Genomic DNA, 54,486 nt, shown 5'->3' on the forward strand with positions numbered 1-54,486 from the left:
TAGAGGCCCAGTTGTCCTAATCAGGTGCGGAATAGCGAATAAATCCCGAACGATTTTCGCTCACACCTCGCTCGGATTCTTGAGTTTCAACTGGCTCTAGAGTTCCCAAGGGAATTTCTGTTCTGTGGCATAACGTTGCAAATTGGCGCGAATGCTCGAATCGCCAAACAGGGACCGGTTTTCAGCGATCGCCTTGTCCCTACTTTGACCAAGTGACTTGTCGAGGTCCGCGCGATAGGCTTTGAAACGTCGTATTGCTTGCGGGTCCAGCCGTTCAATACGGCGTATGTGTTGTGCCAGACCAAGTTCGATTTCCGGTAAGATGGAATCCACCAAATGAAGGGACAACGCCTGCTCTGCATTGATGGATTGGGTGCTTAAAGTCAAATAGGACGCTGCGTGAGCTCCAATCCGCCGCGTCAGAAATGGCAGGACGCAAGCTGGATGCAGCCCAAACAGCAGCTCGGGCAAAGTGAACCGGGCATCGGGCCCTGCGAGGACCATGTCACTTGCGGCCACAAAGCCGATACCCCCTGCCGTTGCCTGGCCTTCAACGACGCTGAGAGAAACAAACGGTCCGAGTGCCAGCCGCTCCCAAAGATGATAAAGCCTTTCGGGGTCCACCGGATCTCCGCCGCCGAAATCCGCCCCGGTGCAAAACACCGTTTGAGAGCCGCGCAGGATTATCGCGGTGCATCCGGCTTCCTCGGCCCGGTCCAGCGCTGCATGAGCATCCTCCACCAATGCCTCTGTGATGGTGTTACCGCTCTCAGGCCGATCAAACCATAATGTTGAACTGCGGCCATTTTGGGTGATGGACAGTGGCGACAACATCCCTATTCCCTAGTCAGAACTCAAAACCGTGGCGAGATTAAATCCTCCAAACCCTGAGGACAGGCACATGGCAGAGTTAAACCGTCCGGACTCGGGGTTATCTAGCACATAGTTCAAATCCGGGAGCGTCGGCTGGACCAGTCCATGAATCGGCGCGATTTGACCTGCCTCCATCTGCAGGAAAGCCAGGGCAATTTCCACGGCACCAGCTGCCGCCACTCCATGCCCGAGTGCGGATTTTGGAGCCGTGACATGAACAGAATTGAGTAACTGGGCCACCAAAGCCTGGGCTTCTGCAGCATCGCCTCTCGGCGTCCCGGTGGCATGGGCTGAAATGAAATCGAGAGAACTAGGGGGAATACCGGCATCAGTCAAAGCTGCGGTGATGGCCTCTTGCAGCGCATTTTGTGACGGTTCAGGCCCGCGCGTCTGGGCCTGGACGCGGCCCAGGCCCGATATACGCCCATAGGACTGCGGGCCCAGATCACTCCTTGCCAAAACCAAGGCAGCGGCACTTTCACCAAACAAGAAACCGGTACCGGCTGCATCGAAAGGGCGGCAGCGCGGCTCTGGCATAAGATCACCGCTTTCATCTGAAAGATGCGGACCCATGGCTCCCAAATTGCGAAGCGCCTGCAATTCCAACCAGGACATATCCTGCAATGGCCCGATAACCAGGCAGATATCAAGCTCACCGGAGCGAATGGCGGCAGCTGCCAGATGAACTGCCAGCGCACCACTGGCCGAAGCCCCGCCAACGCTCATGATCGGGCCATCCAATACCAGTTCCTCACTGATCAAGGCGGCGACATCCGTATCCAGAAAACTGTGCCCCAGCCGCGGCGGCGCAAGGTTCGGCGAGGTATTAAGAAGTTTGTTGCGGATCAATTCCATTTCGCGTGACTGCAAATTGCTGCCGCCAAGGATCACACCCGTGCGGCCGGAGAGCCGGTGTTCTCCGGGGTCTCCAAAGCCCGCATCCTGCCAGGCTTCTGCGGCCACCGCTGCGCAGACCTGCCCAGTCAAGCCAGTGGTCCGGGACGCCCGCCGCGACAACACCTGAGGGACACTGTCTGGCAGCTCGATGCCAATGAAAGGGGGATTCCCGGCGACTTGGCGCCCTTCCCTTTCAAGTGGTCGAAACAGGTTTTTGCCAGTAAGCACCCCCTGCAGCGCGCTGGACTTGCCAAATCCATACCCGCAAGCCAAACCAATCCCCATACAATGCACAGTACGATCAGTCATGAGCTGTTGTTAGTTTGCCGTTCAGGAGATTTGCCAGAAACCTGGAATGCTCACCTTCAAGCATTGAAAGATGGCCTCCAGGAACCGGCTGGATATCCAAAACGCCCGCTTCAGCCGGCCACCCCCGCATAGCCGAAGAAATCTCTGCACCTTCCGCATGAAAGACAGACGCCGCAACGGAAACTGGCTCTGGAGTGTAGCCGTCAACGGCTTTCGCAATGTGTTTGTAATTATTGAAAAGCGTGAGGAGCACCTGAAAGTCTTCCCCCGTGTTTTCGGCCATATTTTGCAGGTATTTCTCCGGCGCGCCTTTGGGCTCAGCACTCGGCAGCTCCGCCGCGAGCCCCATATCCCGGGCAAATCCAGCGAGAAGCGCCTTTTCGTGATCATGCGGCTGGATACGATTGTCAATATGGGAAAGCACCGCAGGGGGATAAGAATCGATCAATGTCAGTGAGGCCAATTCGCCGCCCGACCGTTCTATCTGCCGCGCCATTTCCCAAGCGACAATACCGCCGCTTGACCATCCGGCGAGATGAAGCGGTGCCTGCCCTTGATCAAATTCAAGATCAGCCAGATAGGCTGTTGCGGCATCCGGGATCGAGTTCCACCGATCCAGCCGGTTCATTTCCAGACCGAGAATGGAAAATCTGGGATCCAGATGTTTCATCAAGGTCCGGTAACAAAGCAACGTCCCAACTCCGCCATGCACCAGTACAAGACCCGGACCAGACCCAGCTTGTAAATTCACCACAGATGAACGATTACCTTTGGCACGTTCAATCAGCACAGCTTGATCGGCCACTGTCGGTGCCTGGAATAGCTGCGCTACGGACAATTCAGCCCCAAGCCGCGAACGAATTTCTCCTGCAAACCGGATTAACAGCAGTGAATGCGCGCCCAATTCGAATATGTTCGCAGTCACCGGTACTGAGGGACAGTCCAACAGTTCAGCCCATAAGCTGGCCAATACTTTTTCGATCCTGCTGAGAGGACCCTCCGGTATTGATACTGATGGAGCGGGCGCCCCGTTCAACGATTGCCGATCCAGTTTCCCGGCAATCGTTTGCGGCAGAGCCGTGACAACTCGAATTTCACTTGGCCACATGTAATCTGGCAAACTGCTTTTAAGCGCCCTGGATATGGCAGCCGGCTCCAGATCCGGGTCCGATACTGTGACATAGGCCTGCAACGTGGTATCGGGCTTGCGATCCGACACCGTGACCGCAGCCCGCAGCACCCCGTCAATCCGCTCCAAACCGGCTTCGACCTCGGCTAACTCGACCCTAAAACCGCGAACATTGACCTGATTGTCACGCCGGCCAAGGAACTCAAGCTGTCCATCTGTCCGCCAGCGCGCCAGGTCACCGGTTTTATACAGCCGGTCTGCTTTACCTCCCGGCCCCGAGGAAAAACCGCCTTGTTTGTTCTGCGCTGCGATGTATCCATCCGCAAGACCGACGCCGCCGATTGCAAGCTCACCGATCAATCCGGCTGGTAAAGGCTGATCCGCAACATCTAGCACAAACACGTTTTCTCCTGGCAACGGCCGGCCGATCGGCAGACGTCTTTCGGGTCCGTCCATTTGTGCGCGGTAAACAAAAGCGGTACTTCCGATTGTCGTTTCTGTCGGACCATAAACATTAACAAGAGCCCGATCCGCCAAAGGACTGTCGCACCAGGTGCTAAGGGTGTTTTCGGTCAAGGCCTCGCCCCCGGTCACAACCGTGCGCAGACTTTGCAGCAGCTGCCAGTCATCACTCCGCCCAAGATCGCGCAGGACTTCATCCAGAAAAGCGGGCGGCAAATCCGCAACCGTAACCGCCCAGCGCTGCACGGCCTCTGCAAAGTCAAGCGCGGACCATAATCCTTCGGGGCGCATCACGACCGTGGCGCCACGAACCAACGTTGTCAGCCATTGTTCAAAAGCCGCATCGAAACTGGTTTCTACGAATTGCAGAACCCGGTCCTGGTCATTGACCGCAAAAAGGTTTGCCATCGCTTGAATATGATGAGCCAGGGCGTGGTGGGGCACTTGTACGCCTTTGGGACGCCCTGATGATCCTGACGTGAATAGGATATAAGCGGCAGCGGCCGGATCCTGAATGACCGGCGTTGGCAGCACGCCGGCCGTGGCCTTGCTGATTTCCGTTCTCTCATCCACGCGCATCTGACGAATGCTTAACAGGCTTGCCGTCTTTGCATCGGTCAACGCAAGGACAGGAGCTCCATCAGCGATCATGTCGTCCAACCGTGACGACGACTGGACCGGCGAAAGCGGCATGTGCACCGCCCCGACCCACCATGTGGCTAGAACCGCGACCAGCGAATTTGCAGAACGTGCCAAACAGCTTGCGACCACATCACCCGGCTGAACACCCGCATCGACAAGCCGGGCGGCAAGGTCACCAGCATTCTGTTCCAATGCAGCGTTTGTCAAAACGGTATCGCCGCAAATCACCGCAGGGGCATCGGGAGCCATCCGCACCTGAGCGCGCCAGGCTGGAATAAGCGCTTCGTCGGGTGCAGGCGGACCGCCATGCCCCCAGTCAGTAAGCACCTCATCATCCGCACCCGCCAGGGACACATCCACCAGAGCCCCTCCGGGATCCGCAAGGAAAGTTGAAAGGACTTTTTGATAAGCATCCGCCAAAGCAGAAACAGTATCGGATTTGAATTGCCTCGCATTATAGGCAAACCGGCAACGCATTCCTTCCGGTCCGGGATAAACCTCCAGAGCCAGATCCTGAACGCCCTGTTGGTCAATCCCGTCAACGACTGAGACCTCCAGCGATCCGCGGTCTGTGTTTTGGGGTCCGACCAGCGATTGAAAAGCAAACTGAACCCGCGGCATCAGCAAACGGCCGGTGCCGGATACTTCGCCCATCTCCGACAAAGGCAAATCCCCGTGCTCCAGCGCATTCAGCATTGTCTGGCGTGTTTCCCTCACCAAGTCGCGGATACTGACCTGATCTGACAGTCGGATGCGAAGAGGCAAGAGATTGGCGAAGTAGCCGACAGTATGATCGAAACTGCGATCGGGCCGGCCCAACACCGGCAAGCCGATAAGCAGATCATGGGACCCTGTCAAACGATGCAAGATCAGCACGAACGCAGCCATCATGAATTGCGCTGGCGTTGCCCCGTGTGCGGTCGAAGCTTCTGTAATACGCCGGGCTGTATCCTTGTCGATCCAAAGCACATGACTGCCGGCCTTTGAGGCGCACTCCAGGTCAGCATCCCAGTCCCCCGGCAGACACAGCTCGTTATGGCCCTCGAGCTCATCACGCCAGAAAGCACGGATGTTGGTTCCCCGTTCGCTGGTCAAGAGGCGTTCCTGCCAGCGCTGGAACGCATCAAATGAAGACCCAATTGGGCGTGGAAGGCGCACGCCCTGCAGCCGGGCTTCATAGAGCCTCATTAAATCATCAATCAGGATCATTGCGGATTGCCCGTCAAAGACGATGTGATGCACGCAAATGATCAAGACATGCCGGTCCGCCGCCTCCTGGATCAACAGGCTTCTGACCAATGGACCATTGGTAAGATCAAATGGCAGGCCTGCGAAGGCATGCAATTCGTTTTCGATCACGCTCGCAGGCGCGCCGGACAGGTCCAACTCTTCAATGGGATACGAGATTCCGTCCTGGACAATTCGTTGAGGCATTCCGCCGTTGGCCGTGAAAACGGAGGTGAGGACTGGATGCCGTTTAAGCAGATCCGCGAATGCCGCGCGAAGCATGTCCTTGTCCAGGCTACCGGCCAGCCGCAATGCCATCGGCACAGTGTAGCCAGCGTCGCCGGGTGTCTTCTGATCATGGAGCCACAATGCAATTTGCCCTTTGGTCAGCGGCAAAGCGGTGTTCACGGCGTCGGAGGTTCCTGGCTGCGCATGTTTAGGATTATCCATTGGCGCATAGCCGTCTTTCCCGGCAATCCGGGAAAGCAGCGTGGCCAGTGATTTGCTTTCCATGATGTCGCCCAGACCGACGGTTAGGCCACATCGGGCCTCCAAGGCTTGGCACAGCGGCATCAACATCACGGAGTTCAGCCCGTGATCCAACGCAGACCGGCGAAAGTCAATTTCCTCCGGGGCTATGCGCAGGTCGTTGATCAGATAATCCCGGATACAGGTTTCGGGGTCGGTAGTGTCAGAACGGGTGTCTGGCTCTAGCTGTGATACAGCCTCGCGCGCATCAATGCCGCCGAGCCAATAGCGCGTCCGGCGGAACGGATAGGCCGGCAGTGCTAAACGCTGCGCGCCCTCGGCCTGCAGTGGGGACCAGTTAAGTCGTGCACCGTGGACCCAGGCCACCGCCAGCTTCCTCAAGTTTCGGTGGCGCAACAGGAGTGACACTATTTCTGCGCCTGTCTTGCCTGTCAGCAGGCCGGAAAGGGCATCTTGACCAGTCATTGTATTGCCGGTGACCAGCCCATCCGCTTCCAGTCCTTCAGCCAGGGCCTCCAGTTGGTGCAGCAATGCGGGCACATCACGTGAAATCATTGCCGCACGCTGATCCAGCTGGCTGCGGCCGGTTTGCAGGGTCAACGCCAAATCCGCCATTCGGGTCTCAGGACGGGTTTCCAGATATGTCTTCAACCGTCCCGCCAAGACCCTCAAGTCCGCTTCATCCCGGGCCGAAAGCGGTATCAGATACTGATCCTGCGCAACTGCGGCCGGCGGCGCACTTGTTTTGGGAGGTTCTTCCAGAACCATGCAGGCATTTGTGCCCCCGGCACCCACGGAATTCAAAATCGCCCGCAATGGCTGGTTCGAGCCCCCACTGGCCGCATCTGACCCTATCGGGCGAGCCCAGGCTTGCAACTCCGATTGCAGCCGAAACGGCCCAGAGGAAAAATCTAGCTTAGGGTTCAACGCGTCAGTTCCGAGTGTTGGAACCAGGGTTTCCGCTTGCATCTGCAGCACAACTTTGGCCAGTTGCGACAAGCCGGAAGCGGATTCTGCGTGACCGATATTCGATTTGACCGAGCCAATCGCACAGAATTTCTGTTCCGGCGTCAAATCCTGAAAGGCTTGCCGAAAGGCGGCCAGTTCGATGCTATCGCCCATCGCCGCGCCATTTGCTGCAGCTTCCGCATAGGTGATAGTGTTTACCGGCACGCCAGCCTGGCGGATCGTGTCGCCAATCAATTTGGCCTGAGCGGCAACACTGGGCACACGGTAGCCGTTGGACCGGCCGCTGTGATTGATCCCGGTCGACTTGATCAGCGCCAGGACACGATCGCCTGCCGCCACTGCATCGTCCAACGGCCGCAGCAGCACCGCCCCCACCCCTTCAGCCGGCAAGTACCCGTCGCCATCGCGGAAACTGGTGCTGTCTCGGCGCGACCCTATGAACTGACTGGCTGACAGCCCGATGTATTTCTTTGGGTGGATCGAAACGTTGACGCCCCCAGCAATTGCCGCCCGGCATGCACCGGCCCTTAGGCTTTCGCAAGCCATATGGATGGCGACGATCCCCGAAGAGCACATCGTATCCACCGCCAAGCTTGGGCCATTGAGGTCCAGCACGTTGGAGACACGATTTGCGATCGAACTCGGTGACGACAAGACTGTCAACGCTTCGCGCAATGGATCTGAACGAACAGCGTGATATTGCTGGGTCATAGAACCCGCAAATACACCGACAGCGCTCTCCAGATCCACGCGCAACGCAGGACCCATGTAACCTGCCTTTTCCATCAGGGCCCAGGCGGTTTCCAGAAACAATCGTTCCTGCGGGTCGAGAAGTTCGGCTTCATCCGGCGTTATCCGGAAGAAACGTGCGTCAAACCCATCCACATCGGAAAGAAAACCACCCCATTTACATCGGGCTTTGCCTTCATATGCACCGTCTGGGTCAAACAAAGATTCGGCGTCCCAGCGATCCTTGGGCACTTCAGTGATACTGTTGCGCCCATTTACAAGATTATCCCAAAACTCCTCCAGATCTTCGGCACCAGGAAACCGTCCTTCCATTGCGATAATCGCGATATCACCGGAACCGGCAGATTGCGTGTCGGGTACGGCCGCTTCAGCGCGGACCGGTTTAGCATTGTTGTCAAGAAGCGGGTCTTCACTCGGCGCCTGATCTTCTGCCGTTCCCCCAGGAGCTGGTTCCAGAAGGTCCACGGTTGGCTCAGGCACATGTAAAGCCTCCATCAGGGACTGGGATGCCAGATCTGTTAACGCGCCGGCAGCAGCTTCAATTGTCGGATTTTCAAAAAACAGTGTGGCCGGCAAAGGCCCGGTCACGGTTTCGATCGACGCGGTCAGGGCCATGATTGCCACCGAATCCACGCCGTAGTCCACCAACGGAACATCCGCTTCCAGCCGCTGCGGCGAGATACGCAACACCTTGGCAAGTTCTTCTGCCAGATACTCCTCTACAGCATCTTGCAAGTGGAAGCTGCTTGGCGGCGGCGCGGGTTCAGGCCCAGCGGGGGCGCCAGCCGGCTGGCCTGCGTCTGCTGCTGCGATCAATGCCGCCAAACGGTCACCGTCGCCTTCCAGAACCATAGTTTGCGGCCATCCGGCCCTCACGATCCTATCCAGAGCTTCCAATCCCCTGGCTGTGGAAAGGGGAACCAATCCTGCGCCGTCGCGCATCGCATTAACCGCCGCAGCGTCAAGCGTCATGCCGCCGTCCGCCCAGTAAGGCCACGCTACTGAAAGAGCCATTCCCCTTGGCCCGCCAGGGCTTAGCGCACGGCGGTTCCGTTCCTCGACGTATTGATCAAGGTAAGCGTTGGCCGCCGCATAATCGGCCTGGCCTGGATTTCCCATCGTTCCGGCGATGGACGAAAAGACAAGAAAAAGATCCAGATCCAATCCGTCCGTAGCGCGGTCAAGATTGGCAACACCTGTTACCTTTGGCGCAAAGACTCGGCGCAGATCTTCTTCGGTTTTGCGCAAGATCAACGCATCCGACAGCACGCCGCCACAATGAATAACCCCATGAAGCGATCCCTGATCCGTCGTCTGGCGGATCATAGACCGGACCGCCGCTGCATCACCAAGATCTGTTGCAAGATAGTCCGCATGGGCCCCCTTGCTCCGCAGTTCTTGCAGCAAAGCGTTTTGTTTGGGACCAGATGGGGACCGGCCGGTTAAAACCAGTGAAACCCGGGACAGTGTCTGTGCCAAATGGCGCGCCACAATGGCGCCCAGTCCGCCGCAACCACCGACAATCAGGTAACGTCCACCTTCCCTCCATCCCCCGCCGGGCTGTGCATCGGCTACGTCCTGTTCCTCTTGCCAAGTCAGTGCTTGCCAGCGCCCGTCTTTTTTGCGCAAACGAGACTTGCCGGGCCAGGCAGCAACAGCTTTGAGATCGGCCTCCAATGGACCGGAGGCCGGATCATCGGTGTCAAAGCACAGAACCTGACAGGTCAAACGTGGAAGTTCACGTGCCGCGCTGTCGAGCATGCCGGCCAATGCTGCGCTCTGAGAATAGGAAGCCGGCAATACCACCTGATAATGAACTTTCTGATCCGAGCTCTGCAGCGCCAGTTCCTTCAGATCCCGCAACAGGGCCAGCGCCTGGTCTGTAAACGTGTTGGGATCCGCTGGATCGCTGGCTGGAAGGGCAAGCTGAGCGTGCTCCTGCAAATTTCTCATTGGCCCGATATGAGCGACACGGCGCAAGGCCGGGTCAATAGACGGCGCTGTCAGCGGCAAGTCTTTCCACTGCGGACGCAACAACAGCAAATCTGTATGTAACACCGAGGTGTGCCCGGTCGATTTGGCTTCAAGTGCTCTGGTTTCGGTCGTCTTGGCTGTTGTTGCCGCAGTCCGCAACGCAATGGGTGCTGGCTGAGCCGTGGTATCAGGCCAATAAATCTCGCGTGCAAATGGATAGGTTGGCAGGCTCAGCCGCCGCGCTTCGCCGCCATAGATTTTCCGCCAATCGTAAACTGTACCTTGCATCCAGCCGTCCAGAAGAACTTCGGCCGCAAGACCATCGGGATTCTCCACTGTTGGATTGCTGACAACCCGTGCACGCCCGGAGCGAACCGGACCGTCACGTCCGGCCAAGAATTGGCGTAAATACCGTGCCAACTCCTCGACAGTGCTGACTTGCACGCCGATGCGGTGCGGCATTGGTTCACGGCCAACCTGCAGGGTGTAGGCCAGATCACGCAACGAAGTCTCCGCTGGTGCATTTTCGGCCCAATCAGCGAGCGCGCAGGCATAGGCCTTGAGCCGGTCTTCCGCCTTTGCAGACAGAGTGATCAGAACAGGCCCATAAGAATATGGTTCGACGGACGGAGGGGGGCAGTGTTCCTCGACTACCAAATGAGCATTCGACCCACCCGCACCGAAGGAAGAAACCGCAGAAACGCGAGGCAGTGTTTTACCTTCATGCACCGGAGCGTCCCAGGTACGCAGGCTTGTATTCACGCGAAACGGAGTTGCTGCAAAATCGATGTTTGGGTTGAGGGTCTCAGCATGCAAAGACGGAGCAATTTCGCCAGCCTTGAGCTGCAGGAGCACTTTGGTCAGCCCTGCCAGTCCGGATACGGCCTCGCCATGGCCGATATTGGATTTGGCTGAGCCGATCCAGCACGGCCCCTCCAGAACCGGCCCATACCCGTCATTCAAACCCTTGATCTCGATTGGATCGCCGAGTTTGGTGCCGGTTCCGTGGGCTTCGACATAGCCGATGGCCCGCGGGTCTACGCCGGCCTCCCTCAGAGCACGGGCAATGACATGATGCTGCGCCTCTGGATTGGGCACCGTATAGCCGTTGGCGCGCCCTCCGTGGTTCAGCGCGCTCCCCTTGATCACACCATAAATATGGTCGCCATCCGCCTCCGCGTCTGCAAGGCGTTTCAGCAGCACAACGCCTACGCCTTCTGCAGGGACGTAACCATCGCCCTCACTTCCGAAACTTTGGCACCGCCCATTGCTCGAAATGAACTGGCCCTTGCTCAAAAGGCTGTATTTGTTGGGATGCAGATTCAGGTTCACGCCGCCGGCAAACGCCATCCGGACCCGTCCAAGAGCCAGATCCGCGCAGGCCAGATGGATCGCCGTAAGTGAACTGGAGCACATGGTGTCAACCGCCATACTCGGACCATGCAGGTTCAAGGCATAGGACACACGATTGGCAACACCTGCATAATAACTGGCCGTACTCATTGGCTCACCCGCCAGACTGCCTTGCAATCCAAGAAGCTGGTATTCGCCGTACATGACACCCGCATAGACACCAACCTGTCCCGGCAGGCCATCTTCGTCCACCGACTGGGCCTGGAGATCCCCAGGGCGGTAACCGGCGTCTTCCATTGCGGTCCAGGCATGCTCCAGGAACAACCGCTCTTGCGGATCCATGGCTTCGGCCATGCCAGGTGAAATGTTGAAAAACAACGGATCAAAGGCCGCCACATCATCAATAAACCCGCCCCACTTCGAAAAGTGAGCGTCGATGCGGCTGCGGTCGGTCGAGAAGTAATCTTGCCATTTCCACCGGTCCGCCGGCACTTCTGTAATGCCGTCGCGGCCGTTGCGCAGATTGTCCCAAAAGCCAGCGATGTCGTAGGCCTGCGGATAACGCCCGGCAAGACCAATCACGGCAATATCCAACCCGCCCGTTTTGGGCTCTGTCCGCGGTTTGGCCGCGGCATCAACGCTGGCAGGCGTCCCGGCCGCTCCCCGACCCTTCCGCACAACTGTGGTCAGCGACGGGCCGTGCGCCTCGATAAAGTGGTCCAGGACAGCCCCAAGGGTCTGATGTTCAAAAAAGAGGGTCTTGGAAAGCGTTCCGAACTCTTTTTCCAGAACCGCCGTCAGTTCCATGACCATATGCGAGTCGAAACCGTAGTACTCCAGTGGTTCATCCAGATCGATTTCGTCCGGTGGACAGGCCAACGCTTCAGAAAGAAGCCGCTTGAAATAGGCGGCAGCAGCGTCCTTCAGGCCGTCCTGTGCCGGAACGTTCACTGGATCTTGAGCGCCCAAGGCTTGATGGGCGGGGGTCTTTCCGGCCTCGGGCAGCGCTACCCGCCGGGTGGAAAAGCCGTTAATCCGGGTCAAGACCTGCCCTGACTCATCACAGAGGGCAATGTCGATTTTTTCAATCCCGTGCGCGGCCGAGGCGACACTTCGCCGCTCAAGATGAACCCGCATGCGGCTTTTGTTGGCGGTCAGACACTGCAGGCTTTCGATCGCAAAGGGCAGGGCCAAGTCACCGCTCTGCTCTTCCCCGGCCAATCCGAATCCGATTGCCGCCTGCAGAGCGCCATCCATAAGGCTGGGATGCAAGACGAACGGTTCCACTGCAGATCCGCAAATCTCCGGCAAGGACAAGTCCGCCACGACACGCGATCCGTCGGAGACCAGCCAATTCAGGCATTGATGTCCTGGTCCGTAGTGCAAACCGGCCGTCTCAAACAGCGAATAAATCTCGTTGGACGGAATACGCCGGCCAGAGGGGATAGCGTCGTTATTGATGATTTCCGGCGGCACTTCCGGCAGGTGCGCGATTGCCCCGCGGCAATGCAACCGCTCACCTGAATCACCGTGAGACAGAATCCGGAAAGGATACTCCTGCCCCGGACCAGGAGAACCCAAAACCACCTGCAGCGTCTGCGGTTCGGAAATGACCGCCGGCTGCACCCAGACCACGTCTTTCAAGGCAAGGTCGCGTGATTGCAAATGCAAACACCCGGCGCTGCGCGCCAATTCCAGATAAGCCACACCCGGAAGCACCGGCTGCCCCTGTACTATATGATCGCGCAGAAAGAACTCATCTCCGGATAGCGAAACCTCAAACACCCCATCAGACTTGCGAGTCAGCGCCATGCCGCTTGGTAGGCTTGTGTCCTTGATCTGCGGAACCGCAGCTGAGGGTTTCCCGTTCAACGTATCAAACCAGATGCGTTCCTTTTTGAAGGACGTCCCCGGCAAAGGCACGCGCCGTAGATCGCGTCCGTCCCTTTCAGCCTCCCAATCATACGCTGCGCCGCCAACCCAAAGCCGCGCCAGCTCTTCCAGAGGCACGTCCTTCGGAGATTGGGTGACCTTGTTGTGTCTTCTGGTTTTATAAGGAACCCGTCCGTGCCAAAACCCGTCTTGACCGGTGAGGTTGTCCCGGGTCGCCGCTAAGATGCGCAACCGGTCTACCAATTCCTTCAAGGATTGCGCCGCGAATGCGACACGTTCCGTCATTGCATCACGGCCCGCCCGCAAGGTGAATGCGATGTCCCGCAGCAGCGGGGCAGCTTCCATTCCGGAATGCTCCGGCAGCGACTGAAACGCGCTGCTTATCTCCCGGATGGAACCGGCGCGATGCACGAGATCATGGTCAATGGTCAGGCCGAGAACCTTTTCCACCGACCGGCGCAACAACGGGCGATGCACCGGTTCGACCCCCAGATCATCGAGTTTGGTAAGTGGTTCGACCTCATCGATGTCAATTTCTAGAATATCGGCCAGACATGCGCAGAGTCGGGACTCAATCGTTGGTTCTAAGGCCCCCCCGGTGTTTGCATAGGGAGTCAGAGCCTTTGCCAAGGCGTCTGCGCTAGCCGCAAGCCCCTCACGATCCCGCGCCGACAGAACAATCAGTTCGGGAATCTCCGGCATGTCAGCACGTATGGTCTGTGCTGGCTCTTCCAGCACCACATGTGCGTTTACACCGCCAAATCCGAATGAACTCACACCGGCCCGGCGCGGGATTTCCTTTCCGACGGCATCGACCGGCCGACGCCACTCCTGCGCCTGTGGGACCAGGTAGAAAGGGCTATCCTTTAATTTTAGATAGGGATTTACTTCTTCCGGCAGGCTCGGAGCCAAAGTCCGGTTGCGCATCTGCAACAGAACTTTCAAAACACCTGCGACACCGGCTGCCAGTTCCAAGTGGCCGATGTTTGTTTTGACCGACCCGATCGCACACCGCGCTTCCTGACCGGCTTCAAGAGCGTCAAAGGCTGTCTTCAATCCTTCGATTTCAATGGGGTCACCAAGTTCGGTACCCGTGCCATGAGCCTCCATATAACTCAGACTTTGAGGGGCAATTCCTGCCCTGCGCACGGCTGTTTCCACCAGCGCCGCTTGGGCGCGTGGATTGGGCGCCGTCAAGGAATTCGCCTTGCCGCCGTGGTTTTCGGCGCTGCCCAAGATGATGCCGTGGACAAAATCACCGTCCCGTTCTGCCGCAGTTAGCGGCTTGAGAAACAGCATTCCGACACCTTCGCCGCGGCCATACCCGTCTGCCTGAGCGCTGAAAGTCTTGCAGCGGCCGTCCGGACTAAGCATTCCCGCTTTCGAAAAGCTGATATGCGTTTCCGGGCTGAGGACAAGGTTTACGCCGCCAACGATTGCCTGGCTGCAATCACCTGCCCGCATGGCACTGATCGCGCGGTGCAGCGCGACCAAAGCGCTGGAACAAGCTGTTTCCACCGGTTCGCTGGGGCCGTGCAAATCGAGAAGATAACTTATCCTGTTCGGGCCAACAGAACCGACAGAACCGGTAGAGCTGTGGCTGTCAATCCCGATACCGTTTTCGGCCATCCGTGCACCGTACCCAGACGGGGCAGTGCCAATAATCACCGCAGTGTCGCTTCCGGCCAGGCTTGACGGGGCATAACCTGCATCTTCAATAGCGCGCCAGACGTACTCCATGAGCAATCGCTGCGCCGGGTCCATCAAGGCCGCTTCCCGACGTGAAATGCCAAAGTGCCGGGCATCGAATTCAGCGATCCCATCAATGAAGCCGGCTCGGTTTACATCGGTCAATCCAGCGGCCTTCAAGGCGCGCCAATCCCAACGGTCTTCGGGGATCTCACGTAAGCACGCGCGGCCACTGCGCAAGTTTTCCCAAAACGTTTCCAGATCCGGGGCGTCTGGGAAACGGCCTGCCATTCCAATAATCGCTATCGCCTCGGCATCCGGTGGAGAAGTCGGATCGGGCTGATCAGGCAAAGGTTTTTCGGTGATTTTCGCGGTATGCCTAACGGGATTTTCCGGAAGCAAACCCGACAAGCAGCTCTCATAGGTCTGCGCCAGAAAACCGGCCATGTCGGCGATAGTGACGTACTCAAAGAACACGGTCGGTGTCAGGTCCATACCGTGGGCTTCATTCAGCCGGTTGGAGAAAGTGGTCATTGTAATGGAGTCAAAGCCGAGGTCCGACCACTCCGACTCGGCATCCAGATCCTGCCGCTCGAACCCCATGTGTTCAGCGATGTGCTCCAACAGCAATTCTTCTGCCGCTAGCTGCAGGCCATCTGACTCTGTTCGCTGGGATACCGGTTGCGCGCTGACAGGCGCGGCCGGTGGTGTCAGTATGTCGTCAATCGCCAACTGCGTACCGCACATCACCACTTGCTGCGGCCCGCCGGACAGTAGTGCTGCTTCAAATTCATCAATGCCGGCGGCTGTCGCCAGAACCCCCAAGCCAGTGCTTTCCTGCATCCTGGCCAAAGCTTCGGGTGCCATACGCATGCCGCCGTCCTGCCAGGGAGGCCAGGCGATGTTCAGACTTACCCCGAACCGTTCACCTTGAGCGGCTTTCCGGCTGCGCCACAGGGCAAACGCTTCCAAAAACCCATTCGCAGCGGCATAGTCCGTTTGCCCAGCGCTGCCCCAAACGGCAGAAGCGGACCCGAACGTGGCAAAGAAATCCAGCGGCAGATCTACTGAAGCCTGATCCAGCGCCCATGTTCCAGCAAGTTTGGCACGCCCCACCAGATCGAAATCCGCTTCAGCCTTGTCCGCAATAAAGCCGTCTTTTAAGACCCCCGCGGCATGCAAAATCCCGTCGATGCGGCCATGACGCGCAACAACCGAACGAACCATGGCTTGCACCGCATCTGGGTCGCCCAAGTCACAAGAGGTGCTGTCCACTTTTAGACCCAAGTCTTGTAATCGGACGACGAGATCCGCATCCGCCGTGCTGCGCGCTGCAAGGATCACAGTCGCTGCGGAAGTTTCTTGTGCGATGCGCTCTGCAAAACGCTGCCCCAATCCACCGGTCCCGCCAGTGATCAGATATATCCCATCATTACGCCAGGGAGAGCCCTCGCCTTCAACCTTCAGTTTCTCCCATCCTCGAGCCAAAATGCCCTTCGATGACAGCCGGAGATGTGATGCTCCAGTAACTCGCGCCGCCTGAGATAAAAGAGCAGGAAGTTCCAGAGCAGCCAGATCTCCCGGGCATTCGACAAGCTGGGCCTGCAAACGGGTGGATTCCTTGTTCGCTGTTGCCACCAGCCCCGCCAGACCGGAAAACAAACCCGCCGTTCCATATGCCTCATCAGATTGCGGCACCACAATCTGCAAAAATCCCGTCCCTTCGCCGAGCGTCACCGCCGCCTTGAAATCAGAAAAGATTGTTTTGGCCGCCCGTAGATAGTCAGCCACGGCATTACCGCTAACGTGCACCACCCGCGCAGTTTCGCCAGCACCCGAATGTCCGTGTGCCATGCCGCATACAAGCTGCCGTACAGCACTTGGCGTAGCCGCGCCGGGCGTTACCGGATGCCAGACCGGCCGGGCCCGCAGCACGGTGTCGTTTGACGTTTCCTGCCCAAGTGCCGGATCCAGTTCGCGGTTCGCAAATCCCTGAAGGCGCATCACCAACCGGCCATCAGGACCGGTGACGTCAAGATCAATGCGGGGTAGGCGCGTGTTCTGTGGTCCAACCCGTACACAAACACGCAGCTGATCCGGTACTGTCCCGAAAAGTTCCAGAGTGCCCAACTCAAATGGCAAAGAGGCTGAAGAATCCGTGTCTTTTTCCGCCAATCCCAAACAGGATTGAAGAACGCAATCGAGCATCGCCGGGTCCAGCAGAAATCCCTGATCATCCGCTTCATCGGGCCGATTGATTTCGGCGTAGGCCTCGCCGTCGGGACCACGCCAGATCTGCTGCAAGCCACGATGGCTCGGTCCATAGGAAAGACCAAGTTCGGAAAAGCGGTTATAGCACTGTGCCTTATCCAAAACTGGCGCGGTAGTATTTGCAGGTTCGGTTGCCGGAACCGTCTGGCCAGACCCATTGCCCGTCTCTCCGGGTCGCACTACACCCTGGCAGTGCAGCTGCGAACCGGGCATGCTGGTGATACGAAACTCAACCGATCCATCTGGCCTACCGGTACAATGCACCGTCAGATCCGTGGAACCTTCGGTCACAGTACACGGCTGAACCCAGACGATCTTGTCAAATCGCCAGGCTTCACGGTGAGAAACGTCCAAAAACTGCGCCGCTGCTGCGCGCGCGATCTCCAGATAGGCCGCGCCGGGAAGCATGGGGACGCCCACAACAACATGGTCCTTCAAAAACCGTTCGGCGCCGGTCAGCGTTAGATCATACCGGCCTTCACCCGGCTCGTTCTTATGTGCGGCCAGCCCGAAACCCGATTTTTTACGAAACACCGCAGATGAGCGGCGGCGCAACGGCATTTCTCCGGCAGGCGCAGGAATCCAGCACCGGCGTTTTTCAAACGGATAGGCGGGCAGGCGCACTTTTGCCGGACGGTTTTCGTGAAGCGCAGACCAGTCCAGAAGAGCACCCGAGACCCAGGCCTCAGCCAGATCAGGCAAGGGCTGGCTCAAATCGGCCGGTGTCGTTTCTTCCCGGGATCTGCGCCTCGTCTTGACACATCCCTTAGCAAATCCGGCCTGATCACCGTCCCGCAATCGGCGTAACGACGCGACCAGTGATCCAACCGTGTCTGCCACAAACGCCAGTCTAAACGCCATCGGGTCACGCCCGGTTTGCAACGTGTAGGCAATCTGTTCCAATGAGGGCAGTTCATCGCCTGCAAATCCTTCCAGATGCGCCAGCAAATCCAAGATAACTTGATCAAGCTGGGCTTCGGTTCGGGCTGAAAGCGGGATCAGCATAGGCCGATCCGGCCTACCTACTGCAGCCGTCCTTGTTTCGGGAAGATATTCCTCAACCACGACATGGGCATTCGACCCGCCTGCGCCAAAAGAACTGACGCCTGCACGGCGCGGAAAGGTCTGCCCATCAAGCACTGGACGCGGCCAATCACTGCCCTTTCGGGATATGAAGAAAGGCGTCTGCTCCAGCGAAATCAGGGGATTTTGGTCTTCTGAATGCAGGGTTGGGAAATAACGCCCAGAACGCAATCCAATTACCGCCTTGATCAGCCCGGCTATCCCGGCCGCTGTTTCCGCGTGGCCGATATTCGACTTGATTGATCCCAGGCCACAATGCGGCGCGCCCTCGGGAGTCTTCCCGAGGGCGTCATAAAGCGACGTGAATGCTTGTTTCAGCCCGTTGATTTCTATCGGGTCTCCCAACTCAGTGCCGGTGCCATGGCACTCGATATATCCAACCCTGCGCGGATCTCCGCCTGCGTGGCCATGCGCCTCCGCGATCAACCGGGCCTGGGCAAGTGGATTGGGAGCTGTCAGAGACGTCGACTGCCCGCCGTGATTTTCAGAAGAACCGCGGATCACTGCGAGGATTGTATCGCCATCACGTTCAGCGGCAGACAATGGCTTGAGCAGGACTGCGCCAACCCCATCACCTCGGACATACCCATTTGCCCGGGCCGAGAACGTCTTGCAGCGGCCATCTTCGCAGAGCATGCCGACCTTGGAATACATAATGTGCATATCCGGTGTCAGCATCAGATTGGCGCCACCGGCAATCGCCATCTCGCAACCTTCATGCTGCAGGGCCAGCACCGCGCGATGCACCGCTATGAGTGAGCTGGAACAGGCAGTATCGATCACCTGGCTCGGCCCGGTAATGTCCAGCATGAATGACAAACGATTGGGACAGAACATATGCCCCAAGCTGGTCAAATGAAGTGCCTCGATTGATCCCGCCCGATCAATCATGTGGGCGTAATCCTGGAGATTTACGCCGATAAAAACCCCGACCGGACGGCCAGCGATCGAACTTGGAGCATAGCCTGCTTCGCCCAGCAACCGGTATGCACTTTGGATAAAAAGCCGGTGCTGGGGATCCATCAGCTCCGCCTCACGCGGCGACAAGCCAAAATAAAGCGGATCGAATTGATCTACTGCCGGGGCGACGCCGCCATATTTGACCTTGGTAAACTCGCCTTTTCCGGGATCATCATAGATTTGCCGCCAGTCCCAGCGCTCGGCAGGAATCTCTGTAATGCAATCGTCTCCCTGCTCCAGGTGCGACTGCAACTCGCCCAAATCTGCGCTTTGAGCGAACCGGCCATCCATGGCCAGAACCGCAATCGGTTCAAAAGCAGACCCGCTCACGTGTGGGGTTTCAACTGCCCCCATGTCTTCCTGATCTGTCCGGAATTGTCCAGGCTGCGCCAAAGCCGCCTTCGCGCTTGCAATCCAGGACGCTGCCTTTTTGGATCGGGACGCTGGCACTGTACGGCTCGTCTCCTTTGGAGCACGTTTTTCAGCACGGCGATCAGGCAACGCCAGCGGATTTTGCGGAGCTTTCTGAGATTGAGGAACGCGATCAGCCTCACGGCGGTAGCGTCCATCCAAGATTTGAGCCAACTCCTTGGCGTTCTTGGCTTCGAAAAAGACCGTAGGGGCAATTGAAACGCCGAGCATGTCCGAAAGCCGTTTCATGATCTCGGTCACGATGATCGAATCCACCCCGAACCGGGATAACGGCGATAACGTGTCAAAACGGTCGGAAGGTATCTTGAGACAGGCGGCGACAACATCGCCCACAGTATCTTCAAATTCCCGGCCATCTGGCACCGCAGACCGGGATGTCTCCTGCCCCCCCTGCCCCATAAGCTCGGCTTCGATCCGGCGTTCAGCAGCGCCGGCGCGACCGTTGTCGGGTTCAGTCGTCATCGAGCATCTCCCGGTAATAGCGCGCATGGCGGATAAATTTCCAAAAATCAACTTCCCAAGTATGCCTGCGGCTGTCAACGAAGTAGTCCTGACCCAAATCTGGATCATCCTGGGCTTTCGCCGCGACAAACTTCTGATAGCCAAGGGTTTGATTTTCAAAGGCTCTCACGTAACTGCGGACAAATTGCCCCTGCAGACGCATTCCATCGCCCAGCCCGGCCGCAGCGTTTACAAAGCCAAAAAAGAAAAGATTGTTGAGGTTGCGTGGAACGATATGGATGAAAAGATCTGGAATTCCGTCTTTCCAGTCGAGAATATCCGGATCGATAAAGGGGAAATGACGGTCATAGCCGGTGGCATAGACGATTATGTCGATCTCAGCTTCGTGCCCGTCTTTGAAACGCACGGTTAGATCATCGAAACCCGCGACATCGCCGACCGTGGCAATATCGCCATGTCCGATATGATAAAGTATCTGCGAATTCATGATCGGATGGGCAGCGTCAATCGGGTGATCCGGCGCAGGCAAACCGAAATCGGTGCCATCGAACCCGGCCAGCTTGAACACTTTTTGGATATAGGCCGAGGTTTCCTCTTTCGAGGTGAACTTGGTGCCGAGCTGCAACATCCATTGCGGTGTCGGTTTGCCGTCGATGAATTTCGGATAATAGTGGTAACCCCGGCGTGTGCTGTGATGCACCGAGACAGCATGATGCACGGCATCCACCGCCACGTCGCACCCTGAATTACCAGCACCGATCACCAGGACCCGTTTGCCCGCGATCTGTGACGGGTTCTTGTAATCGGCTGTGTGCAACACCTCCCCTGAAAAGGTTCCCGGATACGGTGGTTTCGGGTAGTGCGGCACCCGCTGCGCCCCGTTGCAGACAGCAACAATGTCATACCGGCGGGTTGCCCCTGTCGACAGCTCCACATTCCAGCCGTCGCCGTCCGGTTCGATCCAAGTGACGCCAGTATTGCAATGGGCGTGGTCATAAACCCCAAAATGCCGCGCATAGGACCGGATATAGTCCAGCATCATCTTGTGATTGGGGTAGGCCGGATAATGATCCGGCATCGGGAAATCCGGCACTTGTGTATTGAACTTCGGCGAAATCAGGTGAAGCGAGGGATAAGTTCTTCCGCAGGGCGCATCGGTATTCCAGACACCGCCAAGATCGCTTTCTTGTTCATAAAGGTCATAGTCAATCCCGCCTTCGGACAATTCGCGCCCCAGACCTATCCCCAAGGGCCCGCCGCCAATAACGCAAACCGAAAGAGCCGATGCCCGCGTTGCCGTCATGCCTCAACGCCCTCCCATTGAATGTTCTCTGGAAGCGCTCCAAGGGACAGTGAAAACTCCCGCAAGATCATGAGCGGTGTCCCTTGCGGATCATAAACGGTGACGTCAACGTTCAAGTATCCCGGATCCGGATCGGATAGACGCACCACTTCAAAGTGCACGTCCGAGGTCAGCGGTGCTGTGCTTGCCAGCGTCATCAGCGAAGCCGGCCAAGCAACTTGCGCGGTCTCCAGATCCGAAAGGCACTGCACGGAATTCCAGATGGCCCGCAAGACCCGCACATCAAAAACTGCGGGTGCAGACAATCCTTTCATGTTCCCGACAAGCCGCCCCTCATCCCCGTAGAGGGCTGCTACTCCCTGCGGGGCGGAAACAGGTTTGAGACCACCTCGCAATCGCGGCAGCCGGACAGGTGCCGGAAAGCTGGAACACGGTGCGCCGGCCTGGGCTAATAGGGCCAGTGCGTCAGTTGTTCCGGCGGCTTCCACCGCCACGAGCCCCTGATCGGCAGACAAGATGCAGATTTCGTTCGGATCCGGTCGAATTTCAGAACTTTGCGGAGCTCCCCAGACAATCCGGGACAGGGTCTGAACGTCACGGTTCAGCACATTTGATGCGGCCCCGCGGGCGGCCTCCAGCATATCCAAACCAGGAGAGAGGTCCGAAACTCCCGAAACGGGCGGATGCGCAGGCGTGTCTGGCTCTGGCAGTGGTTTGACATACGGCCCAATTGCGGGGGCAGGCCGGGCCTCTGGCGCGTCAATCCAGCAGCGATCGCGTTCGAACACATAGCCGGGCAGATTGATCCGCCGCAGACTGCACGGGAACAGATTGACCCAGGGTATCGGATGCCCCTGACAAAAGAGTTCGGCCAATTCATGCAGAGCTTCACGGCTCTGCGCCTTCTCCAGAAGTCCGGAAATCTGTTGCGACATATCCGGCAGATCAGGTTCTTCCGGGACGTGTCCGCGGTAACCTGGTGTTGAATCAAATGCTTCCAACTGCCGGGCGGCATCTTGCAGATCCTTGACGACCAGCGCGAGCCTGTGGGTGAATGCATGCCGACCGGTCAACAGGGTCAGGGAAATGGCTGCCAGCTGTTGATCCGCCGCCTCGGGACTTTTCAGATAAGCTGCCAACTTGCTAGCCATGGCTTGCAAGGACGATTCTGTCTTCGCCGACAAGGAAATAACATAGTTCCGCTCCTCAGACGGTAGCTGCGCAGGCGAGTCCGGAGCATCCTCGATCAGCAGATTTACATTGGTTCCACTGATCCCGAATGCGCTGACCGAAATCAGGCGACTCCGGCCGGCATGCGGGCGAGGCCAATCGCGGCTCTGAGTATTCACATAAAGCGGAGTTTTCTGCCATCCAAGCATTGGACTGGGTTGGTTATGGTTCAGGCTGGCGGGCAGACGGTCATGCTGCAAAGCATGTACAGCCCCTATGGCACTGACCAGACCAGATGCCGCGAACGTGTGACCGAAGTTACCCTTGGTCGTGGTCACGGCAATGCTGTTTGGTTCCCGTTCCGCCCCGGAAAAGACATCGCGCAGCGCATGGGCTTCAACCAAATCGCCCAATTCTGTGCCCGTGCCATGGGCGATGACCCAGTCGATTTCGTGAGGTTTTACTCCGGCCTGTGCCTGGACCCGGCGCAACAAATCCACTTGTGACTGTCCGCTTGGGGCCGTGATGCCATTTGTATGGCCATCATAGTTGGTGCCGCTTGTGCGGATCACCGCCTGTATCGGGTCACCGTCCTCACGCGCCCGCGCCAGAGATTTCAGCACCAGTACCGCAACCGCTTCGCCCGGAACCATGCCGTTGGCGCGGACATCGAACGTGTAGCATTTGCCATCTGGCGAGAGCATGCCGGCTTGTCCCATGCCGATGTAGGCATCCTGCGAGACCATCAGGTTCACCCCAGCGGCCAGTGCCACATCGCATTCACCTGCGCGCAAACTCTGGCAGGCCATATGGGCGGCCATCAATCCGGAGGAACAGGCTGTATTGAGGGCCAGTGCGGGACCATCCAACCCGAGAAAATACGATAGCCGTGCTGCCAGAACCGCATTATGCGCGCCTGTCAGGCTAATCTGATCGGACCGCTTTATGTAATCACTGCCATCTTCAACGCCGACAAAACTTCCAACCCGTTGGCTGGCCAGGTGTTCTGGACCGAGGGCGGCACTTTCGAGCGCAAGCCAGCTTTCCTGCAGCAGGTGACGCTGCCGCGGATCCATCCGCTCAGCCTCCAGCGGAGATATTTCGAAAAACAGCGGATCGAACTCACTCAGACCGGGAACTTGTCCGCACCATCTGCTGTTGGTCTTACCTGGTACCGGCGGTGTTTTGGCTTCGTAAATTCTGCGCCAATCGAACCGCTCCGGGGTCACTTCCTCAACCGCCTCCCGGCCCTGGTCCAGAATATTCCATAAGCCACCTACATCACGCGCGCCCGGAAAGCGGCCGCTTGTTCCAATGATTGCAATTGCATCGTCAGAAACAGCTCTGGGCTGGGCAAATGTTCGCGGCTGAGTGCTCTCCGGTGTCGTTACTCCCACACCAATTTCGGACAGGTGCGCAGCAAGCTTGCCAAGTGTCGCGTGACTGAAAAAAACTGATGGTGCCAAGTCGATATCAAAGCACGTGCCAATGGACCGGGCAAATTCTGAAAGAGCGATGGAATCAAATCCGAAAGAGGCGAGGTTCTTATGCGAGCCAATCTCTCCCGATGACATTTTCAGTTGATCCGCCGCTAGAGACTTCAACACGGTGAGAACATCACCCGTCTCGGCGGAGGGTTTGGACTTCTGCGGTGTGCCGGCAAGGTGGTCGAGCCGTTCGGCGTTCCCTGAAAGAACTAGGGTTCGGGTCCGGCCGGTAAAGACCGCCGTTTCCAGCGCCTGCATGGCCTGTTCGCCTTCCAGCGGCACTTGACCGCTGCTCGCCAGATACAGGCTCTCCGACTCCGCATCGGCAAGCCCTCTGGCACGCCAGAGCGGCCATTCCACCGCCAGAACTGGAAGCGTTTCGTTATTGTGCTCGGCTGCAAAGGCGCTTTGGAAACGATTGGCCATTGCATAATCGCCTGACCCCAGGTCTCCCAGCACTGCCGAGCTTGAAGAAAAGAGACACAGGAAATCGGCTCCTGAATTTGTCAGTACCTCATGAAGGTTCTTCGTGCCTTGCAATTTGGGGGCAAGCACACTGTCAAACCCGGAAGCCTTAGCCTCAATCAGCGGAGCTGCGCCGCTTCTTCCGGCCAGATGGAACGCTCCATCCAGTCTGTCCCAACGGGAGAAAATTTGATCACGCACAGTATGAAGTGCGGCGATGTCGGTCACATCGGCTGGTAGATAACAAACATCTGCACCAAGGGCGCATAGCTCATCAATCAGCGCCCGATCCTCAGGCCCTCGGCCACTCAGTACAAGCCGCGCGGACACGGTGCGAGCCAGGTGCCGCGCCAAAACTGACCCGACCGCCCCGGAGCCGCCGACAATCCAATAAACACCGCGATGCCGCCACGGAGTTTGAACATCCGGCGGTGCTTTCAACGCCCGCGAGGCACAAATTTGCCTCTCTTCGCCACGATAACGAACACAAACACCGGCTCCGGCGGTCATTTCAGCGAGCGCATGGCGCACCATGACAGTCAGACTGGTGCCGCTGCCAAAGACAATCGACACGTTCAGATCAGGTAGTGCTGAGCGGCAAGAACGTTGCACGCCAACCAAGGCATCCAGCCAAGCGAGATCTTCAGGAGTTTCTGCATGACCACATATCATCAAAGACTGCGGGCGCTGCCGGCCTTGCGCCAACGCTTGAAGGAGGTGGATGATTGGGCCGGCCACGCGGTCTTCATCCCCCAGCAACAAGAGCACATGTGAGGCTGGTTCTAGCCAGGACAGCAACCGTGCAGCTGCCTCGCTGTTTTGAAGGTCTTCCGGCTCGGGCGTCAGCCATAAGAGATCTTCCCCAGCGTTCAGGTCGGCATCGGCCGCCGACATGCTTTTTGGCGCCAGAACCAGTACCCGTCCAACCGGCCCTGAACCCGGTTCCAGTAAGGGTGACGGCTCCCATTCTTCCGCAAACTGACGAACTGAAGGGAGTGCGGCAGCAGCATCTGGCACATGGAGCGCTTCTGGGCTCTCTGACCCAATCCAATGCGTTATCCGCTCGAACGGATAGCCCGGCAGTTCGATCCTCCGCCCCTCACGTTTCGGCGCCACCTGGGCCCAATCCAGATCAGCGCCTGCGACCCAAGCCTTCAGAACTCGAGACAACTGCCCTTTGGCCAGCCAGACTTCAATGAGATCTGGCAAGTCTTCAGACAGTGCGATACCTGTGATTTCCTCTGTTTCACCCAGGGTCACATTTTCCGGAACCTGCCCTTGCGCAACAGTTTCAAGCAACTGGATCGTCTCGGTCAGACTCGATGTTTCAAAGGCCAGACGTGCTGGCAACCGCGCCCGGCCAACCCGCAGCGTGTGCGCTACATCGCTGAGACACAAGGTGTCCTGGTTTGCCCGCAGATGCTGCGCAAGATCACCTGCCATCTGCGCCCGAATTTCGGGTGTGCGCGCAGACAATATTATGATTTCGGCTTCCGCTGGCGAACTGCCTGGCAATCCAGGTTCCGTATCAGTCGCCGGCTCTTCCAATACAAGATGCGCATTCGACCCGCCGACCCCGAAGCTGCTTAAACCGGCACGTCGCGGTGCCGGGCCTGACGGCCAATCGAGGCTGCCGCGCACCAGAGACAAGGGAGTTTCATCCAGATCCAGATAGGGATTGGGGTCACGTAGATGCGGATTTCCTGCGATCCGATTGTGTCGGAGCATCAAGAGCAGTTTTATCAATGAGACAACGCCTGCAGCAGCCTCCGTGTGTCCGACATTCGCCTTGACGGACCCCAGCCAGATTGGCCCGTCCCGGGCGTCGAGCCCCAACTCCGAAAGGGCAGCTTTTAGGCCGTTGACTTCAACCGGGTCGCCCAACTCGGTTCCGGTGCCGTGGGCTTCGAAATAGCCAATCGAAGCCGGATCGATCCCGGCCCTGCGAACGACATCAACAATCAGTTCTTTTTGAGCAGTTGCATTGGGTGCGGTCGGTGAGGATGCACGCCCGCCATGATTCTCCCCACTGGCGCGAATGACGCCAAGCACGCGATCACCATCACGCTGAGCATCTGCAAGAGGTTTCAATAAGACCGCGCCAACACCTTCGGAACGCACATAACCGTTCGCACGGGCATCAAAACTCATGCACCGGCCGTCCTCGCTTAACATTCCGGCTCGGCTGGAGGCTAAAGTGATGCGTGGTGTTGCGAGTATGTTTACCCCGCCAGCCAGCGCCATGTCGCACATACCGGCCCTCAAGCTTTCAGTCGCGCGGTGAATGGCGATCAGCGAAGAAGAGCAAGCCGTATCGATTGTCTCGCTCGGACCGTGAAGATTGAAGAAATATGAGGCGCGATTGGCAACGAGAAAAGAAAATGGCTCTGCTGCCGAACGCAAATGCCCGGCCTCCCGGGCCTTTGCCAGAAGTTCCGAATAGTCGCAGGTCGCAACTCCGGTGAAGACCCCCGTTCGACTGCCCGAAACAGAATCGGGTGCAACACCCGCATTTTCAAGCGTGGCCCAGAGAGTTTCGAGCATGAGACGTAACTGCGGATCGAGCACTTCAGCTTCAGCAGGCGAGATGCCGAAGTGTGCGTGATCGAAACACGCCATATCGGCAAGGAAACCACCCCATTTCAGCGCAGATTTATCTTCATCGGGACCGCTTTGAAATGCGCGCCAGTCCCAACGGTCTGCCGGCACTTCTGAGATAAGATCCCGGCCTGCATCCAGAGCGCGCCAGAACGCGTCAAGGCTCTGAACCCCTGGCAGTTTCGCTGCCATGCCAATCACCGCAATAGGCTCGGCCGTGTCCATCCCCCGGTTTACCGAAGGGGCTTTGCCAATTGAAACCGAACCGTCGAAACCGGCGCTGGACCGAACCGGCTTCTCCTGGTCTACAACTGCCCGCGCTGGTGCAGGCGATGTAACAGAAGACGGCCTTTTTTCTGGCTCCAGAGTTACACTGTGATCCTTGGCCAGCTTGTCTGCCAAAGCCGCCAGATCGGGTATCTCAAAAAAGACCGTCGGCATTAACCGCAGGCCAAACGCGGAATTCACCTCATTCGCCAGTTCTGTGAAGCTGATGGAATCGAAACCATAGTCAGATAGCGGTTTGTACCGCGTGACCTTTTGAACCGGGATATGCTGAACTTTGGCAACCAGATCGCGAAGCCGGGTCTCCAGCTCTGATTGATCAGCTTGTTGTTCAACAGCGGCGGGCTCCAAAACGTTGTTCCCTGCCGGATATTCAAATCCCAGGAACCGTTCGCGAATTTCCTCAGGCAGGCCATAGGCGACAACGAGCCGGGTTTCGCCGCTTGCCAGAGCACGTTCCAGCGCCTCAATTCCCGTCCCATCCGGCATCGGCACCATTCCGGTACCTGTCCGCATCATACGGGCGTTTTCATCCGTCATCGCCATGCCACCGCCTTGCCAGAGGGGCCAGGCAACTGAAAGACTTTGGCCATGGCGTTGTCCGTTCAAGACTTGGCCTTGCCGCAGTTCGGCAAACACATCCAGATACGCGTTGGCGCACGCATAGTCCGCTTGCCCAACATTCCCCAGTACGCCGGCGACAGAGGAACATAACACGAAGGCCTTGAGCGGCAGTTCGGCCGTGGCTTCGTCCAGCGCCCGGGTTCCCGCCAGTTTTGGAGCAAGAACGCGCGCCGCCGATTCTTGCCCTTTATCGCGCAATAATCCGTCTTCAATCAGCCCAGCTGCATGGATCACCGCATCAAGACGGCCATGCTTCGCCAAGATGTCCCGCGCCAACAATGTCGCGGTACTGCAATCTGTGACATCGCCTTGCAAGTAGAGCGCGCCGGTTTCCGTGAGAAATGCTTCCGCTCCGGACGGCGGTGCCGAACGCCCCGTGAGGACAACCCGTTGTCCGGCAGATGCATAATGCCTTGCCAGGATACGCCCAATCCCGCCAAGACCGCCGGTGATCCAGATCACGTCACCAGCAGCGAAGTATGCCGTTCGGGAAGGAAGTGGAATTTCGCGGACCCAACCGTTTTGTGGTCCGCTCTCTGTCAATCGGGACAACATGGGCAGCTGTCCTGAGTTCAATACCTGCTTTAGGCCTGACGTCAGAGCGCGATCAGATAGACTTCCAGGAACCAGCACCGCCTGCGCACAGCTGGCGGGATGTTCAAGACGAAGGCACCGCATGAACCCAGACAGCGACGAAGCCAGACTTTGATCGGGGACAATGAGCAGGACCGGCCGGGCACCCCGTACAGGATCATTCGATTGGACAAACTTCAGAATCTCTGCGAACGCGTTCTCGACCGTGTCGGACAGGACACGGAGATCCGCGCCCGGAAATGCTGCCCGCAACGTGGATTGCCGATGCGCGTCGGTTTGCGTCACGAACAGCACCGGATCCACCGGCGCAGTACCGTTCATCAGCGGTGGACTGATTTCTTGCCAGCACGGACCTGCAAACAGCAGCTGATTGGGGCCCGGCAATTGCTGCTTTTCAGACCAGACAAGTTCTAGACCGCGAAGCGCCAGAAAGACCGAACCGTTGTCGTCACACAGATCCAAATCGAGAGTTACGCGATCCGCCCCCGGTGGGCCTTTCCGTGCCGGGCGCAGATCCACAAGCACCTTGTCCGGCAGGGTAGGGGTGAATTGCGTCAAAGAGCCGATCCCATAAGGCATCGGCAAAGTGGACTCTTCTCGCTGGGTCTGACACCAGACGACAGCTGCCAGGAGAGCCCCATTCAGCACTGCCACGCGCCGGCGCGCCCCCATTTCTGCGGACTGCACCCGGGCAAGCGCGCCACTCGGGCCATTACGTTGCTCGGCCAAGCTCATCAGGGACGGGCCGTGGGTAGACTGCAATACGGCATCGCATGCGCGGGATGTCAGAACGAATGGCGTCTCCGTCCGGCGGGCGTCGAGATCTACAGGCCTCGGGCGCGTGAAAGCAGTATCTGAGCCCTTCTCATGGTCTGCCTGGCAGTAACGTACCCCATCAAGAGTGATTTCCAACCGCCCACCGGTTTGTTGCAATAGCGCAGTGGCCCGGCCCTCGTTGATACGGAGCGGTTGCGGAAAGACGATATTGCACAGTGCGCCGTCGCCTTCGAGGTCCAGCAGCCGGTCAAGAAAGAACGCGACCGGAACAATGCCCGAGTGGTCTTTCAAAAACGGGTCCTGCGCATCCAATGCGATTTCAGTAACCGCGGGTTTGGCAACGCTGATGGGCCGGGAGTACAGCCCGCGCATTTGCAACGCTGATGTCCCATTGGGCAACAGAATTTGCAGGTCCACCAAGCCCTCGCGCCGTTGCGCCGCGACCAGAACCGGACCCTCCCCGAGCGGGGCATGAAGGTCCAGCGTTTCAAGTGAAAATGGCAAAGCAGCCGGTGCCGGGTTATTTGGATCCGCTAGCGACAATGCCAGTGTCGCCTGCCAGGCGCCATCGAGAAGCGCAATTGGCATAACACCACTTTCCGCCGTCCCGGGCAGGTTCAACTCTGCCAGAATTTCGTCCGGCGTTGCCCAGACTCGTCCAATGGATTTTAGTGCCGGTCCATGAACAACACCTGCTTCATTCAATGCACCGTATATGGCATCCACCGCCATCTCATGGGCTGAGAGCCGCGCGCGAATTGATGGTAAATCCACCGCTGGCGGAGGGCCTTCCAACGGTATCAACCGCCCTTGGTGATGCACCTGGCTCGTTCCGTCCGGCGCAAGACTGGACAACGCGTAGGATCCGTCCTGATCAAAGCTTTTTGCCTCAATCTCCAGATCCACCGGAGCCTCAACGGTCAGCGGTACCGGCCATACCAAATCCTCAAACCGCCAGCCCGTGTTCCGCGCTCCTGTCAACCGGGCCAAGGCCAAGGCAGGATAAGCAACACCGGGCACGACAGGCCGGCCGGCAATCCGGTGATCACGCAACCAGGATTCTTCGCCGTTCAAGTGGAGTGTATCATGACCGGATTTGTCCCTATCCTGGTCCTGCCTATCAGATCGCCAATACCGTTCCTTGGCGAACGGATACCCAGGCAGATGGCAGCGCTGTCCGCGCCACCCCTGATGCAGCGCAACGCCGGACCAGTCGATCGGAGCGCCCGCGACCCAGGCTTCCGCTTGCATGGATAGGACGGCTGTACTAGACGGCGCTTCAGGCTGCGGCCCGGCACGCGCCGTCCATTTGGAGGGCACTTCCCCTGACCAATCTGCCGCCAGTGTTCCTGCCGCCAAACCTTTAAAACGGTCCAACAGTTCGGTCCGGGTTGTCACAAGAAACGCCGCACGGCATTCCATCGCCATCCGGCCAGTCCGCAGAGTATGTGCAATATCCGCCAGGAGCAGGTCCGGCACATTTTCGATCTTCCGTGCCAGAGCCCCGGCTTGCAACTGCAGGCGTTCCACATCCTTGGCCGAAAGCAGGATCAACTCCTGCTGCGGGTCGCCGACGCTAACAGTTGGCGAAACCCGCAATTCGGGCGCTTCCTCGATGACAAGATGCGCGTTGGTTCCGCTGTGCCCGAAGGAATTTAATGCCGCCAAAAGGGGCTGGCCATCACGCCGGGTCCAATCCGACGTCTCCGTCAAAGGATAGAAAGGAGCCCCTTCCAGGTTGATCAGCGGATTGAGCGATTTAAAGTGCCTCAACTCAGGCATTTTGCGGTGTTTCATGGCCATGAGCACGGCAATCAACCCACAAACCCCTGCTGCCGCGGCGCTATGACCGATATGGCTTTTGACACTTCCAAGGGCGCAGCTGCCTGGTGTCAAATCATGCGGCTGAAAGGCCTTGACCAGCGCATTCGCTTCGACCGGGTCTCCCAATTTGGTGCCGGTTCCATGGGTTTCGACATATGAAATCCGCCGCGGATCTATGTCGAAACGGCTTTGGACATCGGAAATCAGTGCCGCCTGAGCTGCACCGCTGGGCGCCGTTATACCGTTGCTGGCACCATCTTGATTGGTACCAGAGGCTCGGATGACCCCATGAATCGGGTCACCGTCGTGCACCGCCGCAGACAGGGGTTTGAGCACCACCATGCCGGCCGCTTCGGACATCACCATGCCGTCCGCTTCGGCATCGAAAGTCCGGCAATGGCCGGTACGGGTCAGCATCTCGGTCTGGGCCAGCCCGATGAGAATGTTCTCGCCCATCACCGCGAAGGCCCCACCAGCCAGCGCCAGATCGCATTCTCCATTCCGCAAGCTCTCGCAAGCCAAATGCAGAGCCACACCGGAAGAAGAGCACCCTGTGTTGACCACATAGGCAGGGCCTTTGAGATCCAGGAAATAGGATATCCGCGAGGCAACAATCGCGTCGGATGCCCCAGTGAATGTGTCGTGCACATACCCGCTGGGCTCGCACCCGACAAAGACCCCTGTGCGGCTTTCGGCCAGCCCGCCCGGATCGATCCCAGCATCTTCTAGGGCATGCCAGCTTTCCAGCAGGATTAGGCGCTGGTGCGGATTCATAGACGCCGCTTCACGCGGAGATAACCTGAAGAATAGCGGATCAAATGCATCACGGTCTTCAAGTATCCCGCCCCAACGGCAGTAGGATTTTCCAGGTTCTTTGTCTTGTGACACCTTTTCAGGACGCATGTACCGCCCTGGCAGCGGAACCACAGGATCCACCCCGTCGATCATATTGCGCCAGAGCGTGTCGACGTCAGCAGCGCCGGGAAACTGTCCGGCCATCCCGATGACCGCAATACCATCGTCCCAGCGCTCAAGTTTCCGCTGAGGATCGGTAGTTACCTTTGGCTCAATATCTGTTTCAGACATTGCACCCCCGACGGCTGGATGGTGTTGTTCCTCAATAAAGCTGCACAACCGTGCCACAGTCGTATGATCAAACAAATCAGTGGTTTGGAGCGTGATGCTCAGCCGCGCACCAATTTCTCGAACGAACCCGACACCCAGGATTGAATCAACGCCATAATCGGAGAATGGTACATCCGAAGCGATCTCATCACGGTCGATGTCCAATGCGGCGGCCAAGGCGTCTTCGATTTCGGCGCGAATTGCTTCATTTGAAAGCAGCCCGCGACCTCGTACTTGTGTCCCGCTGTGTATTTCCTCCTCCGAAACAGAATTGTCATCTGTCGTGCCGTGCTCAAGAGGGCCAGGATGTACAACCTCCACCTCAAACGGCTCTGACACGGCAACCCGGCCATCGCTTTGGCCAACTACAATTTGCTGGCCCAACCCATGCTGGGCCTCGGCTGGAAACTGCACATGCTGCAATCCCTCCAAAGCAAACACTGTTTCCCAGGTTTCGGGATAAAGCCCGGGGCTGCCGGGAATCCTGAAGTGACGGTCTTCGGCCAATGACCAGCCGTCGATCAACCCGAACAGGACTGAAGCAAAAACAGTTTTGTCGCTGATATCATTCGCAATGAGGACGCCGCCAGACTTCAGCAACGCTTTCGCGTTACGGACCGTTTCCCGTATATCGCGGGTGGCGTGCAGCACATTTGTTCCCAGAACAATGTCGTAGGCCCCAATATCTAACCCTTGGGCCGCGGGCGCGGCTTCGACGTTGAAAAGTTCGAAACGCATGTAGGGAGCGCTTTGCCCGAACCGGCGGCGCGCATGCGTGAAGAACGATTTCGACAAGTCTGTATAGCAGTATTCCGCGATTGCTTCGGACCAGCGGGCCAGACGCGGCACCAGAGTGGCCGTCGTTCCGCCTGTACCGGCTCCGATCTCCAGAATTCGAAGTTTTGCCTCAGGATCCTGAGCACGCCGCGCAGTTATCACCGCGTCTACAGTATCGGCAACGACCGAGTTGAAGAAGTCGCAAATCCGGTTGTTGCTATACAGACCTTCGATCTTTTCCATCTTTCCAGCTGGAAAGAGAATGTCCGTCACGAGAGCTTGTCCTCGCAGGATTTGCGGCAAGGCTTTCAGACAATCTGTTGTCAGAATGGCAAGAACCCGCGTATCCGGAGTCTCGAGGAAGGCTTGCTGCGCCTTTTCCCACTCGGCCCAGACCGTGTCCGGTGAAAGAAGATCATCTCCTAGGAGAGTAACAGCTCCGGCCGCATCCCGGGAGATGCTGCCTTGTTCCTCCAGAATGTTCAGCGCTTCGTCCCACCACGGACGGAATTTGGCCAAAATGGCAAATGTCTCGAACTCGATCTTGCGAGACAGGCCTGGACGATCAAAGACGTCCATTTTCCGCAATTGTGCCAGAAGCAGGCGGCCCAGCCACTGATCCAATGCCGCAGCCTCGCGTGCAGGTTCCGGTGGCGCTTCCCTCGTAACGACCTGGGGCAATACCGGCAAAGCCGTACCGGACAGGGGCTTCATTCGAGGCGTTTCCAAGACGGTCTCAATCCGGTCCGGCCGTGTTGTTCGACTGATTGCAATTTGCGGCTGCTTCATTGCAAGGGCAGTTTCAAACAGCGCCATTCCAGCTTCGGGATCGATTGGGACAACTCCGCGCCGGGCCGCCAAAGCCCTCAGACTGTCAGTCACCCGGACACCGCCGCCAATGTCCCAGTAGCCCCAATTAACAACAGTCACTGGGCAGGAGTGTGACCTGCCAAGCGCAAAGGCCGCAGCCTCCGATGCCTGGCATCCGGCAACATAGGCGGCCATCCCGGCTGGTTTTCCGCATGATGCCAGTGACGAAAACAGCGCTACGAAATCTGGTGTGGGAACGCCCATCAGCGCTTTGTCCAGCGCGGAAACAACATTCAGGCGGGTCGACAGGATATCCTGAAACAGAGTTTCGGACATTTCGGCAATCGACTTGTCATATTCTGCGAGGGTGGAAACAATTACCCCGTCAAGCTTCTCGTACCGGTTGCGAATATCCGCGATTGCGTCAGCCAGCTCTCCCGGGTTGCGGGCATCGGCCGAGTGATAGCTAACGGCACCATCATAGGCAGCCATATTCTGTCTTATCTGCGCAGAAAGTGCCGAGCGGCCCAACCAGACAACTTGCGCTGAAACACGTTGCAAAAGATGCGTGGTCCAGACCCGTCCCAGAGCGCCGGCGCCCCCTAAAACCAAATAGACGCCATTCTTCCGATAGGGGATTTCCGGCGGCACCTCTGGTAGATCGCAGGGAATCAGGCGCGGTCTCAGCCATTGTCCCTGACGCCGGGCAAATCCAATCTGACCGCCTTCAAGCGGCAGAGTATCAAGCAAGTTGGGAAACAGTGGCTCTGCCGGGTGTAGATCCATTGCGCGCAATGTCCAACCGGGCAGTTCCTGAGCCAGAACCGCCAAGCAGCCTTGTATTGCCGCTTGCTCTGGATCAGCGGGCTCAGCGTCAAAAGCAAAGCCATTCCGGGTGACGAGTGTCAAGTTACCAGAGGCCGGACCGGTTTCGATCAGCGCCTTGGCAAAGCGGAAAAATGTTAGCGGAGCCGCCCCCGGCTCTGCCAACCAAAGGACCGTCCCCCAGTTTTCTCTTAGTTTTTTTGGTGCCTCGTCCGGCGGTACAAATTGGGCATCAGGGTATGCGTTCGCCAATTGATCCCGGCTCGCGCCAGTCGCGCCGATTGCCAGGACAGGTCCGATCAACGGGGCAGGTTTGTCCGTAGGTGAAACACTTTCCCAATACGGGCTGAACGTAACATGTTCAGGGACTGGATCAGGGGCGTTGGGATTTTCTGCGTTGTCTTCGGTGACAACCTCATCGAACCACAGGCGGTGGGTATCAAATGGATAAAGTGGCAAGCCAATGCGCCGCGCGCCCGCCATTCCAGCCAGCGAGGACCAATCGATTTCTTGCCCGCTAACCCAAGCCTGGACAATTTCATCCAGGGTGCCGTTATTCTGAGATCGCAGCCGCGACGACCCGATAGCCTCTTCCCTTGGCCCAGTCTCTGAAAGGTTGACCCGCCCGCGTGCGCCTTTATCCGGAATGCCCCCGTCTTCGACAATTCTCAGCTGCGTCAGCAAATCCTGATGATCCTGCACCAAGAATGCCGCCCGTTCGGCCATAGCTTCGCGCCCCGTTTGAAGGGTTAGAGCAATGTCGCGCAAATCGGGCAATTCTGTTCTGCTCTCCAGCCAAACGCGGAGATTACAGGCAACTTTTTTCAGCTGTGACGATGTTCGAGCCGTAAGCGGGATCAGAACTGGCCCGGATTTAAACGAGCGCGGTTTGGAAGGTGTCGCCTGATATTCTTCGACCACCACATGTGCATTGGCTCCGCCGGCCCCGAAGGAAGATATGCCCGCGCGGCGCGGCTTGTCGTCCGCAGGTGTCCACTCGGTCAATACCGTCGGAACTCGAAACGGGGTGTTCCCGAAGTCAATGGCGGGGTTTACTGCATCTGCATGCAATGAGGGTGCGATTTGCCCAGCGCGCATTTGCATCAGAACCTTGGTCAAGCCGGCGAGACCTGCAGCGGCCTCCAGGTGACCGACATTGGATTTCACCGACCCCAACCAGCATTGGCCTGGTAACACGTTACCCGAAGCGAAGGCTTCGACCAGACCGTCCACTTCGATTGGATCCCCCAAAGGCGTTCCGGTGCCATGAGCCTCAACATAGCCGATTGTGTCCGCATCTATTCCGGCCTTGTTCAGCGCCGACCGAACCAGTGCCGCCTGCGCACGCGGGTTGGGCACGGTATACCCATGGGTGTGCCCACCATGGTTGACCGCAGTGGAACGGATCACACCGTGAATTCGATCACCATCCTGCTCTGCTTCAGACAGGCGTTTGAGCACCGCGGCCCCAACGCCTTCACCGGGGACATACCCATCTGCATCAGCTCCGAAACTGCGGCACCGTCCACTGCGCGACAACATATAGGCGGAACACAATTCAGCGTAGTTGGACGAATGCAGGTACAAATTGACTGCACCAGCAATCGCGAGATTCGTACTGCGATCCAACAGCGCCGCACAGGCCTGGTGGATCGCCGTCAGCCCTGAAGAGCACATGGTGTCGATGGGCATACTGGGCCCATGCAGATCCAGAACGTAAGAAACCCGATTGGCTATGGAGCCAAAAGAAGTGTGCGGAAAGGCCACTTTGCCTGCCGCCCGCTGTGCAGGACCGTAAAGGTCAAAACCTGTCTTGGTGACACCGGCAAAAACACCCACATTCTGGTCGTAGTGCTCCTTCAGGTCCTTTCGGGTCAGTGCCGCGTCTTCCAGCGCGTGCCAGACACACTGCAAAAATATTCGTTCTTGCGGGTCGATATCACGTGCCTCACGAGGAGACATGTTGAAGAACAGGGGATCGAAATCTGCAAACCCTTCCAGGAAACCGCCCCACTTGGAGTAACTTTTCCCTTGAGCAACAGCCCGAGTTTCATCCGGTTCGAAAAAACCATCCAGCCGCCAGCGTTCTTCCGGAATTTCGGTGATGCAGTCGCGCCCCTGCGCCAGATTCTGCCAGAATCCCTCCAGGGAATCCGATCCCGGATACCGACCGGCGAGGCCGATGATGGCAATGGACTCTGATTTCTCAGCGCGGGCATGTGCTGGCGAAGAGATGCTTTCTGTTGCGGAAAGCTGTGTGGTGCCGGTTGGACGGACAGAGGTGGTATTCGAATTCTGAGGCGTTATGGCTGCAGCTTCTTTGATCCATTCGTGACAGGCTGCGCCATAGGTTTTTGCAAGATGCTCCGCCAGGCTTCGGATGGTTGAGAACCGGAACAGCAGTGTTTGAGCGCCCGGCCCGGCCAGAGATTGAAGATCGCGCGCGATCCGGGTGATTGTGATCGAATCGATGCCGTAATGCTGCAATGGCTCAACCGGATTGAGCGCTTCGGCATCCCGCCCTAGAATTGGCCCAATAAGGGCCTTTAGCCGGTGCTCCAGGCGCTGGGGCAAATCACCAACCGTGTTTTGTGGCCCACTTTGTTTTGGCCCGCCGGCATCCGAACTCAGCCAACTCAACGCTTTGTCTTGATTGCCATAGAAGACGGCAGCCTCCGTCAGCCCCTGCTGAAGCGCACTGTCCAACGCCTTGAGGGCAATTCCGGCAGGTATGGGGCAAAGTCCCGTATTCTGGCGCATGGCCATTTCTGTGTCGGCATCCGGCGGACGCATGCCACCATCGTCCCAAAGAGGCCAGTGCAGGGCCAAACTTTGACCGAACCGCTCGCCTGCCGCGACAGCCTGAGCCCGTTTCCGGGCGAAACTGTCTAGAAAGCCGTTTGCCAAGCAATATGCGGCTTGTCCCGGGCTCCCGCGCAACGTGGCAACGGACGACGCCATCACAAACAGGTCCAAATCCAGACCTGCTGTGGCCTGGTCCAAAGCCCGAGCACCAATCACTTTGGGCGCTAACATCGCATCGCATTGGCGTTCCAAGTCCGAGGCCAGCAAGCCGTCCCCATTCACACCTGCCAAATGCAATACTCCATGCAGCGCGCCGAATTTTTTCAGAACCTGCTGGATTGCACTATTCACTTCCCCGGGATTACCAAGGTCGCAGCGGATAACCGTGGCATCACACCCTGTATGCCTTAACGAGGCCAACCTTTCGGGATCAATCGCAGAGCGGGCTAATAAAATCAGCCGCGCGCCTTCAGCGGCGTGAGCAATGTGGCGGGCCAAATGCAGACCGATTCCGCCTGCGCCGCCACTGAGCACATAAACTCCTCCGGTACGCCAGGGGCTTTGCCCTTCCAGCGTAAACAGGGTTTGCGCATGCCAGACCGGAGTGAGAGGTGCGCCCTCCGTCAGCTGCCGATGCAGCGGGCCGTCAAAATTAGCCTCACTCCTCAATGCGCCAGCCAAGTCCTGAACCTGTATGGCCTCAGGGACTTGTAGGACTTGAACGCGCAGGTCCGGGATCTCCTGCGCCAGGGTGGCAAAAAAACTGGTACACCCGGTCCCCCGAGCGTCCAATACAATCTGCAACAGTCCAGCTCCACCCTCCAAAGCCAGATCACGGGCTTTCGCCAAAAGAGCCCGCGACAACTTCATGTAATGCGACGCCGGATCGGCCCCGGACTCGCCGGGCAAATCCGTTATCCGGGCATCTGGCAGCAATTCCGACAATGTTTGCTGGTGCTGTCCCAGGGCTCCCATGAGCCAAACCTTTTGGACCCCTGCCGGTGCTGATACCGGTATTCGATTCGCGACCTGCCTATCTTGCGTCAGCAGCAGGCTTTGCATTGAGCCTGCAGATGGCTGTGCCCCCGGCTTGCCGGGCCAAAAGATCTCCTTGGCAAACGGATAAGTAGGCAAGCTCACCCGGCGCCTTGGCCCAGTGTGCAATTGCGTCCAGTCGACTTCAGTGCCTCCGGTCCAGGCTTCCGCGACACGATCAAGTTGTCGCGTTGCCAGCCAGTGCTCCATCAGCACACTCATTTCTTGCGACTTGAGTTTTGGCATTGAAGCCGCGGGCTGGTCTTCGAGCAATTCTGCTGTAGACAAGCAAGCCTTCAATTCAGCGCGCAGTTCATCCAGACCGGACACGACAAAGGCTTTCCGGTACACCATATGCCGGCGCCCGGTTTGCAGTGTGTAGGCAATATCCGCGAGCGGCGCCTCCGCCTTGTCTTCGACAACCGCCAAAAGCCGGGATAAAAGCTGCCGCAAGCCGTCTTGCGTTCGCGCTGAAACCGGAACGATCTGCGAAGACGGCTCTGCTACCGGCGAAACCGGCATAGCAGACTCCGGCTGGAACTCCTCGACAATCGCATGAGCATTGGTGCCGCCAATGCCAAATGCACTGATCCCCGCACGTCTGGGAGAACCTGAGGTTTCCGGCCAACCCTGGCGAATGGCGGCCACCTCCAATCCGGCATCTTCAAAATCAATTTCCGGATTTGGCGTTTCGAAATTTATCGAGGGCGGTATCTCACCGGTTTTGACCGCCATGACCGCCTTGATCAGTCCCACCAGTCCGGCTGCAGTATCAAGATGGCCTATGTTGGGTTTGAGCGAACCAATACGAACCGGCTGCGGCGCTCCCGCGGCGCGGCCATAAACAGATTGAAGACCAAGGATCTCGACTGGGTCACCCAGTCGGGTGCCGGTCCCATGTGCCTCGATATACCCAATTGAAGCCGGATCAACCTTCGCGCTTTCGAGAGCACGCCGGATTGCTTCAGACTGACCTTGCACCGATGGCGCAAAGAAGCCTGCCTTATCGGCCCCGTCATTGCTGATACCAACGCCCTTAATCAATGCGTGAATGTGGTCGCCATCGGCCTGGGCATCGCTGAGCCTTTTTACAAGCACAACGCCCAGCCCTTCTCCAGCAACAAGTCCATCAGCTTTCGCGTCGAAGGCGCGGCAATGGCCGTCACTGGAAACATTCAATCCGGGCTGGTGCAAGTATCCTGCCCCTGGCACGGCATAAACCGACGCCGCTCCGATCAAAGCTGCGCGGGCTTCCCCGGCCAACAATGCCTGCCGGGCTTGATGCAGGGCAACCAAACCCGAAGAACAGTTGGAATGGACTGCCATGCTCGGCCCGGTAAGGCCCAACTGATAGGACAGCATGGTTGGAACAGTCCCGCCCTGCCCCGCGATCCAGGCACTATAAAACTCATCATCAGACACTGCCTGACAGTCATGCAGAAGTGTCTTATAGTGTCCGTGGCTCACCGCCGTGAAAACGGCGGTTTTTGGTAGGCTTGCGGTGCTGTGTCCGGCCTCTTCCATGGCTTTCCAGGCGTGCTGCAGCAGCAACCGGGATTGGGGATCCATATGAAGCGCGGCGCGCGCTGAAATGTTGAAAAACCCTGGATCGAAACAGGCCCGCTCGGCCAACGGAAATGCCACAGGTACGAAATCAGGTTGAGACAACTGGGCGTCCGGCACGCCAGCGGCACGCAACTCCTCAGGGGTCAAAACCTCCCGCGCCTCTCGCCCATCAAGCAGGTTTTGCCAAAAACTCTGCAAATCCAAAGCACCAGGCACCGCGCAAGACAGGCCGATCACCGCCAAAGGTTCGTCGTCCAGCCGCTGAGCAAGAGAGGGGGCTGCAAAATGGTTCAGCTTCGGTGCCTCATGCGCAGCTGTCACCTGTTTTTGCGATGCCGGCACCACATCCGATGTGCCGGCGCCCAGATGCCTGGCTTGGGCCCGGATTGTCGGAAACCGAAACAGATCGGATACGCGCAACTCCACTCCAAAGCGCTCGGAAATCCGGGCCGCCAACACTGCGGCAGTTACCGAGTTGCCGCCCGCCTCGAAAAAACCGATGTCCCGGCCAATTCCGGTACTGTCCAACACGTCCGACCAGAGCGCCAGGACCTCTTTCTCAAGGTCCATATCCGGTGGACCAGGCTCTATTTCCGGTGAGGCAGATCGATCGTGACCCAGATCTACTTGCCGGGCCGCCAGCGCCATGCGATCGATCTTGCCCGCCGGCGTTAACGGCAGGTTTGCTAAGGATATGATGAGATCCGGCAACATATAAGCTGGAAGGTCTTCCCTCAAACATGCACGCAATTCTACCGCGGGAACAGCCTCTCTTTCTGGAACAACATAGGCCACAAGTTGTGCTTCCGGCCCGCTTTTGCGCAAAACAACTGCGCTCTCGCGCAGCTCCTTGTGCCGATCCAGAACACATTCGATTTCTGCCAGTTCGATGCGGTGGCCGCGCAATTTGATCTGCTGGTCACGCCGGCCGTGATGAATCAGACCGCCTGACGGACTCCAGGAGGCGAGGTCCCCGGTTTTGTAAAGACGCTCTCCTGAACGGTACGGATGTGCGATGAAGGATTGCGCGGTGCGGTCGGCCTGTTGCCAATATCCATCCGCCAACCCCGCCCCGGAGATGTACAATTCTCCCTGTTCACCGACAGGCACAAGCTGCAAGTACTCATCCAGAACCAGCACTTCGGTGAAGGCAATCGGCATGCCGATCGTGACGGTGTCCTGGCTGCCGGTCACCGGGCCGCAAGTCGACCAGATTGTGGTTTCGGTCGGACCATACATATTCCAGGCATCAAGCTTGGAATTCTGAAACAAGCTATTCAAACGGTCCGGCATAGGCTCACCGCCGCACAAGGCCTTGAGGCCGTCCGGAGGCTGCCAACCAGCAGCAAAGAGCATGGTCCAAACCGAGGCCGTCGCTTGCAAGATATCAGGCTTTACTCGGGAAATCTCCGACGCCAGGGCATCAGGATCCTGGGCAATTTCTTCCGGACAAATATGAACCGACCCACCGCTGGTAATTGGCAGCAAAAGCTCCAGCAGCGAGATATCAAAGGCAAACGTGGTCACGGCTAGAAGCCGGTCTCCAGTGCCCGCTCCAGGGCGTTGCGCCATGGCTTGCAGGAAGTTCGCCAAAGCCCGATGCGGAACCTGTACCCCTTTTGGACGCCCGGTGCTGCCCGAGGTGTAGATCAGATAGGCGGGATCGCCGCCCTTCAGCCCGACAGGCTGCGGTTCAGGAGCGCACGAAAGGGCGTCAACCCTAACCATGGTGCAATCAGGTTCAGCCAGTTGGGTCGCCATGGCATCTGTGCTGACGTCTGCCAGTATCGCTCGCGGCGCACAATCTTCCAGAATATGTCTCAGACGCGCTTTTGGATGGGCCGGATCCAATGGGACAAAGACTGCCCCCGCCCGCAATGTCCCCAGAAGGGCCGCAGAATAATTCCTCCTGCGCCCGAGGCAGAGCGCGACACGGTCGCCGGGACGAACTCCGGCCTGTTGTATCGCCGCCGCGACCCGCAAGCTTTCCTGATCCAGCTGCTCATAAGTCCAAGCGCCATCGCAATCGACAACAGCTGTCTCAGCCGAATGCATATCGGTCTGCCTTTGCACGAGCTGCATCACGGTATCAGCACTGAACTCCGGCTTAGGCCCGGTGCCCCAGGCCAGAAGTTTGGCACGATCTGAAGTGCCAACGATATCGAAACTGTCGAGGTTGGCCTCAGGATCGGCCAACGCCTGTTGAGCCAAATTTGTTAGTGCTTCAAGCCACCCCTGCACCCGTTGTTCGCTATAAAGATCCGGGTTGTATTTCATGCAAAGTGACAACGTGTCCGAGGTTTCCCGTACCTCCAGTACCAGTTCGTATTCACCCTCTTGCCGCAGATCTTCGACCAGAGTCAGATCACCTGTGACCTGCAATCTCTGGTGAAGAGCAGGCAGGGCATCATGGGAAAATGCGTTTTGATATTCAAAAGCCACCCGAAAGACCGGCGGCTCACCTGGACCGGAGCTTAATCCCAGATCGCGAACCATTTGCGCAAACGGATAGGCGGCGTGATCCAGGGCATCGGCAACCTCCCCCTGTAAGTGATATGCGAGATCACGCAATGTTCGGCCGGCCAATCCCTGCATGCGAATCGGCAGCATATTAACCAGGTATCCGACGGTTTCCGCATAACGTGGATCATGGCGCCCGTGGTCGGGCATACCGACGATGATATCGTCATCACCACTTAGGCGATGCAGCAGCGTGGCGAATAGCGCGAGACAAAGCGATGAGAGAGGGCACCGTTCAGCCCTTGAATAACTGCGCATCGCGCCAGCCACGGACGCTGGCAACGGTAAGGTAAGATGCGCCCCTTCGAACAACCGAGCTGTGTTTCGCGGCTTATCCGGTGTCAGAGACAGGCACGGTAACTGTCCTTCGAGCCGCCTGGCCCAAAAAGCACGGGCATCACGCATTTCACTGCCGGATGCGGCCGCCTTCGCCGTAGCAACAAAAGCCGCCTGATCGGCACCTTTGTTCGGCAATATGGTGGCTTCAGCTCGCAAAGATTTGCCCAATTCGGCGTCATATGCGTCCAGAAACGTCTGCATGAAGAGCCAAAACGATCCACCATCAAAGACGATGTGATGAAATGTAATCAAAAGGTAGGACGGTGTGCCCTGTTGGCCGAAGATTGTTGCCCGGACTGGAAGGTCACGCGCCAGATCAAAAGGAGATTTCGCCGCATGCCTCAAGGTTGCAAGAGGGTCTTCCTGCGGCAAGTCGAGCTGGCGCACATATAAAGTGGCCCCGTGGTTTTCATCCCGCAACGGACCACGGCGGCCAACTCGGAACGTACTGGTCAGAACCGGATATTGAACCAGACATTTATTCAAGGCCGACTGCACGGCGGTTGTGTCAAACCCTTCACGGCTATGCAAACAGACCGGCAGGTTATATGCGCTGGTACCAGGCTGCGCCTGCGCAATGGCCCAAAGCCCTGCCTGACCTTGCGACAAGGGCAAATCGCGGGCATGTCCCCGGTCTTCGCAGACCTCGACCGCCTGCGGCTCCGGATCCACTGCCAATGCGGGGAGTTGAGTTGTGTAATACTCCGCTAGGGCATCAATACTCTGATGTTCCATCAGGTCGCGGCCGCGCACAGTGATCCCGAACGTCCGTGCGACGGCCCGCAAGAGCTGCATAGCGAACAAGGAATCCACACCGAAATCGTAGAGATGTTGTTTGGTATCTATAGAGGCTGCCGGCAGATCTAGTACACCGGCAATTTGATCAATCAGAAACGGTTTGATCCCGATTTGCGCTGAGGTGTCCGGCGCGCGCTCCAGAACCGGCTTCACCCAGTGTGGCCGGCAATCAAATGCGTAACCGGGCAATCGAATACGCCGGGCACTTTGATCCTCAAGGTCCGGCCAAGACTGATCGACTCCAGTCACCCAAGCGCGAGCCAAGGCCTCAAGCCCGGTAACTGTTTCCTCAGCTTGTATTCCGGACCCTGCCGTTCCCCGAAACACCGGCCAATCCGATGTTGCCTGGCCCCTTGTTTCCACCTCCAAGGCCTCAATCAGGGCTGCGGTGTCTGGCACAACCCAGGCAATTCTATATGCCAAGGCGTCGCGCCCCTGCTGTAGGGTTTTCGCCACATCACACAACCGTTCAGGTTGTTGTTGCAGATGCTTCAGAAGATTAGCGATCATCCGCTCAAGACTTGAAGGCGAAGCGGCTGACAGAACGATTACCTGAGGGTCCGCCGGAGCGTCTTGAGGACGCGCAACCGATTTGCAAGGCGGTTCCTGCAACAGAATGTGCGCATTTACACCGCTCATCGCATGGCAGTGAATTCCAGCGTGACGCGGTGTACCGCTTCTTGGCCACGGTGTGTCATTTACCGCCAGGGCGCAAGCTGCGCCATCTTCGCGGATTTCGGGATGCACCTGATCAAATCCTGCAATGCCGAAGATGCGGTCCGCTGCGAAACTGTGGACCACCTTTAGCAGCGCTGCGAGCCCCGAAGCGGCTTCCATGTGGCCAAAGGCTGGTTTCAACGTACTGACGAGACACTTCGCATGAGGGCCGCTGCCCCCCGCTTCTTGCCCAAAGCGCTTCATTGCCCGGTTGAAGGATTCCCATTCGGCGATATCCGACAGCGGGTTCCCCATGCCTTGCGCTTCGATCACGCCCACCTGACCAGGGCCGATACCAACGCTTCGATAACAATCGGCAATCAATTCGGCATGACGTGTCACGCTGGGGGCCGCCAATGATGCCGCGCCGCGGCCATTGAAATTTACGGAAGTCTGGCGGATCACTGCATAAACGCTGTCCCCGTCCGCCACAGCCTCAGACAACGGTTTGAGCACAACGCACAGTGCAGCCTCGGCACGCACATGACCTGCGGCAGTGGCGCCAAAGGGAGAAACCTTGCCATCCAGGCTGAGTTGCCCAGTTTCGGCAAGGTGCCGGAACGGCCCTGGTGTGAGCATCAAATTGACACCCGCAACAAGCGCCTGGGAAATTTCGCCCTGACGTAGGGCCTGCACTGCCCGATGCAGCGCCACGCCGGCGCTGGCACATTGCGCCTCGATCACTTCGCTGGGGCCATCAAAATCGTAGAAGTATGACAGGCGGTTGGCCAAGAGACATGATTGTGCATATCCGGCATCCGGGTCATGCCCTAGGCTGGCACAAAGCCGGTCATATTCGTTGTCTTGAGCCGCGACGAAAACACCGGTACGGCTACCCCGTAAATTGCGCGATGCGTAGCCTGCATCGTACATTGCCCCGAGTGCGGCCATCAGCAACAGCCGCTGTCGCGGATCCATCTGATCCGCCTCACTTTTCGGGATGTCGAAAAACCCGGCGTCAAAGCCGGCCGGATCCGGAACGAAACCGCCATAGACAAAGGGCGCATCGGCCGCAGGCGCCGACAACCGCTCTCCGAGTGATCTTTCTGCCCGTTTTTCAATAAGGCAGGCGCCGGTTTCCAACGCAGCGTAAAATGCTTTCAGATCCTCACAGCCAGGAAGCATGCCTGATGCGCCAACAATGGCAATCGGAGCGGGCTCTCGCGCCGCTCCGTCATGATCTTGCGGTGGAGTATTACTAAACTTGTCCTGGCATTGCATGGATGCGAGGATTGCCGCCTCAATTTCGTTCCATGCTTCGTCAGAATTCATGACACGCTTTCCATACATCAATATTCAAAAACCGGACACAATCCTGGCCATCAATAGCCTGAGCAAGGCTTTTTCGCCCTTGCCTCGCGCCGTTAGCCAAGCATCTGCCTGCTACCCAGCAGTCGCAGAATTGTGTTGAGCCGAATTACAATCGGCGGGCCGTAATCATGGTGTATCCGAGGTTTTCTGCCATATATTCAAATAGATAGTACCAGTTGTCGACGGCTTTTTCTGCCTGATCTCCCATGAGCCGGACCACGTCACTCCACTTTTCCTGCACGGCTTCACGCAACTTGGTTTCCAGCCATGGCATGACGTTTTCGGAAATGTCCTCAATGTTCAGAAGTTCAAATCCGGCATCTGCCATCAAGGCGGGATAGCGATCTTCTGGAACAAAGACCGAATGGATATGCTCATGGACAAAGTCCATGAATTCAGGTGTCGTGTGAGGCAGAGTTGGCAGGTCGGTCAGGACAAGGCCTGCGCCGGGTTTCAAAAGCCGGGCGGCTTCGCCCAAAGCTTCTGCATGACCCATGTGAAAAATCGATTCAAAAAACCAGCCGCCATCAAAACTCTTGTCTGGCAATGGGACGCTGCGGGCATCGGCTTGTAAAAAATCCAATCTGTCGGAGAACCCTGCCTGTGCCGCTTTCTCGCCTGCAATACGATGCTGGTAGCCACTAATCGTCACTCCGGTGACATGACAACTTCGAGCTTGAGCAAGTTTCAAGGCGGGATGGCCAATACCACAACCCAGATCGACAAACCGTTCACCGGGACCAATTTCGGTCCGATCGATCATTCGATGACACATGGCTTCCGCTGCGGCACCGAAACTTGCATCCCGACTGTCTTCGTCCCAATAACCCCAGTGTAAGTGTTCATCAAACAGGATCGGTCCCAGTCGCAGAGCCGGTGAGTCATAATGATCTTCGACCGTATCATTGCTAGCGCCGGTAGTCTCCAAAGTACTGCGGGACATAGGTCTTTTCCTTGGGGCTAATCCGTTGGAATTCATCCTAACAAATGATCTACACGTGGCAAGTGCCATCAACGGCAACCACCGATAATACCTTTCCTTCGGAAAACGGGATGCGGACAGCATGCCGGGATAAGCTCTCCAAATCGGTCATCTACAAATGAAAGCGTTTGAACGAACAGGACCGATTATGTTTTGCTGTCCTCAACCAGTTGCCCTTGTTCAAATTTCAAGATGCGATCTGCAGCGCCCCAGTAACGTTCATCATGGGTTATCGCAATCACCGTTTGACCACGCTCTGCGAGCATCGGCACGATTTCAGTATAGAAACGGTCACGGAAATGCACATCCTGTTCTGCGGACCACTCGTCCAAGACGATGACCGGCCGGTCTTCCAGGATTGCAACGATAAGGGCCAAACGCTTGCGCTGGCCTGTCGACAGGGACAGTGTTGAAAATGTGCCATTTTCGTACTTTAGCTTGTCACCCAAGCCCATATCGACAATGAGCGTGTTCACCCTGTCGGGGTCAACATGCTCCAGCCCATAAAGCCTGTCAAAAAGGTGGTAGTCGACAAACACTGCGGAAAACAGCGCGCGAAAACCCGCTTGCGCAAGCGCTTCATTCACGGGAGTATCGTCTATCCGGATCATGCCTTGATCGGGCACATGGAGCCCGCAAAGCAAATGCGCAAAAGTGGATTTTCCGCTGCCGTTGCCACCGGTTACGAACACTGTTTCTCCGCGCCGGAGCGTCAAGCTAAGCGGGCCAAATGTGAAGCTGTCTGGGTCACCCCCGCTGTCATGACAAAAGCGCACATCCTCGAACCGGATCTCCGTGAAATCCGCATACTGCGCCGACTTCTCGCACACAGTCTCTGCTGGGATCGGTGTAACCTCCGTCAACTGGTCACGAACAGTCAGCACCGCACTCAACCCGGCATCTACTTGCAGAAATGCTGGTGCCATGACGGCAATCCGGATCAAAGGGTTCAAAGAAAACAGTAATACCGGGATTATCTGGAACACGACGGTTCCGTAACCGGAAACATTGCCCGGAAAATAGAAGATGATGAATCCGATCACCAAATAGGTAACGCCATTGCCCAGCAGCATCAGCTCAGTCCAGCTGTCCCCCACCTTTACGAGCGTTTCACGCAGCCGCAATGACCGTTTTTGCAGCTCCACGAACAATGCGTCACTGCGCTTGTGGTTTAGCCGCAGCTCCTTTCCGCCCGACAAAAACGGCTCCAGGGTGTCGACAAACAGCATCTGGCGGCGAATCTGGCGTTCTACCAAAACACGAATTTCGCGTTGCAGAGCGCGGTAGAGGATCGATGCCGCCAGGATCACAATGATAAAGACCCCGAGCGCGTAGGGGGACAACCAAGTCAGATAAATCAGAGCCATCACCATCAAAACAGCCTGCTGCAAAGAATCTATCAACAGTGGAAACGTCATTGAGAGGCTGTTGGCCTGCTCTGATATCATTGAATAGAGGCTTTTTCTCCCTAACGCCTCGACCCGGCGCAGTTCGGATCCGCGCAGGCGATCCATGATTTCGACCCGCAACGTTTGCAATAATCGCTCGATTATTTGTGTGGCACGCAGCAACGCGAATTTGTTTCCGAAGAAAAATGCGAGAAATGCGCCAGCATACATCGCGACATCCCAAGCTCCGGGCAGCGTGTCTGTCGTGACTTGCTGGGCTGCCTGATTCACCGCCAAGATCAGCACGGCATTGGCCGCGCCTGATAGCCCGCTTAACCCCAGCATGATTTGCAAATCCCGGCGCGGTGCCCGGCGGATGAAATCAGTCAGGATCATGCAGCCCCCAACTCGATTTGGCCTAGATCCAATGTAATCCGGCGGTCGCAACATGACCAGTAACGGTCGTCATGGGTAACCGCGATAACGGCCTTCCCCCGCGCTTTCAGGTCGGGAAGCAATTCCTTGTAAAAGACGTCGCGGAAATGTGCATCCTGATCCGCAGCCCACTCATCGAAAATATATACATCACGATCTTCCAGGAGAGCCACAATCATGGCTAAACGCTTGCGTTGGCCAGATGATAGAGCCTGGGTTGAAAATCTCCCATTTTCGAAATTTACTTTGTCTTCAAGGCCCATCCGGACGATCAGCCGCTGGACATCATCTGCCGCTATCCCTTCCAACCCATAGAGCCGGTCAAAGAGATGGAAGTCAGCGAATATCGCTGTGAATATTTCACGATAGGAACTGCGTAATTCAGAGGTGACTTCTGTGCCATCCACCGAAATGCTCCCCGAATCCGGTGTATACAATCCTGAAATGAGCTTCATGGCCGTCGACTTACCGCTGCCATTGCCGCCAGTCACAAAAAGGATCTCTCCAGAGTTAATCTCGAGTGTCCAAGGCCCAGTTGTAAACGTAGTCCCGCGGCCAGGGATCTGATAGTTGAAACAGATACCTTCACAACGGATTTGACGCGGCGCGCGAAACCGATCGGGATCAAACTTGTTTACGTCCGGATCTGCAATGTCGGCCAGCCGCGCTTCGATACTGGCAATCCTTGCCAAACCGACTTCAGCAGATGCAAACAGATGACCAACCGACGTAATAGACGTCAGGGGTCCCAGACAAAAGGCCGCTGCAGCCACAAGCTTGTAGACAATGTCGGTATATCCATCCGTGTAGAGGGGAACCAGAAAGATCAATGCGCCCAGCAACGCATATATGAAGGCACTGGAAAACTGGATCAGAGTGGTCCATATCCCGGCGACGCCAATTACCTTGTTTCGGAGCTGGCCGGTGCTGTCGCGATATGCGTTGAACAGAGAGTCGCTGCGGTCGGCATGCAGTTTGATTTCTTTAAACCCCTGGGTGAATCCGATCATTTCGGTCAGCACCTCGCCTTCGCATTGAAGGACCTGGGTCATGACGGTGTTCATGGCTTTACGCCGCCGCCAGAACAAACCCGCCCCCAGCACCGACACTGCGATCACGATGGCAAAAGCGGCCATCGACACCGTCGCGATGTACAACAAGGCGGCCAATAGTAGAAAAACGCTCTGTATTGCCCCGGTCAACAACGGTAAGTTGGCTGAAAGCACATTGGTTTCGTGGTTGACCGTTGCAAGAAGCTCTCCCTCATCGACCTCCTCCAACTGCCGCAAAGGGGCTGCCCGTACCTTGTCCGCAATCCGCAGACGCAGCCGGCTGAGCTGCTGCTGCAGCACGCGATTGAAACGGCGCCAGCACAGGCTATTGCCATAGGCAAAAATCAAAAACAAAACGAGATAAAGAAAAACCAACCGAACTGAAATCGGTTCGCCAAAGGCCGCAAGTTCTGCGCTATGATTTACCAGGCCAATCAGAGCCGCATTGGCCATGGCAGAAAGAACGATGAGGGGAAGGGGGAGCTTGGTCTTGCGATTGAAACCAGACCGGACAAGGTGAAGGAGATGCAATTTTCATGTCCCTTCCTTCAACTGCGCGGTCTTTGGCCGCCAGCACCGGAACACCTTTGGTTTATAGCTCGGTGCTTCTAAGCGCCCATCATTGTATCGCGGTACTATTCAGGAAACACTTTTTGATTGCAAGTACTAAGCATTCATCGGTTGGATCTGCCCAATGACCTCCAAGGAGATCTTGAGCCGGTGCCTAGAGGATTGGGTTCTCCGGCATTTGCCGGGTCCAGCCCAAACCTGCGCCGCTCCGATCGCCACTTATTCAATGCCGGAGGAAGAGGCGGCGTTGATCGGCCGCGCGGTCTCCAGACGCAAGGACGAGTTCTCGACCGGGCGACATTTAGCCCGTGCGGCTTTGTCACGATTGGGGTGCCCGGTGACGGCACTTGGTATGGGGAAGTTTCGACAACCATTGTGGCCCGAAGGTACGACCGGTTCAATCAGTCACGATGGGGGCTATTGTATTGCGGCCGCACAACACATCAAATCCGGCGTTGCAGGCATTGGGCTAGATTTGATTGATATTCCCGGCCGGACCAGCCGCATGGCGGAAATTGCCCCCCTTTTTCTAGCCGACGAAAAAGAACTCGCCGCGGTCAATGTAATTTCGTCACTAATAATGCCGGAACTATTGGTTTTCAGCCTTAAGGAAGCGATCCTGAAGGCTATGGCAGGTCAACTAGACCGTTTTATTGATTTGCGGGAAATACAGTTGCACGGCCAAACCGCAACAAAGGTCCGTCTCGCAGGAGAACTTGTGCCGATGCGCCTTTCAGCAGAACAAATTGGACCGATTTTGGTAACATTAGCAATCCGGTTGCGGTGATAGTCCAATATCAGTTGTTATGCTCAAATCGAGATTTGGTTGCGGGCGTCTGATTTGTCTTTTTTGCCCTTCTGCGTCGGGCGCAGCCCTGCTTGATTGGGCCCGCTGAGGGCCTCACCAATATCCCCGCCCGAATACACAAAAGGCCGCCCTTTTGGGCGGCCATTTTTGTATTTGGTTGCGGGAGTAGGATTTGAACCTACGACCTTCAGGTTATGAGCCTGACGAGCTACCGGACTGCTCCATCCCGCGTTATTTGTTTGCGCTATCGCCCTTCGGGGTGCTTGAGCGCGTGCTGTTTCCCTCAAGGAATCGGCACAATAATTCAGGAGACCGGTGTGTTGCGCTGATTTGGAACAAGAGATCCGGAGCGCAGCGGAGGCAAGGCCGAGTGGCCGCCGGCCGGTCAGGCCGCCCTCGCGGAGCGCAGCCCTGAGGGCGATGCGCGCGTGAGCGCCAGTTTGTTGAAGAGTAATTTCCAAATTGTCCTTTGCAGGCCTGGCAGCGACCTACTCTCCCACACCTTAAGATGCAGTACCATTAGCGCTGGGGAGTTTCACGGCCGAGTTCGGGATGGGATCGGGTGGGGGCTCCCCGCTAGAGCCACCAGGCCGGCGAAGGGCAATTTGGTTGTAAAACTGGTCTTATCTTTCGCCCGCAAGGGACGAGAACAGCGTGCTCAAGTAGGCCAAAGGCCGGTAGCACACTAAAACTTACCTTTTACAAGGCGCGTAAAGCGCCTTTTAAAAGATGAACATTGACTAATGAGAGGATCAAGCCGAACGAGCTATTAGTAAAGCTAAGCTTCATGCGTTGCCGCACTTCCACACGCTTCCTATCGACGTGGTGGTCTTCCACGGCTCTTCAGGGAGAACTGGTTTTGAGGTGGGTTTCCCGCTTAGATGCTTTCAGCGGTTATCCCTTCCGTACATAGCTACCCTGCAATGCGGCTGGCGCCACAACAGGTCCACCAGAGGTACGTCCATCCCGGTCCTCTCGTACTAGGGACAGATCCTCTCAATTCTCCTACACCCACGGCAGATAGGGACCGAACTGTCTCGCGACGTTCTGAACCCAACTCACGTACCACTTTAATTGGCGAACAGCCAAACCCTTGGGACCTGCTCCAGCCCCAGGATGTGATGAGTCGACATCGAGGTGCCAAACAATGCCGTCGATATGGACTCTTGGGCATCATCAGCCTGTTATCCCCGGCGTACCTTTTATCCGTTGAGCGATGGCCCTTCCACGAGGGACCACCGGATCACTATGGCCGACTTTCGTCTCTGCTCGACTTGTCAGTCTCGCAGTCAGGCAGGCTTATGCCATTGCACTCAACGAGCGATTTCCGACCGCTCTGAGCCCACCTTCGCGCGCCTCCGTTACCATTTGGGAGGCGACCGCCCCAGTCAAACTACCCGCCACACACGGTCCCGGATATTGTTGTACCGCGGTTAGATATCCATAAGGACAAGGGTGGTATTTCAAGGGTGACTCCACCTCTGCTGGCGCAAAGGCTTCAACGTCTACCACCTATCCTACACATGTCATTACGAATACCAGTGTGAAGCTGTAGTAAAGGTGCACGGGGTCTTTCCGTCTGACCGCAGGAACCCCGCATCTTCACGGGGAATTCAATTTCACTGAGTCTATGCTGGAGACAGCGGGGAAGTCGTTACGCCATTCGTGCAGGTCGGAACTTACCCGACAAGGAATTTCGCTACCTTAGGACCGTTATAGTTACGGCCGCCGTTTACTGGGGCTTCAATTCGGTGCTTGCACACCTCCTCTTAACCTTCCAGCACCGGGCAGGCGTCAGACCCTATACGTCGTCTTGCGACTTCGCAGAGCCCTGTGTTTTTGATAAACAGTCGCCACCCCCTGGTCTGTGCCACCCCTAACCGGTTGCCCGATCAGAGGTCTCCCTTCTCGCGAACTTACGGGAGCATTTTGCCGAGTTCCTTCAGCATAGTTCTCTCAAGCGCCTTGGTATTCTCTACCAGTCCACCTGTGTCGGTTTCGGGTACGGTTTATACGGTGGAGCTATTTCCTGGAACACCTTCGCTGCACCCCCAATCCAATAAGGAGATACAACACACGGCATCCGTCACTACCACCAAGTACAGGAATATTAACCTGTTTCCCATCGACTACGCCTTTCGGCCTCGCCTTAGGGGCCGACTAACCCTGCTCCGATTAGCGTTGAGCAGGAACCCTTGGACTTTCGGCGAGGGAGTCTCTCACTCCCTTTATCGTTACTCATGTCAGCATTCGCACTTCTGATATCTCCAAGAGCCCTCGCGGGTCTCCCTTCGCAGACTTACAGAACGCTCCGCTACCGCGCACACAAAGTGTGCACCCGCAGTTTCGGTGTATGGCTTGAGCCCCGGTACATTTTCGGCGCGGGACCCCTTATTTAGACCAGTGAGCTGTTACGCTTTCTTTAAATGATGGCTGCTTCTAAGCCAACATCCTGGTTGTTTTGGGAGTCCTACATCCTTTCCCACTTAGCCATAACTTAGGGACCTTAACTGGCGGTCAGGGTTGTTTCCCTCTCCACAATGGACGTTAGCACCCACTGTGTGTCTGCCGGATAGTACTTCTCGGTATTCGGAGTTTGGTTAGGATCAGTAAGGCGGTAAGCCCCCATAGCCCATCCAGTGCTCTACCCCCGAGAGTATTCATCCGACGCTCTACCTAAATAGATTTCGCGGAGAACCAGCTATTTCCGAGTTTGATTGGCCTTTCACCCCTAGCCACAGCTCATCCCCGACTTTTTCAACAGGCGTGGGTTCGGTCCTCCAGTGCGTGTTACCGCACCTTCAACCTGGCCATGGCTAGATCACTCGGTTTCGGGTCTAATCCAACGAACTAAAACGCCCTATTCAGACTCGCTTTCGCTACGCCTACACCTACCGGCTTAAGCTTGCTCGTTAAATTAAGTCGCTGACCCATTATACAAAAGGTACGCTGTCACCCTTGCGGGCTCCAACTGTTTGTAGGCGTCCGGTTTCAGGAACTGTTTCACTCCCCTCGTCGGGGTACTTTTCACCTTTCCCTCACGGTACTTGTTCGCTATCGGTCGACAAGGAGTACTTAGGCTTGGAGGGTGGTCCCCCCATGTTCAGACAGAATTTCACGTGTTCCGCCCTACTCGAGGACTATAAAGATTTCTACCCGTACGGGGCTATCACCCGCTAAGGCCCGACTTTCCAGACGGTTCCGGTTCTTACTCTATAGCCACTGGCCTGGTCCGCGTTCGCTCGCCACTACTAGCGGAGTCTCGGTTGATGTCCTTTCCTCCGGGTACTTAGATGTTTCAGTTCCCCGGGTTTGCTTCCCTTGCGGGATACTCCATACGGAGTGGGTTGCCCCATTCAGAAATCCATGGATCAAAGCTTATTCGCAGCTCCCCATAGCTTATCGCAGCGTATCACGTCTTTCATCGCCTCTTGTCGCCAAGGCATCCACCGAACGCCCTTAAGACACTTGATCACTCTCATTATCAATGTTCATCTTTGTTTGCGCTACCGTGCTCCGCACTACTTGAGCGCGTTAAACGCCCAACCAATGCCAAAACATGCGGCACAAACAACGTTTGCTCCAAACCAGATCAAGCATGGGCCCCTTTGTAAAAACCCAAACCTTCAAAG

General features: G+C 57.2%; 10 protein-coding genes, 1 tRNA gene and 2 rRNA genes (1 of these 13 cut by a window edge). 2 read left to right on the forward strand and 11 right to left on the reverse strand.

Annotation, left to right across the window (positions count from 1 at the left end; translation table 11 throughout):
* On the forward strand, positions 1-20 hold the end of the coding sequence (gene fabD, locus FJ695_RS03610) for an ACP S-malonyltransferase (protein ID WP_141184171.1). Its footprint begins 1,108 nt before the window's first position; only the last 20 of its 1,128 coding nucleotides appear in the window; its start codon lies beyond the left edge, outside the window; the stop codon is at positions 18-20.
* Between the two features lie 76 nt (positions 21-96).
* Here the strand turns inward: fabD and FJ695_RS03615 are convergent, their stop codons facing one another.
* The 8 genes from FJ695_RS03615 to FJ695_RS03650 all read right to left on the reverse strand — a co-directional run bounded on the left by FJ695_RS03615 (position 97) and on the right by FJ695_RS03650 (position 50,007).
* A complete protein-coding gene (locus FJ695_RS03615; protein ID WP_141184172.1) occupies positions 97-834 on the reverse strand; it encodes an enoyl-CoA hydratase/isomerase in 738 nt (245 codons plus the stop codon).
* Positions 835-843: 9 nt separating this feature from the next.
* Positions 844-2,079 (reverse strand): beta-ketoacyl synthase N-terminal-like domain-containing protein, encoded by a 1,236-nt coding sequence (locus FJ695_RS03620; protein ID WP_141184173.1) that lies wholly within the window; start codon positions 2,077-2,079, stop codon positions 844-846.
* Positions 2,072-19,864 carry a non-ribosomal peptide synthetase gene (locus FJ695_RS03625; protein ID WP_168206253.1) on the reverse strand — a complete coding sequence of 5,931 codons (17,793 nt, stop codon included), beginning with the start codon at positions 19,862-19,864 and terminating at the stop codon, positions 2,072-2,074. The genes FJ695_RS03620 and FJ695_RS03625 overlap by 8 nt, the downstream gene beginning before the upstream one ends.
* Entirely contained in the window at positions 19,854-21,167 is a 1,314-nt protein-coding gene (locus FJ695_RS03630) for an NAD(P)/FAD-dependent oxidoreductase (RefSeq protein ID WP_141184175.1), read from the reverse strand. Before FJ695_RS03630 ends, FJ695_RS03625 begins: the two co-directional genes overlap by 11 nt.
* Positions 21,164-45,580, reverse strand: coding sequence for a non-ribosomal peptide synthetase (locus FJ695_RS03635; protein WP_168206254.1), 24,417 nt, complete (start codon positions 45,578-45,580; stop codon positions 21,164-21,166). The genes FJ695_RS03630 and FJ695_RS03635 overlap by 4 nt, the downstream gene beginning before the upstream one ends.
* A 145-nt stretch (positions 45,581-45,725) precedes the next feature.
* A complete protein-coding gene (locus tag FJ695_RS03640; RefSeq protein WP_141184177.1) occupies positions 45,726-46,562 on the reverse strand; it encodes a cyclopropane-fatty-acyl-phospholipid synthase family protein in 837 nt (278 codons plus the stop codon).
* 185 nt (positions 46,563-46,747) lie between these two features.
* A complete protein-coding gene (locus tag FJ695_RS03645; RefSeq protein WP_168206255.1) occupies positions 46,748-48,385 on the reverse strand; it encodes an ATP-binding cassette domain-containing protein in 1,638 nt (545 codons plus the stop codon).
* A complete protein-coding gene (locus tag FJ695_RS03650) occupies positions 48,382-50,007 on the reverse strand; it encodes a cyclic peptide export ABC transporter (protein WP_141184179.1) in 1,626 nt (541 codons plus the stop codon). The genes FJ695_RS03645 and FJ695_RS03650 overlap by 4 nt, the downstream gene beginning before the upstream one ends.
* Before the next feature lie 286 nt (positions 50,008-50,293).
* Here FJ695_RS03650 and FJ695_RS03655 point away from each other — a divergent pair, with 286 nt between their 5' ends.
* Entirely contained in the window at positions 50,294-50,833 is a 540-nt protein-coding gene (locus FJ695_RS03655) for a 4'-phosphopantetheinyl transferase (RefSeq protein WP_168206256.1), read from the forward strand.
* A gap of 175 nt (positions 50,834-51,008) precedes the next feature.
* Here the strand turns inward: FJ695_RS03655 and FJ695_RS03660 are convergent.
* From FJ695_RS03660 to FJ695_RS03670, 3 genes are all read right to left on the reverse strand, one after another.
* A tRNA-Met gene (locus FJ695_RS03660) sits at positions 51,009-51,085 on the reverse strand.
* Between the two features lie 244 nt (positions 51,086-51,329).
* A 5S ribosomal RNA gene (gene rrf / locus FJ695_RS03665) occupies positions 51,330-51,444 on the reverse strand.
* A gap of 158 nt (positions 51,445-51,602) precedes the next feature.
* Positions 51,603-54,328, reverse strand: a 23S ribosomal RNA gene (locus FJ695_RS03670).
* Positions 54,329-54,486: the final 158 nt, after the last annotated feature.

This window comes from Labrenzia sp. PHM005 (assembly GCF_006517275.1).
Taxonomy (GTDB): Bacteria; Pseudomonadota; Alphaproteobacteria; order Rhizobiales; family Stappiaceae; genus Roseibium.

What these genes read in the sequence shown, in the direction of transcription:
- FJ695_RS03620 (WP_141184173.1), bottom strand. Translation starts at nt 2,079, where the DNA reads ATGACTGATCGTACTGTGCATTGTATGGGGATTGGTTTGGCTTGCGGG.
- FJ695_RS03635 (WP_168206254.1), bottom strand. Translation starts at nt 45,580, where the DNA reads ATGAATTCTGACGAAGCATGGAACGAAATTGAGGCGGCAATCCTCGCA.
- FJ695_RS03645 (WP_168206255.1), bottom strand. Translation starts at nt 48,385, where the DNA reads ATGATCCTGACTGATTTCATCCGCCGGGCACCGCGCCGGGATTTGCAA.
- FJ695_RS03630 (WP_141184175.1), bottom strand. Translation starts at nt 21,167, where the DNA reads ATGACGGCAACGCGGGCATCGGCTCTTTCGGTTTGCGTTATTGGCGGC.
- FJ695_RS03625 (WP_168206253.1), bottom strand. Translation starts at nt 19,864, where the DNA reads ATGACGACTGAACCCGACAACGGTCGCGCCGGCGCTGCTGAACGCCGG.
- FJ695_RS03640 (WP_141184177.1), bottom strand. Translation starts at nt 46,562, where the DNA reads ATGTCCCGCAGTACTTTGGAGACTACCGGCGCTAGCAATGATACGGTC.
- FJ695_RS03615 (WP_141184172.1), bottom strand. Translation starts at nt 834, where the DNA reads ATGTTGTCGCCACTGTCCATCACCCAAAATGGCCGCAGTTCAACATTA.